Origin of the sequence: Kushneria pakistanensis (genome assembly GCF_014652795.1) — a bacterium.
Taxonomy (GTDB): domain Bacteria; phylum Pseudomonadota; class Gammaproteobacteria; order Pseudomonadales; family Halomonadaceae; genus Kushneria; species Kushneria pakistanensis.
Genome location: NZ_BMZM01000002.1, coordinates 228,969 through 286,639, shown reverse-complemented (window position 1 = coordinate 286,639; position 57,671 = coordinate 228,969). Strand labels below are relative to the sequence as shown.

Sequence of the window (57,671 nt, the reverse complement as noted above, 5' to 3'; positions counted from 1 at the left end):
AACACTGCGGGTAATCTCGTCGAGAACGACGTTGAGTACCTGACCTGCCTTGTCCTTTGAAAGATCCGCCTGCTCGGCAATGGCCGCGGCGAGTTCTGGTTTGCGCATAACGCCTCCTGGTTGGGCAATAACATGGCGATTTTTGGTGCCGCCCATTGTTATATCGAATTCACACACTGCAAGAGGTGTGCGAAGGGTCGCTCATTGCCCTGCACCAGCGCCATGAGGCCAGCCATGCAGGGCGAACACTGTTCGACGGGCCTAGACTAGCAACGCCGCCCTGCTTCACGCCAGCCAAAACTGCACAAAATGGCACTTTGGAGCGTATATCCTTCCTAATGGATGATATTTTTACCCTTCGGGTACAAAAATATACCTGATGGCCCTCTTTGCGGATGTCTCATACATGCCCGAATGCTCCCAATCTTCCTCTTTGCCGCCGCACTGGCAACCGGCTGCGCTTGCCGGGCTATGGCTCGATGGCCCATTCAGAACCCTGATCTGCTCACGCGATTCGCTCACGATGCGTCTGGCGCACCTGGCAGGTGCCCCCATTACGGTAAGTCTTCATGCCCAGGGGCCGGGGCGCGCTCGCTTTGATGAGCTAAAAAGGCTGGGGTTGCCGGCCGGGCAGCGGATCTGGCGACGTGAAGTTACCCTTGAAGCCGGCGGTGACGTGCTGGTGGCGGCACGCTCGGTCATGGCGCTCAGGGGTTGTCCCCCATGGGTGGCCGGGCTCGGCACCCGGGCCCTCGGCCATCAGCTCTTTGCCAGAGGTGCTCGCGCACCACAGAAATCCATCGTGCAGCGTTCACCTATCGAGATGGCCTGGTCAGCGCCCGGTTTTCTGGCACTGCCCACAAGCTGGGGTCGGCGATCGCTTTTCACCCTGGGACCCGATCGCGCTCCACTGCTGGTGCAGGAGTATTTCGTACACGAACGTTTTTCCCGCTACCAGCCAGCATCACGGATGGATGGCTCGACGCAGTGCCATTTCGGGTAGACTCGTGGTTTTACGCTGACTGGAGCCCCGACGATGCCGTCGCCCCTCGCTCGCCTCCCCGACTTTTTGCGCCTGATGCGCCTTGATCGTCCCATCGGCACCTGGCTTTTAATGTGGCCGACGCTGGCCGCACTGTGGCTGGCCGGCGACGGCCTTCCCACACGACACAACCTGATCATCTTCATCGCCGGGGTCTATGTCATGCGCGCGGCCGGGTGCGTGATCAACGACTACGCCGACCGCCACTTCGATGCCCACGTCAAGCGTACCCATGACCGGCCGCTGGCCACCGGGCGCATCAGCGCACGTGAGGCGCTGATCCTGTTTGGTGCGCTGCTGGTGATCGCCTTCGTGCTGGTCTGCTTTACCAATCCCTTTACCATTGCCCTGTCCCTGGGCGGCGCGGTGCTGGCCGCCAGCTACCCGTTCATGAAGCGCTACACCCATTTTCCGCAGGTGGTGCTGGGGGCGGCCTTTGGCTGGAGCATTCCGATGGCCTTCGGCGCCGAGCAGGGCCACGTGCCGGCCGTGGCCTGGTGGCTCTTTTTTGCCAATATCGGCTGGACGCTGGTCTATGACACCTGGTATGCGATGGTCGATCGTGACGATGACCTGAAAATCGGCATCAAGTCGACCGCCGTCCTGTTCGGCCGTTTTGATCTGGTCATCCAGGGCGCGCTGCAGGTGCTGGTGGTACTGCTGCTGGCGGTGGTGGGCAAGCTTGCCGGGCTGGATGGCTTCTACTGGGCCGCGCTTGCCGCCATCGCCATCATTTTTGGCTATCAGCAGTCGCTGTGCCGTACCCGTACGCGCGAGGGCTGCTTTCAGGCCTTTTTGAACAATCACTGGGTAGGCGTGCTGCTCTTTGCCGGTATCGCGCTGGCCACCTGGCAGGCCTAATACTCGACATCGGGGAGTGTCATACCCGGGGCGCCTGTCATAAAGTTGTCATATGAAGACGTTTGAATGACGATCATGTGACGGGGACGACCAACGGCGCAAGATAGCGCCCATCGTCCCGGCCCGTTATCCGGCAGGGGAAGCCATTCATGTCCAGAACTGTTCTGATCGTCGATGATGAAGCGCCGATTCGTGAAATGATTGCCATGGCACTCGAGATGGCGGATTTTCGCATTCTCGAGGCGGAAGATGCCAAAACCGCTCATGAACTGGTCGTCGATGAGCGTCCCGATCTGATTTTACTGGACTGGATGCTGCCGGGGATCAGCGGCATTGATCTCGCCCGCCGCCTCAAGCGTGAATCCACCACCCGTGATATTCCCATCGTGCTGTTGACGGCGCGCAGCGAGGAAGACAACAAGGTGCAGGGGCTGGAAAGCGGCGCCGATGATTACATTACCAAGCCCTTTTCACCGCGCGAGCTGATCGCCCGGCTCAAGGCGGTACTGCGACGTACCACACCGGCAGGCGTGGAAGAGACGGTCGAGGTCGGCGGTCTGCTGCTGGACCCGGTCAGTCACCGGGTCAGCGTGGATGGCCGGGCACTGGAGATCGGGCCGACCGAATATCGCCTCCTGCAGTTTTTCATGACCCATCAGGAGCGGGCCTACACCCGCACCCAGCTGCTCGATCAGGTCTGGGGCGGCAACGTCTATGTCGAGGAGCGTACGGTGGATGTGCATATCCGCCGGCTGCGCAAGGTGCTGGGCGACGCCCATCAACACCTGGTGCAGACCGTCCGGGGTACCGGCTATCGTTTCTCGTCGCGGTAAAACGCATGCATTACTGGCTCAATGAACTCTGGCGCCTGGCCTATCTGGTCGTCTGCTTCGGTATTCTGGGTACGCTGCTGGGCTATCCGGGGTGGGGGATTGCCCTGGGGCTGGGGATTCATCTGGCCTTTACCCTGCGCCATCTCAAAAGGCTCTACCGCTGGCTGGAAGCCCCGGTGGACCAGCGACCGCCCGATGGCGAGGGCGTCTGGGGCGATCTCTTTGACCGGCTCTATCGCTATCAAAAGGGTCAGCAGCAGCTGCAAAACCGCCTGCGCTCGGTATTAAAGCGTGTTCAGGAATCGGCCGAGTCGATGAGCGAAGGGGTGGTGATGCTCGATTCACGCGGCTGTCTGGACTGGTGGAACAGCGCTGCCGAGCGCCTGATCGGGCTGGACAATCGTCATGATCGCGGCCATCACCTGACCAACTACCTGCGTGACCCTGCCTTTATCCGCTATTTTCGCCGCATGGATTACAGCGAACCGATCACGATCGGTGCGCCCACCAACGAGGCGCGCACCCTGTCGTGTCAGATCACCCGCTTTGGCGATGACGAACGTCTCTTGATCATCCGTGACGTGACGCGTCTGCAGCGTCTGGAACAGACCCGGCGCGATTTCGTTGCCAATGTCTCCCACGAACTGCGCACGCCGCTCACGGTACTGACCGGCTATGTCGAGACCTGGCAGGACAACGATGAGGCACTCCCCGGCTCGTTCAAGCGTGGTCTCAATCGCATGCAGGAACAGACCGTGCGCATGCAGCATCTGGTCGAGGACCTTCTGACCCTGTCGCGGCTGGAAACCAGCGAGCGCCAGCATACCGAGCGCTCGATCGACATGGCAGCGCTGTGCGAACAGATTGCCGAGGATGGGCAGGAACTCTCCGCCGGCAGTCACGAGATCACCTGCCGGCTCGAGGAGACACGCCGCCTGTTTGGCGATATCGAAGAGCTCAGGAGTGCGCTGTCCAACCTGATCTACAACGCCGTGCGCTATACCCCGCCGGGCTGTCATATCACCATCCGCTATCGCGGCTGGGGCAAGGAAGGGGCGGCCGTTGAAGTCATCGATAACGGTGAGGGGATTTCACCCGAACACCTGCCTCGGCTGACCGAGCGCTTTTACCGGGTCGACAAGAGTCGCTCGGTGGCCAGCGGTGGCACCGGGCTGGGACTGGCCATCGTCAAGCATGTGCTGCTGCGCCATGACGCCCATCTCGACATCGTCAGCCGACCCGGCGAGGGCGCCTGCTTTCGCTGTATCTTTCCGGCCACCCGTCTGGAAACGACGCCTGCCTGATTCGCAGGCGCTGTCCGTGTCCTTACAACCCTACTGCCGAACGGCACGCACATCCGTCAGACCGTGATAGCGCTCGAGCAGCGCCAGCAGGATGGCCTGACTTTCCACATCAACGTTGCCTCGCGTATCCGCCGGTCGAAAGTGCATCTGGAAGGCGCCCAGCGCCTTGCGGGTCGGCTCGTCATAGGTGCCGGTCACGGCCACCGAATAGCCCCAGAGCCCGAGCGCGCGTTGCAACTGCGTCATGGACAGCGGCGAAGCGCTCAGCTCGCGTTGATAGCGCGTAACGACATGCCGCTCGGGCCATGCCCCCACGCCGGCCTCATGAAGTCGCTGCCAGGGAAAGAACGGGCCCGGATCCACCTTGCGACCCGGGGCAATATCACTGTGACCCAGCACATTTTCCGGCGCAATGTTGTAGCGATCAACGATGTCGCGGGTCAGCGCGGTGACCAGCTCGATCTGGGCACGGGAGTAGGGATCCCAGACCAGCCCGTCAGGCGAGTTGTAGTGGCCGCGATTGACGATCTCGATACCGATGGAGGTATCGTTGAGATTGACGCGGTCCCCCCAGCTGCTCACGCCGGCATGCCAGGCGCGGCGATCCTCGTCCACCAGCTGCATGACGACCGGCTGGTTCTGATACTCACCGGGCGTGGCCGTGACAAGGTAATGGGCGCTCACGCTGGCACCGGTCAGCGCCCTGAAGGCTGCGGTATCGTCACCGCCGGTGTAGTGCAGCACCAGAAAACGAATGCGCTGATTCTGGCCGCGTGATGACACCGAGCGGTCCACCCGATAGCCGCTGCGACGCTCGAGCGCCGCACCCTGCGCCGGACTGTAGCGCCGGGGCGGGGTCGTATCGTCAATGACCGGCACGTTGCTGAAGATGCGATCGATGGCATCGGTATCGACCATGGGCGCCGGTGCCGGCGAAGGCTTTGAGGCACAGCCTGCCAGCAGCAGGGCCAGGGCCGCTGCGGTGAGGAGAAGTTTTGACATGCGGGGTTCCATCACGACGGTGATCAGGGTCCATGAGACGCCATACGACACGGGTCACCGTACGGGCGCGCAGACACGCTTCGTATCACGAGTTACGCAAGGTTACAAGCCCGCGCGGTGCCGGCGCGCTGCCCGTCCGGTCACCGTGTCGAGGCCACGACATCTATCGCGTCGCCTCTCCGGACGATGGCAATGCCATGTAATGACGGCGCCACATCATGACGCCGGCCGCAACGGCCGCCGGCATGATCAAAAGGTTAACAATCGGAATCCAGATCAACGCCGAGACCACGCCGCCAAAGGTCAATGTGGGCCACCAGCGCGCGCTCAGGCGTTTTTTCATGTCGCCAAAGCTGACCCCGTTGTTGTCCATCGGGTAGTCCAGATACTGGATCGCCATGCTCCAGATGGAAAACAGTGCCCAGCACAGCGGCGCGGCGATATGGAGCACGGGCACAAACCCGATCAGTACCAGCAGCAGTACCCGGGGGGCCATCCAGCCGAGCTTTTGCAGCTCGCGCTTCAGGCTGTCAATTCCCTGACGCCAGAGGGAGCGGTTGTCGATGCTCTCCTGTTGTCCGGAAAGGCGCCGTTCCACGTTGTCCGCCAGAAAGCCGTAGAAGGGTGAAGCGACCAGGTTGGCCACTACGGTAAAGCTGAAGGCCAGCACGATTAACAGACACAGCACCACGAGTGGCCAGATCAACCATTCAAGCCAGGCAAGCCACCCCGGGATGCTGGCCATCCAGTAGTTGACCCAGCCCGAAAAGCGCTGGATGACCAGGGTAAAAAGCGTGGCATAAATGGCCAGATTGGCCAGCAGCGGGATCACGACATAACGTCGAAGCCCGGGCGAGAGCACCATGGAGAGACCGCGCCCCAGCGCGGAGACGGCATACACCATTAAGGGATTATCCAGTCATCAGGAAGGTTTGGACAGGCAGACTAACATACCCGTTTGCCAGCGCGATGGTGGCAAACGGGCAGCAAAAAGGAGCGGCTTGTACCCCGGTGTCGATCTTATGTCTTCGGAGCGCTGTTGCGCGATGGCTGGATGTTGTTGGCATGACGGATATCGTCGCCCTCGACCAGATACACCACGGACTCGGCCAGATTGTCGGCGTGATCACCGATACGCTCCAGCGAGCGCAGAATCCACATGACGTTGAGCACCGAGCCAATCGAGCGGGGATCTTCCATCATGAAGGTCACCAGCGAGCGCATGGCGGTCTGATAGTCCTGATCGACGATCTCGTCCTCGCCCAGCACCTCGCGGGCCATGGGCACATCCATGCGGGCAAAGGCGGTCAGGGCGTGACGCACCATGTCACGCACGCGGGTGCTGATATGGCGAATCTCGGTAAAGCCGCGGCTGGTCAGTCCTTCCTCGATCAGACTCAGGGCATGACGGGCGATCTTGTTGGCCTCATCACCCATGCGTTCCAGATCGGAAGTGGCCCGCGTGACGGCCAGCACCAGCCGCAGATCGGAGGCCGTGGGCTGTCGACGGGCGAGAATGTGGGTACATTCATCATCGATTTCGAGCTGGAAGGTGTTGACCTCCCGGTCGTTGTCACGCACGCGCTCGGCGCTTTCGAAATCGCCTTCCAGCAGGGCCATGATGACATCGTTGATCTGTTGCTCTACCAGTCCCCCCATGGCCAGCAGCTGAGTCTTCAAGGACTCCAGCTCCTGGTTGAACTGACGTGAAATATGCTGACTGTGAGGGTCGTTGGTAATGTCCATGCTGACTCCGTTCACCGATCAAGGGCGTTGCCTGGCACCGCCATGTTGGCACAAGCATCGCCCACGGTAATGACACTTTGATGACACATGCTCTTGCGTATAAACCGCCATGCGGCGTCTCTCGAGACAGTCAGCCCAGCGGTACCAGTTTGGCAAAGCCCAGTACCAGCCACTTGTCACCATCTTCCTCAAAGCTGACATGCACCCGCGCCCGCTGGCCCTGGCCTTCGGCATTGATCACCACACCCTCACCAAAGACCGGATGGCTGACCCGCTGGCCCAGCGACAGGGTGGGCAGCTCGTCGCCACCGTCCACCTGCTCCTGACGCATGCTGGTATTGCGCGTGGTCACCGGACGTGAAATCTGTCCGCGCAGGCGCACCTCTTCCACCAGGTTTTCCGGCAGCTCGCGCAGAAAGCGTGACGGCCGCTGGAAGGTCTCCTTGCCATGCAGGCGACGCGATTCGGCATGGGTCAGATAAAGCTTCTCCATCGCACGCGTAATGCCGACGTAGCAGAGCCTGCGCTCCTCCTCGAGACGACCGGGTTCTTCCAGCGACATCTTGTGCGGAAAGAGGCCCTCTTCCATGCCGGCGACAAACACGACCGGGAACTCCAGCCCCTTCGCCGAGTGCAGGGTCATCATCTGTACCGCATCCTCGAACTCATCGGCCTCGTGCTCGCCGGAGTTGAGCGCCGCTTCGGCCAGAAAGGTACCAAGCGTATCGCCCTCACGATCACTCATCGGATCAAAGGGATTGCCCTGAGTATAGGCCTTCGCCGCGCTGACCAGCTCCTCCAGGTTTTCGACCCGCGCCTGGCCCTTTTCGCCCTTCTCGGCGCGGTGATGCTCGATCAGCCCGGTCTGGATGATCACATGATCGATCATCTCGTGAAGGGCCAGACCCGCGGTGTCGTTGTCGAGCTGCTCGATCAGATTGCTGAAGGTGGTCACGCTCGAGGCGGCCTTGCCCTTCAAAAGCCCTTTCGTGGGGGCATCGTTCAACGCCTGCCACAGCGACACACCTTCATCGCGGGCGTAGGCACGCAGCAGCTCGACGCTGCGGGTGCCGATACCGCGCGCGGGCACGTTGATCACGCGCTCCAGCGAGGCATCGTCATCGCGCGAGACCAGCAGCCTCAGATAGGCCAGCGCGTTCTTGATCTCGAGGCGTTCATAAAAGCGCTGACCGCCGTAGATGCGATAGGGCACGCCCTGGCGAATCAGTGACTCCTCCAGCACCCGCGACTGGGCGTTGGAGCGATAGAGAATGGCAATGTCGCGCCGGGCGCGATCCTTCTCGCGCACCTGGGCGGCGATGGTATCGACAATGAAGCGCGCCTCATCCAGATCGTTGAAACCACCATAAAGGGAGATGCGCTCGCCCTCGGCGACGTCGGTCCAGAGCTCCTTGCCCATGCGCCCGGCGTTATGACGAATCAGGGCGTTGGCGGCTTCCAGAATGGCACTGGTCGAGCGGTAGTTGCGCTCAAGGCGCACCAGGCGCGTGTCATGAAATTCATCACGAAAACGGGCCAGATTCTCGACCTTCGCGCCACGCCAGCCGTAGATCGACTGGTCATCATCCCCCACCGCGGTCAGGCAGGCGCGATCACCGGCCAGCAGCTTGAGCCAGGCATACTGCAGCGTGTTGGTGTCCTGAAACTCATCGACCAGCAGGTGCTGAAAGCGCTCGCGGTAGTGCTGCAAAAGCCGCGGCGTATCGCGTAAAAGCTCCAGCGAACGCAGCAAAAGCTCGCCGAAATCGACCAGCCCGCCGCGCTCGCAGGCCAGATGATAGAGCTCATAGAGATCCACCATCTGCTGCATGTAGGCATCGCCGTAGGCGTCGATGTCGCCCGGGCGCATGCCTTCTTCCTTGCAGCCGCCGATGAAGTACTGCACCTGCTTGGCCGGGTAGCGCTCATCATCGATGTTGTGATCGCGCAGCAGCCGCTTGACCAGACGCAGCTGATCATCGCTGTCGATGATCTGGAAATGCTCGGGCAGCCCGGCATCCTGCCAGTGGGTGCGCAGCAGCCGATGAGCGATGGAGTGGAAGGTGCCGACCCACATGCCGCGCGGCGAGACCTTTAACAGCGTCTCCAGCCGCGAACGCATCTCGCGGGCGGCCTTGTTGGTGAAGGTCACGGCCAGAATCGACCAGGGCGACAGGCCGTCGACCTCCATCAGCCAGGCAATGCGATGGACCAGTACACGGGTCTTGCCGGAACCGGCACCGGCCAGCACCAGCATGTTGCCCTGCGGTGCACCGACCGCATCGCGCTGATCGGAGTTGAGCGAATCGAGTAGCGCCGAGGCGTCCATGAAATCAGATACCCTGGAAGTGGGCCGGCAAGGGCCTGAGAGAAGAGATCAAAAAGGAGCCTCTACCCTAGCATATCCGGCGCCGCCGGTCCCTCTTGCAAGGCCGCCCAGCGTCTATTTGTCGTCGGATCTGCCGCGCGTGCGGGCGCTTTCCTGACGGGCCCGATCAAAGGGGTCGGGCAGGGCAGTACGCAGCGGGTCCAGGCTGCGCTTGACCGCCACCAGATGCTCGGCCAGCAGCGGGCCGCGCGTCTTGGCCACGCCCACGGCCAGAATGTCGATCACCACCAGATGCGCGATGCGCGAACTCATGGGTCGATAGACTTCGCTGTCCTCGAACACGTCGATATAAAGCCCGATGGTGCACTTCTCCGCCAGCGGCGAATCCGCCGGACACAGTCCGATCACCGTGGCGCCATGAGACAGGGCGATATCGACGCTGGAGAGCAGCGAACTCGAGCGCCCGGTCTGGGAGATGGCCACCACCACGTCGTGCTCGCCCAGCGTCACCGCCGACATGTGCTGCATGTGCGGGTCGGAATAGGCCGCGGTTGAAATACGCAGACGAAAGAACTTGTGCTGGGCATCGATGGCCACCGCCCCCGAGGCCCCATAACCATAGAACTCGACCCGGCTGGCATCCGAGAGGGCGTTGATGGCGCGCGTCATGCTGGCGGCATCGATGCGATCACGCACGCCCAGAAGCGTGCCCACGGTGGAATCAAAGATCCCGCGGGAAAACTCCGCCACGCTGTCGGTTTCATTCATCGAAAATTCGGAGAACTGCTCACCGGTGGCCAGCGTCTGGGCCAGCTTGAGCTTGAAATCCTGATAGCCGGTGCAGTCGATGGCACGACAAAAGCGGATGACCGTGGGCTCGCTGACCCCGACCCGCGCCGCCACGGCCGCCAGCGGCAAATGAATGACTTCATCGGCGTTGCGCAGCACGAAACGGGCCACCTTCTGTTCGGAGCGGCGAAAGGCCGGCAATCGGGCGCGAAGGTCATCGAAAAGCGTAACGCTCAAGGTGCATCCTCTGTCCTGGGAGACGCCCGCATGATGCTGCGTTGCGTCATTAAATTGTCAACGCCACCATCATACGCTGAGTGCGAGCACTGATCGACGCTGACTATCACGTTCATGGTCACGTCGACACAGTGCCATGTCCCTGATCCATCTCAATGTCGAAGGGTGCATCGTTCATGCAAAAACACACTGCTGACAAATCCCGGTTTCATGACGTTCGCAATGAAATTCTCGATATCGCCATGCATTTGAACGCCCAGGAAAGCGAGAAGCGCCGCCAGCGCGCCGCCGAGCGTGCCCTGCAGGCCAGACGCGGCATCGAGGACCATTTCGAGTCCCGCAGGCTTGCCAGGCAATGCCATGAGGAAGATGAACGCCTGCGCCACTTCGGCTAGCAGCGGCAATCCAGCAGTAACAATGGATAAAGGCCAAAAACGACAGCGGCCGGCAATGCCGGCCGCTGGTGCGCGCTTCGGTAGCCTCAGGGGGTTCGCGCGCCCCCCGGGCTCAACACCAGCTCGACACGACGGTTCTGGGCACGGCCCGTTTCACTGTTGTTACCGGCCAGCGGCCGGGTGGCTCCATAGCCGATCGCCCGCAGCTGTCCGCTTGAGACGCCACCGCGGCTTAAATAGCGCAGCACCGCCGTGGCCCGTCCGGCAGAAAGCTCCCAGTTCGAGGGGAACTGCGCCGTCGAGATGGTGCGACTGTCCGTGTGGCCCTCCACCGAAATCTCGCCCTCGAAATCCCTGAGTGCCGGCAGCAGGCGATCGAGCAGCACGCTGCCCTGTGCGCCGATATCGACATCGGCACTGGGGAAGAGCAGGCGATCCTCGATACGCAGGATGGTGCGCTCGCGCTCACGGGTCACCTGAACCCCCTCGATGCCGGCCAGGCGATGATCCATGGCCATGACCTCCTCTTCAGGCGCCGCCGCCATCTCCTGCACTGTCGGCGTCATCACGGCCAGCGCCGCCTGAACATCCACCACGGGCACGGGCTTGGCTGCTGTGGGCAGCATCTGCCAGGGCGTTTGAGGCGCGGGGGAGGCCGCAAGCCACGGCAATACGCCGACGGTGCTGACCGGGATGGCCTGTACCGGTGATACCCGGGTGACGGCCGCCAGCGTCAGCGGCGAGACCATGACCACCGGCGTTGCGGCCGGGGCGGGTGTCGAATCAGGTGTGTCCGGCACCACACCGCGCATGGCCAGCAGCAGCACGAACAGCACCAGCAGCAGAGTCAAAAGATCCAGATAGCTGAGCATCCAGCCATCACTTTCCTCACTGCGATCTGCAGTCAGCACCAGCTCGCGGGCTGCCTGACGAGCCTGACCGGAGGAGCCTGACGATCGGTGCTCCATCACGGCGCACTGCTCCCGGAGCCTTCCGGCTCACGCGGCAGCGGCCGCTCGCCCAGCTCGTCATGAGCCTCGCTGATAAAGGAATTGAGCGTGGCCTCGATAAAGGAGGGCAGACGACGACGCGAGATCATGGACACGCCTTCCAGCACCATGTTCATGGCGATCAGACGTTCCTCGGTGCGCCGCTCCAGCTTGACCGCAATCGGCCTGAACAGCAGGTTGGCCAGCAGGATGCCGTAGAAGGTCGACAGCAGTGCCACCCCCATGCGCGGGCCGATGACGGCCAGATCACCGTTCTGGATCACCTCCAGCATGTTGATCAGCCCGACCAGCGTGCCCAGCATGCCAAAGGCCGGTGCGTAGGTGGCCATGGTGCGAAAGATCTGGGCCTCGGCCAGCTCCCGGGCGCGCAGGCGCGTGATGCGCCAGCGCAGCAGATCGAGAATTTCCTCTTCGCGGACGTTGTCGATCACCAGGCTGATGCCGGTGCGCAGAAACGGGTTGCGCGTGTTCTCCAGCGCCCGCTCCACGGCGCGGGCATCGCCGTGCATCCATTCCCGCGCCAGCGCCACCAGCTCGTCGATGTCCTCACGGATGAAGTTGGGCTCACGACGAAAGACGCTGCCCACCAGCGCCACCACGCGGCGTATTTCCCGCATGGGATAGCTGATCATGGTGGCAGCGAGCGTGCCGGTCAGCACGATCAGGAGCCCGGGAAAATTGAAAAAGCTCAAGGGGGACTGCGCGGTGAACAGCACCACGACGATCAGCAACAGCATGCTGACCACGATGCCGATCAGCGTCGAGGGATTGCCGGGCACACCTGCCGAGCGGCCGGTGGCAAGCGTATCGGTGGCACTGTCAGTACTGCCGGGTTTACTGCCGATCATGAGAAAACATCCATGTGCATGCAGCTACCGTGACGTCTGCGGCCGACAGATCATCCTTCAGCCCGCGCCACTGCTGCCGATATTGATCGGCCAATTCTGACAGAGCATTTGAGCCTCAAACGTCATGAATAGCGCCACTTTTGACGCGCATTCATTCGCTTGAGCAAGAGTTGTGCACCTTTCCCACAGAGTTATCCACATTTTCCATTGACAGTGGATGTTCAGTTGATCTTAAGCGTCGCATTTGAGCGACAAAAAAAGGCGGGCATCCGAAGATGCCCGACCATGACAGCTGCTGGTATATGACCGCACTAGAGCGCGTTATTGCACCAGACCGTAGACAAACACGATGGCCACGCCGATCGGTGCCAAAAAACGCGCCGAGAAACGCCACCAGGCAAAGGCCACACCGCTCATGTTGAGCTGGGCGCGCACTTCATCACGTCCCATGATCCAGCCCACGAAGATAATGGTGGCCAGACCGGTCAGCGGCAGCATGAACTTGCTGGTGACATAGTCGAGCAGATCGAACACCGTCATGCCAAAGGGCGTGAACGCCGACCAGTCATTGAACGACAGCACCGTGGCAATACCCAAAAGCCAGGTTGCGGCCCCGGCGACCAGCGCCGACTGCAGCCGGCTCAGCGGGGTTTTCTCCTCGAGCCATTCAACGATCGGCTCCAGCAGCGAGATGGCCGACGTCCAGGCGGCAAACACCAGCAGCACGAAAAACAGCGTCCCGAACACGACACCGCCGGACATGTTGCCAAAGGCCAGCGGCAGGGTCTGGAAGATCAGGCCCGGACCCGAAGCCGGATCCATCCCGTTGGCAAAGACGATCGGAAAGATCGCCATGCCGGCGGCCAGCGCAATCACCGTATCGAGAATGACCACTGTCAGGGCGGTACGGCCGATGTTGACGTCATCGCTGAGATAGGAGCCGTAGGCCATCATGATGCCCATCCCCAGACTCAGGGTAAAAAAGGCATGTCCCATGGCGGCCAGAATCACATCACCGGTCAGGCGCGAGAAATCAGGCCGGAAGAGGTAATCAAACCCTTCGCCAAAGCTGCCGGTGGTGGCGGCATAACCCACCAGCAACGCCAGCAGCACGACAAGCGCCGGCATAAGAATCTTGGAAGCCCGCTCAAGCCCGCCGGCTACCCCGCCGGCCACGATGGCAATGGTCAACACCATGAACAGACTGTGCCAGGCCAGCAGCGTGCCCGGGCTTCCCAGAAGCGAGGTAAACAGCGCGCCAACGCTTGCGCCATCGAGTTCGGTAAAGGTGGATGTGGCGCCATAGCGAATATAGGCCAGCGCCCAGCCGCCGATGACGCTGTAAAACGACAGGATCAGCCAGGCGGCCAGAATGCCGCCTACGCCGATCAGTACCCAGGCTTTCGAGCGCTTGAGACGTCCGGAGATACGGCTCATGGTCGAGATGGGGTTTTTCTGTCCCAGCCGGCCCAGCAGCCATTCGCTCATCAAAATGGGCAGGCCGATCAGCAGGATACAGACCAGATAGACCAGAACGAAGGCGCCGCCGCCGCTCTCACCGGTCATGTAGGGGAATTTCCAGATATTGCCCAGCCCGACGGAAGAGCCGACCGCGGCGAGCATGAATGCAATGCGCGAGGACCACTGCGCATGTGTATGGGGCTTGTTGGTCATGAGGCTACCCTGTGTATCCCTTTAAGTCGGCAGGCACGACCGGTTCGAGAACTTCAAACCGCTCGTCGCCGACGCCCGTGTTTCGTTGTTGGTATCTTCCCGGGCATTGTTACTCAATGACCCGTGTCGGAAACGCTTGATGACATGCATTGTACAGACGCATTCTCGAACATCACCCTGCAGACACTAAAACAGTGACTCCTGACGCTCGCCGGCAAAGGCTGTCAGGGGTGGCAGGTCGATGCGCTCGGCCAGCCGGGTATGAAAGGCGCGCGCCAGCAGGGGGGCTGCCCGGTTGTCCGGGGTATGCACAAACAGTACCGGACTTTTCCCCTGTTCCATCCACAGGGCCAGCTGCTCGATCCAGGGCGTAAAGCGGGCGTGATTGATCTCGTCATCGAAATGACCGATGAAGCGGACCACCGGCTGTGCCGCGGTACTCAGGACGTGCAGCGGTCGGCGCGGCTTTTCGCGCTGCGCCTGTGCCAGTCGTGCATCGTCGCCTGCCGGGGTGGCAAAGAGCGCGCGGGTATCCAGCATCACCCGGTTGACATGGTGAGTTATCAACAGCCGGTTGAGCGACTGCTCGGCCAGCCCCTTGTGGAAAAATTCACTATGACGCACTTCCACGGCACACGGCAGCGTTTTTGGCCATCGCTTGAGCACGGCCTCGAGCATGGGCAGTTCATCACCGCCAAAATCGCGCGGTAGCTGGATCATGGTCGGCCCCAGGCGATCATGCAGCGGCGCCAGACGCTCAAGAAAATGATCCATTTCCGCCTCGATACCGACCAGGCGCTTTTCATGCGTCAGCATCGAGGGCAGCTTGAAGCAGAAGCGAAAGTGCCCGGGCGCCTGACGTGCCCAGGTGGCCACCACGTCCTCACGCGGCGCGCCGCTATAGAAGGTGGTATTGCCCTCCACACAGGAAAAGACGCTGGCATACTCCGGCAGCGAGTCACTTGTCTGGGCATAGTTGCCATACAGCGTGCCGCGCCAGTCGGCGTTGGCCCACATGGCAAGGCCCAGATGCAGGGTGCCACCCGTCATCAGCGTACTCGTTCGGCTTCAAAGCGCTGTCGGGGCGCCACGATCTCATTCTGCGCCTGAATCATGGCCAGCTCCCGCGTACCGGCCTGCCAGGTATGGGTAAAGAGCGCATGGACGGCCTCGGCGGTGCTTTCCAGCGCCCGCGCCGGCCCCTCACAGGTGACGCCGTCCTGATCACGCAGGCAGCAGGCCAGAAAGACGGCGGCCGTAAAATCACCGGCGCCGTTGGGCGCGACCGGGAAATCAAAGCGTGGCGTGGCGATCCGCCAGCTGCCCGCCTCGGTATCCACCAGCATTTCGATGGTGTCTGATGCGCTGTCCTCGATATCCAGCGAGGTGACCAGCACCACGCTGGGCCCGCGTGCGCGCAGCCGGGCCGTGGCGGTCAGCACATCATCCAGGGAATGGATGGGCTGATCACTCAAAAAGGCCAGCTCGAACTGGTTGGGCGTGACGATATCGGCCGCCGGGACGGCCTGGTCGCGCATCCAGGCAGGAATCCCCTCGCGGACAAAAAAGCCGCGGCCGACATCCCCCATCACCGGGTCACAGCAGTACAGCGCCCCCGGGTTGGCCGAGCGCACACGGGTCACGCTTTCCAGCACTGCCCGGCCGATACCTTCATCGCCCATGTAGCCCGACAACACAGCCTGAACATCCGACAGACCGGTCAGCGCTTCAACGCCATCCAGCACATCCTTCAGATGGGCCGGCGTGAAGACCTCGCCGGTAAAGGCGCCGTATCCCGTATGGTTGGAAAACTGCACCGTATTGATGGCCGTGACCTCGCAGCCCAGACGCTGCAGGGGAAATACGGCTGCACGGTTGCCAACATAGCCATAGGCCACGTGGCTCTGAATGGAAATGATATGGGTCATTGAAGGGTACTCGATATACGCATGGGCTACCCACGAACGTGCGGGGCTGTCTATGCTTTAAAAGATAACATTCTGTTGAGGTAGACCGCTCATGTCGCGTGCAATGCGCATCGTCAGCTGGACGCTGGGGGGCCTTGTGGCCCTGCTGGTACTGCTGGGTCTGGTAATGACCCTGATGAACTGGAACTGGCTCAGACCCACGATCAATGAACGTGTCTCCGAGTCGCTGGGCCGCCCCTTTGCCATCCAGGGCGACCTGGGACTTTCCTGGCAGTGGGACAGCTGGCGCCTGATGCCGCGCGTCAGCGCCGAGGATATCGTGCTGGGCGATCCACCCGAACTGAATCAAGCACGCGAGGTGCAGGCCGGCGATGACGATTCACACACGGCCCGTATTGGCTACGTGGCGGTCAGCCTGCACCCGGGTGCCCTGCTGCACAAGCGCATCTCACTGCATGATCTGGTGCTGCGCGACGCCAGCGCCACCCTGCGCCGTCTCGATGAGACCCTCAACAACTGGCAGCTCAAGAGTGATGACAGCGCCCAGGACGACAGTGAGACCGATCAGGACAGCGGCTGGCAGTTTGCCATCGACCAGCTCGATATTGACCGGGTACAGGTCGCGCTCAATGACCAGGTGCTGGACGTTGACGCCACCGCCACGCTGGAAACCCTGGGCGAACCCGTACGCTGGGAGGAAGTGGCCGGTAGCGACAGTGCCAGTGATACGGACCGCGCCGCCGCCGATGGCGACAAGCAAACCACGCCGGCAAGCGATGCGTCCGTTGGGGAGCGCGACTTTCGTTTTGCCTGGCAGGTCGAAGGTAGCTATCGCGGCAGTGCTCTGGAAGGCAATGGCCGACTGGGCGGGCCTGCCGCCCTGCGCGATGGTGGGCGTTTCCCGCTGGAAGTTCACCTGACGTCAGGCAACTCCCGCCTGGATGTGATCGGCACGCTCAACGACCCAATGGCACTGGCCGGCATGGAACTTGATGTAGGCATCGCCGGTGACAACCTGAGCGATCTCTATGCGCTGACCGGTGTGGTACTGCCCGAAACGCCGCCCTATGCCACGCGTGGCCATCTTTCGGCCGATCTGGATAATCCCGAGGGTGGCACCTATGAATATCGCGACTTTGACGGCACGGTTGGCGACAGCGATCTTCATGGCACGCTGCGCTACGTCAATGCCGAACCACGGCCCAGACTGACCGGCGAGCTGGTCTCGAAACAGCTTCGCTTTGTCGATCTCGCACCGCTGGTCGGTGCCGACAATGAAGATACCGGCGACTCGGTCAATCCCGACCAGCCCGAGGACAAGGTGCTGCCGGTGTCCGAATTCAGGACCGATCGCTGGAATACCATGGACGCCGACGTACGCTTTAGTGCCCAGAGCATTCAGCACGGCGAGTCGCTGCCCATCAGCAACCTTTCCACGCATCTGGTCATGGATAATGGCGAGATTCTGATGGACCCGCTGCGCTTCGGGGTGGCCGGGGGCAATCTCAATACCACACTTCGCCTGAGCGGACAGGAATCTCCTCTGCGAGCGCGCATCGACATGCATGCGCGCGGGCTTCACCTGAGCGAGATCCTGCCCAACGACAGCGATCTGACCGAAGGCCTGGGCGAGATCAATGGTGATGCCACCCTGACAGGCCGGGGTAACTCGGTCGCAGCACTTTTGGGATCGAGCGACGGCGAGCTGCAGCTTCTGATCGAACAGGGACGCATCAGCCGCAACCTGATGGAGCTGGCCGGGCTCAACGTGGGCAACTACCTGGTCGGTGAGCTGTTCGGCGACGAAGAGGTGGCCATCCACTGTGCTGCTACCGATCTGCAGTTCAATGACGGGATGGTCCAGCCACGCATTTTCACCATCGATACCGATAACGCCATCATCAACGTGGAAGGCGCGGTGAATCTCGCCAGTGAGCAGATGGATCTGACCATCAAACCGGAGAGCAAGGGCTTTCGCATCTTCACCCTGCGCACACCGCTCTCTGTCAGCGGTACCTTCAAGGACCCGGCACCCGGCGTGGAGGCCGCGCCCCTGATCGCCCGCGGGGCGGCCGCCGTGGCCCTGGGCACGCTGGCGGCACCGGCCGCGGCACTCGGTGCGTTGATCTCCACAAGCGCCGGTGAAGAAAGCCAGTGCGGGGCACTGATCGAACGCATGAAAAGCAACTGACAGGCCGCGGCATTGATAGCCATGACAACGCCGGCCTTCGTGCCGGCGTTTTTGTGTGCTCAGCGGACGGGCTTCGGCCATGACATGTCATAAAAAACGGGGCACCCCTGAAGGGGTGCCCCGTGATCAATGGCATCAATGCCGGTATCTACGCCTTGCGCAGAGTCTTACTTCTCCGGCAGGGCATAGACGGCAATCTGATCGCCGACCTGATCCTTGAGGATGGTATTGCCCCCGGCGACAAAGGCCACATACTGCCGGCCGTCATACTCATAGACCGACGGGTTGGCCACCACCGGTGCCTGGGTCTGGTCTTCCCAGAGCTTTTCACCGGTCTCGAGCGAGTAGGCGCGTACCTTGGCATCCATCGAGGCACCGATAAAGATCACGCCACCGGCCGTGACTGCCGGGCCACCAATGGTGGGCGATCCCCAGCGTTCGGGCATGAAGAAACCGAACTGCTGCGAGGCGCCGACCGGCCTGCGCCACTTGATGTCACCGGTATGCATGTCGATGGCCACGATTTCGCCAAACGGTGGCTCCCAGCAGGGCATGCCCAGCCAGTTGCTCGCCACGTTCAGACGCATGCCGTAAGGCGCCCCTTCCTGCGGCGAGAAGCCACTTTCGTTGCCGGAACCGGTATTAGCCTTGTCATAGTCTTCGCGATTGTAGAGCTTGATGGTCTGCACGATATGCGAGGTGTTAACGATCGCGGTCTGACTCTCGGGATCAAAGGCGACACCGCCCCACTGCACGCCACCGGCGCTGTCGGGATAGGCCAGCGCCCCTTCACCACGGGTGGTGGGCGGTGTGTACATGCCCTCGTAGGTCAGCTCATCCCACAGACGCGTGCATTGACCAAAGCCAACGGCATCCGCCAGTGCCCAGACTTTCGGCTTTTTCGACTGATCCAGCAGCGGGACCGGTTTGGTCGGGAAGGGCTGAGTGGGTGAATAGACTTCCCCCTCGACCGAGCCATCCCCCTGGGGGACCGGGCGTTCCTCGATCGGCCAGACGTCTTCACCGGTTTCGCGGTTGACGACAAACAAAAAGCCCATCTTGGTGGCCTGCACCAGCGCCGGAATCTCTTCACCGTCAACGGTGATATCCATCAGCGTGGGCGCTGCGTTGATGTCGTAATCCCACAGATCGTGGTGAACCCACTGGCGCGACCAGACCACTTCACCGGTCTCGACATCGAGTGCGGTGGTGGAAGTGCCCAGCGGAATGGCCTCCTTGCGATTGCCGCCCCAGTAGTTGGGTGACGGGGAGGAGACCGGCAGATAGATCAGACCCCGCGCTTCATCAGCGGACATATGGGTCCAGACGTTGGCAGTACCGGTTTTTTCACGGATATCTTCCGGCAGCGCCTCGAAGGTCCATTCGCGCTCGCCGGTACGGGCATTGACCGAGAACACGGTGCCGGCAGGGGCTTCCTGATAGGCCCAGTCCTTGCCGGCCCAGCCGAAGATGACGTGATCACCCACGATGGTCGGCGGCTGCAACAGTGACAGCGGGAATTTGGGATTGATGATGTTCCACTGATCGGCATTGAGCACGCCATTGTCGGCAAAGTCCTGACACGGCTTGCCGGTGTCGGCATCGATGGCGAAAAGCTGCGCATCCATGGTGCCCATGTAGACGATTTTCTGACACGACTCGCCCTCAACGGGGTCGTCGGCCTCCCAGTAGGCCACGCCGCGGTTTTTCAGCACCGGCTGGGTAAGAGCTTCCCTGGAAGACTGCGTATCAAAGCGCCACTTTTCCTCGCCGGTCGCCGGGTTATAGGCGATCAGCTTGTAAAAGGGTGTGCCGATGTAGAGCGTGTCGTTGGCAACGACCGGGGTGGCCGACCAGACCGTGGCCGGCGTGTCACCGGTGCCGTCGGAGATGTCGCCGGTATGGACTTCCCAGACCTTTTCAAGCTGGTCGACGTTGTCGACGTTGATCTGATCCAGCGGACTGTATTTCTGGGCATTGAGCTGCCCGTGAAAGCTGTCCCAGGTCGGCGTTGCGGGTACCAGCGGCACATTGGCACGGTCGTTTTGCCCCTGTGCGGGTTGTGCTGTTGATGCCGCGGGCTGTTCAGCGGGAGCGGGCTGCTGCTGTTGCGCCAGCACCAGCGTGGGAAAGGCTGCCAGAGACAACGCGGTCAGCGTGCTCAGGCGTCTGAATCCTGTTCGAAGACTCGCCATGGCTGGACTCCTCATGAGTGCTTGCGATGAGTGGGGGCGGGGCGAAAGATGTCGATCATCAATCCCACCAGCGCGACGGCCATGGCAAGTGCCAGCCACCACAGATGAAGCAACAGCGCTGCGAAGGCGGTACCGATAATGACAGCGACAATCACGACGCGAAGGAGATTGTGCAGCCCACGCGTCTGACACAGGGAAAGCGCGCCGGCCAGAATGGCAAGGATGGCACAGGTCGCAATGACGATCTTTGCCCCAAGCGTGCCGTTGACGCCGGTGAGTGGCGTGAGAAAAGCATACAGTGCAATGGCAATGCCCACCGCTGAAGCGACGAGTATGACCATGGCGCCTGGACTTGAGGATCGCATGGAAGACATGACGGGTTCCCTTTCCTTGGGCGGATTTATTGTGTGCCAACCCTCTACATGAAGGATCCGGCTACCGCCGCGGCAGTAACGGCAGGCATGCGCGAGGATGACAGAGGCCGAGCGATGGTTTTTTAAAAAGACGCATCAGTCAGCAGGAAGGATAGCTCGGGCGTCGAAAAATAATATGAGACTTGATCAAACAGGGGGCATGAAATCGGTCAGCTCCTGTCATGCCGCCTGCAGCAGCTGAAAAAAACCGGGCATCGATGACCACATCGATGCCCGGCTGATCAGGCCCTGTCAGGGCCAGTCGGCGTGATGAGTGACAGGTTTATTCTACCGTCACGCTCTTGGCCAGGTTACGCGGCTGATCCACGTCGGTGCCCTTGAGTACCGCCACGTGATAGGAGAGCAGCTGCAGCGGCAGGGTGTAGAGGATCGGTGCGATCACATCATCCACTGCCGGCATGCGCAGTACGTGCACGCCCTCGCTTTCATTGATGGCCACATGCTCATCGGCGAAGACGAACAGCTCACCCCCGCGGGCGCGGACTTCCTGCAGGTTGGACTTGAGCTTTTCCAGCAGTTCATCGTTGGGCGCCACGGCAATGACCGGCATGTCACTGTCGACCAGCGCCAGCGGGCCATGCTTGAGTTCACCGGCCGGATAGGCCTCGGCGTGAATGTAGGAAATTTCCTTGAGCTTGAGCGCGCCTTCCAGCGCGATCGGGAACATGGTGCCGCGACCCAGGAAAAGCGCATGATGCTTTTCGGCAAAGGCCGAGGACATCGTCTCGATCGCGCTGTCCAGCGCCAGACCACGGGTGATCAGACGCGGCAGTTCACGCAGGGCATTGACCAGACGGGCCTGAACCTCATCATCCCCCTGGCGAACCTGGCGCAGGGCCAGGGTCAGCAGCAGCAGGGCCACGAGCTGGGTCGTGAAGGCCTTGGTCGAGGCCACACCGATCTCGGGGCCGGCCTGGGTCATCAGCGTCAGGTCGGATTCACGCACCAGCGAGCTGCCCGGCACGTTGCAGATCGCAAGGCTTGCCAGATAGCCACCCTTTTGCGAGGCGTGGCGCAGCGCTGCCAGCGTATCGGCCGTTTCACCGGACTGGGACAGCGTCACGAACAGCGTGCCGTCCGGTACGACCACCTCGCGATAGCGATATTCCGAGGCCACTTCTACCTGAGTGGGGATACCTGCCAGCTTCTCCAGCCAATAGCGCGCGACCATACCGGCGTGATAGCTGGTGCCACAGGCGATGATCTGGATGTTCTTGACATGGGTCAGCAAATCGTTGGCTTCGGCGCCCAGAATGCGGGTAAACACATGTCGATCACCCAGGCGACCTTCCAGGGTATTGGCGATGACCTGGGACTGCTCGTGGATTTCCTTGAGCATGAAGTGACGATATTCACCGCGCGAGATGGCACCGTCGCCGTGTTCAAAGATCGCGCTGGGGCGCTCGACGCTCTGACCGGCGTTGAAGATTTCGATATTACCCCCCACTGTCAGACGCGCCACGTCACCTTCCTGCAGATAGATGAAGCGGTCGGTGACCTGCAGCAGTGCCAGCGGGTCCGACGCCAGGAAGGCCTCATCGATCCCTACGCCCACGACCAGCGGGCTGCCCTTGCGTGCGCCCACGATCTGATCGGGATAGTCGGCATGGGTCACGGCCAGCGCGTAGGCGCCGTCGAGCATTCCAACCACATGCTGAAAGGCAGACAGCAGATCGTCATGACGCGAGACTTCTCGCGACATCAGATGCGCGATGACCTCGGTGTCAGTCTCGGAGAGGAAGACATACCCCTGGCCTTCAAGTTCGGCCTTGAGCGTTTCGTAGTTTTCGATGATGCCGTTGTGTACCACCGCCAGGCTATCACCGGACTGGTGCGGGTGCGCATTGTTTTCAGTGGGGCGGCCATGCGTGGCCCAGCGGGTATGGGCAATGCCGACATGCCCGCGCAGGTTTGAGGCCTGCAGCTTTTCTTCAAGGGCCGCCACCTTGCCGACCGCACGCTGTCGTGACAGGCGCGCATCGGCCGACAGGACTGCCATGCCGGCGCTGTCATAACCGCGATACTCAAGGCGCTTGAGTCCTTCAAGCAGAATGTTCTGCACCTGACGGTCAGCGACCGCACCTACAATGCCACACATGGACGTCTCTCCTGAAATACCAAAAAATTGCGAAATCACCCCAGTGCCTCGGACAACACCCGATGCCTGAAAGTGTCATGGCGCCTGTGTGCTGACACAGATCAACACAACGCCCTGGTCACGGATCTGTTGACGGCTGATGGCATCAAGGCCGTCATCGGTAATCAATACATCAATCTGCGCCCAACCCAGTTCGAGATTGGGAATGCGCCGGCCAATCTTGTCGGACTCCGCCATCACCACGACTTCACGCGCCACCTCGGCCATGACCTGTGACAGCCCCGTCAGTTCGTTGAAAGTGGTCGTGCCCCTTGCGAGGTCAATGCCATCGGCACCAATGAAAAGGTGATCGAAGTCGTAGGCGCGCAGCACGGTCTCGGCCACCCGACCCTGAAACGAGGCCGAGTGCGGATCCCAGGTACCGCCGGTCATCAGCAGGGCAGGGGGGGTGTCGAGGGCCTGAAGCGCCCCGGCCACGCCCAGCGAATTGGTCATGACCACCAGCCCGGTTCGGTGTGCCAGGGTCGGTATCAATGCGCTGGTAGTGCTGCCGCTGTCGATGATCAAGCGCGCATGATCGGCAATGCGCTCGCTGGCTGCCTGCGCCAGTGCCTGCTTGACAGGCGAGACACGATGGCGTCCCTGATCCCCTTCGCGCGGCACCAGCGTGGCGCCACCGTGACGGCGGATCAGATGCCCGGCGCCTTCAAGCGTTGCCAGATCCTTGCGGATGGTCACACTTGAGGTTTCAAAATGCTGAGCCAGCGTTTCGACGGCAACCTCGCCGCGCGCTGCCAGCAGATCAAGAATGGCCTCCCGGCGTTGAGGTGTCTGGCGTCGGCTCATGAGAGGGGCAGCTATCCGAACATTTGAAAATGATATCTTTCGATTCGAAAGAATTTATGTTTCGGATGAAAACTCACAGCCACGATAAGGTCAAGCGTCGATGGCGCTTTTGGCACAAAAACATTCGCCTAAAGTCGAAGACGCCCACAGAGGCACAAAACGGCATAAAAAAGGGCGTCACACGACAATGTGACGCCCGGCAGGGGCCTTGACCTAGCTGGAGAGCCGTTATTTACGGTGCGGCGGCGTCCAACCCTGCTTGTTGATCTGACGGGCACGGGCAATGGCCAGCTCACGGTCATCGACCGTCTCGGTGACCGTAGAACCGGCCGCCACTGTGGCACCATCGCCGATGGTCACCGGGGCGACCAGCGCCGAATTGGAGCCGATGAAGACATCATGGCCAATCTCGGTGCGGTGCTTGTTGACGCCATCATAGTTGCAGGTGATGGTGCCGGCACCGATGTTGACGCCCTGGCCCAGAGTCGCATCCCCGATATAGCTCAGATGGTTGATCTTGCTGCCTTCACCCACGTGCGTCTTTTTGGTTTCCACAAAGTTGCCAATGCGTGCCTTTCTTTCAAGGCGCGTCCCCGGACGCAGGCGCGCGAAGGGGCCAATGGCATTGTCGCCAGCCGTTTCGCTGCCCTCAATCATGCTGTGCGCCTCGATGCGGGTGGCATCACCGATGCTGGCGTCACGAATGATGCTGTAGGGGCCCACGTGCACGCCATCACCCAGATGCACACGGCCTTCAAAGATGCAGCCGACATCAATGAAGACGTCCTGTCCTACGCTCAGCTCACCGCGCACGTCCAGCCGCTTCGGATCAGCCAGGCTTGCGCCTTCGCGCATGAGCCGCTCCGCTTCACGTGACTGATGAATGCGTTCCAGCGCCGACAGCTGTACACGATCATTGACGCCCTGGACTTCGCTGACAAAAGCCGGCTCGGCCGTGGCTACTTCAATCCCTTCATCCGCCGCCATGGCGATAATGTCGGTCAGATAGTACTCGCCCTGGGCGTTATCGCTGGACAGCGCCGGCAGCCAGCGCCGCAGCTGGTCACCGGTAGCGGCCAGAATGCCGGTATTGCACTCGCCGATCTCGAGCTGCTCGGGGGTGGCGTCCTTTTGCTCCACGATGGCCACGGCCTGGCCCTGATCGTTGCGCACGATACGCCCATACCCGTGCGGGTGCGCCATGGTGACAGTCAAAAGGGCCATGCGCTGCTCGTCGACCTTTTCCACCAGTGCACTCAGGGTCTGGGCCTGAATCATCGGCACATCACCATAAAGCACGACCACCGGGCCATCGCCGAGTGATTCAAGGGTCTGCGCCACGGCGTGACCGGTGCCACGCTGCTCTGCCTGGTGGGCAAAGCTGATGGGCAGATCGGACAACGCTGCCTGCACCTGATCGGCGCCGTGGCCCACGACAACATGCAGCCGCGGTGACGAGAAAGCCTGCATGGCCGACTCGATGACATGACGCACCATGGGTTTGCCGGCCAGTTCGTGCAGTACCTTGGGCTTTTGCGAACGCATGCGACTGCCCTGACCGGCAGCCAGAATCACGACATCAATGGACATGAAAGAGGGCTCTCCCTTGCGCTGAATGAAAAACGATAACCGATCATGCACCCAACAGATGACATGCTCTGTCATGCCTGATCATTCCTGTGGCTGACAGTGTATCAGGGCATGGACTGATCGCATTGCTCCAAACGCGCATGACAGTTACAAAAAAAGCGGCCCGAAGGCCGCCAGCAAAACGCATCCATGGCTTGTGGCCATGATGCGCAAACCTGCTTGATACTGTTTCTTTCGAAGCTACTTGTTGCCGCGCCGATGGCGCAGCTGGGACAGGGTACGCAGTCGGGCGGTCGCCGCTTCGATCTCGGCCAGCGCCTGCTGGTAATCCATCTCGCCAGTCTTGCCCTGCAGGGCACGGCGCGCTTCATCGCGCGCCTTTTCGGCCTGCGCAGCATCCAGATCACGGGCACGATCGGCGCTGTCGGCCAGCACGATGATCATGTTGGGCTGCACTTCCAGAAAACCACCAGAGACGAAGAAGATCTCTTCTTCGCCACCTTCGCGGATTACCCGGACAGGCCCCGGCTTCAGCTCCGTGAGCATCGGCTCATGCCCGCGCAGAATACCCAGCTCGCCCAGCACACTAATCGCTACAACGCGTTCCACTTCGCCGGCGAAGATATTGCGCTCCGCACTGACGATACTGCATTGCATGGTCGCCATGAGCGCCCCTCCTTACATGCTTTCGGCTTTCTCGATCGCTTCGTCGATCGTACCGACCATGTAAAATGCCTGTTCGGGCATATGGTCGTAGTCGCCGTTGAGGATGCCCTGGAAGGCGCGGATGGTTTCCTTGAGCGACACGTACTTGCCGGGCGCGCCGGTGAAGATTTCCGCCACGAAGAAAGGCTGTGACAAAAAGCGCTGAATTTTACGCGCACGTGCCACGGTCTGCTTGTCTTCGTCGGACAGCTCATCCATGCCCAGAATGGCAATGATGTCCTTGAGTTCCTTGTAGCGCTGCAGCACGTTCTGAACACCGCGAGCCACGTTGTAATGCTCTTCACCCACGACCAGCGGATCAAGCTGACGCGACGTGGAGTCCAGCGGGTCGATGGCCGGATAGATCCCCAGCTCGGCGATCGAACGAGCCAGTACCACGGTGGCATCCAGGTGAGCAAAGGTAGTGGCCGGCGACGGATCGGTCAGGTCATCCGCGGGCACGTAAACGGCCTGTACGGAGGTGATCGATCCGGTTCTGGTCGAGGTGATGCGCTCCTGCAGCATGCCCATCTCTTCGGCCAGTGTCGGCTGGTAGCCCACGGCTGACGGCATACGACCCAGCAGTGCCGATACTTCGGTCCCGGCCAGCGTATAGCGGTAGATGTTGTCGACAAACAGCAGAACGTCACGGCCTTCGTCACGGAACTGCTCGGCAATCGTCAGACCAGTCAGTGCTACGCGCAGACGGTTGCCCGGCGGCTCGTTCATCTGACCGTAGACCAGCGATACCTTGTCGAGAACGTTTGACTCCTTCATTTCATAGTAGAAGTCGTTACCTTCACGCGTACGCTCACCGACACCGGTAAAGACCGAGTAACCGGAGTGTTCGGTGGCGATGTTACGGATCAGCTCCATCATGTTGACGGTCTTGCCGACACCGGCGCCGCCGAACAGACCGACCTTGCCGCCCTTGGCAAACGGGCAGATCAGGTCGATGACCTTGATGCCGGTTTCCAGCAGTTCGCTGGAGGCTGCCTGGTCGGCAAAGCTGGGCGCGGCACGGTGGATCGGGCTGCGCTTTTCTTCACCGATGGGACCGGCTTCATCGATCGGCTCACCCAGTACGTTCATGATACGGCCCAGGGTCTTTTCACCCACCGGGACCGAAATGGGGGCGCCGGTGCTGGCAACCTTCATGCCACGCTTGAGCCCTTCGGTAGAACCCATGGCGATGGCACGCACGATGCCATCACCCAACTGCTGCTGTACTTCGAGTACGGTGCCGGTCTCTTCCACGTTAATGGCTTCATAAACGTGGGGGACCTCGCTGCGGTCAAACTCGACGTCAATCACCGCACCGATGATTTGTACGATACGTCCGCTCATCCTGATTCCTCTTGAACCTGTAAATAACTGTCCGACGGGCCGACCTAGACCGCAGCGGCACCACCCACAATCTCGGAAATTTCCTGGGTGATGGCTGCCTGACGCGCCTTGTTGTACTGAAGCTGCAGGTCATCAATGATGTTACCGGCGTTATCAGTGGCGTTTTTCATCGCGATCATGCGAGCAGCCTGCTCACTGGCAATGTTTTCCACCACCGCCTGGTAGACCTGCGACTCGACATAGCGCACCAGCAGCTTGTCGAGCAGGCTTTGAGCGTCCGGCTCGTATACGTAACCCCAGCCGCCCTTCGAAGCACTCACTGCCTCCTGTGAAGAGGCCGTATCCTGCTCGGCGTGTTCTTCAGGCAGCGGCAACAGCTGACGTACGGTCGGCTTCTGACTCATGGTGTTGACGAATTCGTTGTACACCAGATCCAGCCGATCGATCTCGCCGTTATCGAAGGCTTCCAGCATGACATTGACACTGCCGATCAGCTCGCCCGCTTCGGGCGCATCGCCCAGGTTGCGAGTAGCGGCCAGCAGGTCACCACCATACCTGCGAAAGAAGACACTGCCCTTGGTCCCCAATGCACAGAAGGCCACGCTGACGCCCTTGTCTCGCCATGCTCGTACGTCCTGCAGCACTCGCCGAAACAGGTTGCTGTTGAGACCACCACAAAGGCCGCGATCCGAGGTCACCACGATATAACCGATACGCTTGACCTCACGCTCGATCTGATAATCGTGACGATACTCCGGGTTGGCCTGACTGATGTGACTGACCACCCGGCGGATCTGGCTGGCATAGGGCTGACTGGCCGCCATGCGCTCCTGAGCGCGGCGCATCTTGGATGCGGCCACCATCTCCATGGCGCTGGTGATCTTCTGGGTATTCTTGATGCTCCCGATCTGGGACTTGATCTCTTTTCCGGCTGCCATAGCGATATTCTCCTAAGCAATCAGCGCAGGGCGCCCGGGCCCCGAAGGGCCCCGGGTCATCAATAGCTCTGCGTTGACTTGAACGATTCGACGCCGTCTTTCAGACCCTGCTGAATGTCTTTGTCGTAGCCGCCGGTGCTGTTGATCTTTTCCATCAGCTCACCATGTTCGGTGCGCATGTAGTCGAGCAGATCACGTTCGAAATCCAGCACCTTGTCGACCGGTACGTCGGAGAGATATCCCTCATTGGCAGCGTAAAGCGATACGGCCATGTCAGCGATCGACATCGGCGAATACTGCTTTTGCTTCATCAGTTCGGTGACACGCTGACCGTGCTCGAGCTGCTTGCGCGTGGCTTCGTCAAGATCGGAGGCAAACTGTGAGAAGGCTGCCAGCTCGCGATACTGCGCCAGCGCCAGACGCACACCGCCACCCAGTTTCTTGATGATCTTGGTCTGCGCCGCACCACCGACACGCGAGACTGACAGGCCCGCGTTGATGGCCGGACGAACACCGGAGTTGAACAGACCGGTTTCCAGAAAGATCTGACCGTCGGTGATCGAGATCACGTTGGTCGGAACGAAGGCCGAGACGTCGCCGCCCTGGGTTTCGATGATCGGCAGGGCTGTCAGCGAACCGGTCTTGCCGGTCACTTCACCGTTGGTGAACTTTTCCACGTACTCGGCGTTGACACGCGAGGCGCGCTCCAGCAGACGGGAGTGGAGATAGAACACGTCACCGGGATAGGCTTCACGACCCGGCGGACGACGCAGCAGCAGGGAAATCTGGCGATAGGCCACGGCCTGCTTGGACAGATCGTCATACACGATCAGGGCGTCTTCACCGCGGTCACGGAAATATTCACCCATGGTGCAGCCGGAGTAGGGCGCCAGAAACTGCATGGCAGCAGGATCGGCAGCACCGGCGGCCACGATGATGGTGTGTTCCATCGCGCCATGATCTTCGAGCTTTCTCACCACGTTGGCGATGGTCGACTGCTTCTGACCTACCGCGACATAGACGCAGGTGATGCCCTTGCCCTTCTGGTTGATGATCGCATCGATGGCAATGGCCGACTTGCCGATCTGACGGTCACCGATGATCAGCTCACGCTGGCCGCGGCCGATGGGCACCATGGCATCGATGGACTTGAGACCGGTCTGTACCGGCTGATCAACGCCCTGGCGAGAAATAACGCCCGGTGCCACCTTTTCAACGGCGTCCGTCTCGGTGGTAGCGATATCGCCCTTGCCATCAATGGGATTGCCAATGGCATCAACGACACGACCGACCAGTTCACGACCGACCGGTACTTCCAGGATACGGCCGGTGCACTTGCCCGTCATGCCTTCCTGAAGCTGTTGGTAGTCGCCCAGTACTACGACGCCGACGCTATCGCGCTCCAGGTTGAGTACCATGCCGAAAATGTCGTTGGGAAATTCAATCATTTCCCCGAACATTGCATCGGCCAGCCCGTGGATGCGCACGATACCGTCAGCGACGCCGACGATGGTGCCTTCATTGCGCGACTGGGCATCAAGGTCAAGATTCTCGATCCGGCCCTTGATGATGTCGCTGATTTCGGAAGGATTCAGTTGCTGCATGCCATGTCCCTCGACTTCAATGGTTCAAGACGCTGGAAAGCCGTGCCAGTCGTCCACGCGCCGATCCATCGATAACAGTATCGCCGGCACGAATGACAACGCCGCCCAGCAGCGTCTCATCCACAGAAGTGGTGATCGTGATTTCGCGATCCAGACGCCGCTTGAGCGCCTGTGCGAGCTTGTCTTTTTGTGCCTCGTCCAGCGGATAGGCCGAGATGATCTCGACGCTGACGCGTTTTTCAAACTCGGCGCGTTCAGCCTCGAACAGATCACTCAACGATGCCAGAGCCGGCAAACGCTGCTGTCGAGCCAGCACCATCAGAAAATTGGCGCCACGTTCAGGGAGCAGTTCGCCAAGCAGATCGACGAACACCTTCCCCTTGTCACTCGATGTACGCTGAGGATCAACGAGCAGCCGTTCGATGCGCTCGTCATCGGTCAGGCGCGCGGCTTCGGCCAGCATCGCTGACCAGGCATCCAGCGCGCCATCTTCTCTGGCCAGCTCAAAGGCAGCCCTTGCATAGGGACGTGCCTGCGTGATGTGGTCTGACATGGGGCGTTTCCTCAGAGCTCTTCAGCGAGTCGATCCACCATCTCGCGATGCTTTTTCTCGTCGATGGAGGACTCGAGAATGCGTTCAGCGCCCTGAATGGCCAGTGCTGCTACCTGAGCGCGCAGTTCACCCTTGGCCTGCTGAATCTCGCTGTCGATCTCGCTGCGGGCATTGGCAATCATGCGCTCGCCTTCAGCGCGAGCATCATTGCGTGCTTCCTCGATCATCTGATTGGCACGAGCACGTGTCTTGTCGAGAATGCGAGCAGCTTCCTCGCGGCTTTCACGCAGCGTTTCCTCGGCCTGTTCATTGGCCTTGTGCAGCTCGGCGCGAGCCCGGTCGGCTTCTTCAAGACCGTCCTGAATGCGCTGCTGACGCTCGTTGAGTGCCTGCGTGATCGGAGGCCACACATATTTCATGCAGAACCAGACGAAGATCGCAAAGGCGATCATCTGTCCGATAAGCGTCATGTTGATATTCACGCGGATCTACCTCCTGCGGGTTCGTGATGGCCGGAAACGGCGACACCGAGCACAAGGGGCCCGGCGTACAGCGTTTACTTAACCGGCAACAACGAAGATCAGGTACATCGCGATACCCACACCGATCATGGGAACGGCGTCGAGCAGACCGGCCATGATGAAGGTTTTGGTCTGCAGCTGGTCGCCCAGTTCAGGCTGACGAGCAGTAGCGTCGAGCAGCTTGCCACCAAGCAGACCAAAGCCGATACCGGTAGCGATGGCAGCGCAGCTCAGGATAAGGGCAGCAGAGATGTAGACGAGTTCCATGGAATGGCTCCTGTTTCAGTTTTTTCAGACAAGGGGTAAAAGGGTTTTAAGGCTAGTGTTGTTGTTGGATTCAGTGCTCTTCGAAAGCAGCGCTCATGTACACCACACTCAGCACGGCAAAGATGAAGGCCTGCAGTGCGATGACGAGAATGTGAAAGATCGCCCACGGAACATCAAGTACCCAGATGGCCCAGAAGGGCAGCAGGGAAATCATGATGAAGATGACCTCACCGGCAAACATGTTGCCGAAAAGACGCAGTCCCAGACTGATGGGCTTGACGATCAGAACGATCAGTTCAAGTACCAGATTGAAGGGCACCAGCGACCAGTGGTTGAAAGGGTTGAACGCCAGCTCCTTCGAGAAGCCACCAAAACCCTTGTTGCGAATGCTGTAGAAAACGATCAGCAGGAAGACGCCAAAGCCCATGCCCAGCGTCGCATTGGGATCGCTGGTCGGTACGATACGCATGTATTCGATGCCCAGCTTGTGGGCAATCTGCGGGAACAGATCAATGGGCAGCCACTTGAGGCTGTTCATGAAAAAGATCCAGCAGAAAAGCGTCAGTGCCAGCGGCCCGATGAGTTTGCTCTTGCCGTTGAAGCTGGTGCGAATGATGTCGTTGGAAAATTCGAACACCATTTCAAGGGCATTCTGCAGGCCTGTCGGCACGCCGCTGGTGACTGTTTTTGCAAGGTAGCGAAACAGCCACAGAAACAGCAGCCCGGTCGCTATCGACCATCCCATGGTATCCACATTGATGGCCCAGAATCCCATTTCACGGGCTTCATTCGCGCCGTGGGCAAAGGACCAGCCATTATCAGGATGCAGACCAAAGGTCAGGTTCTGAAGATGGTGAGTGATATACTCGGTTGAGCTCGGTGCGTCGCCTGCCATAACGTTGCCTTGAATCGTTTTTTAAAGGGAACCGGATCTGCTGATCAGCCAGGGGCTTAACCAGTAAACGCTCTGGACCAGCGCAAACGTGCCAAAAAACCATTCGGGCGCTTGCGGTGGCGACGTTATAAAAATGCCAGTAAACAGCAGGATTGTCAGAAAATGCTTGCCTGCCTGGGCTCGATATAGACTGCTTATCATCTGACGCCTGAAACGTGCTCCTCGAAACAGGAAGGCGCGCCAGGCAAAGTACGCGTTGGGCAGCACACCTGTCATGCCGCCCATCAGCGCCGATAACGCCACAGCGTTATCCGTTTCAAAAGCCAGCACTGTGGTCACTGCGACGACAATACCAAGCTGCACAAGCAATAATCGATGTATGCCGGGACGTCTCGGGGCTGTCGGCATCGCCGGAGCCGCTGGCTCGTGTCGTTGCATGGTTTTATGCATTCCCGAGATATTTGGCTCATCGCGCCAGGCAGGCGGATTATAAGGAACCCCCCCGATGGCTTCAACGCCACAGGCATCGAAAATCGCAGGCTTTAAGCTGATCTGCACCAAAAGCGGCTCGATCCTGTGTCAAAGCGTCGCAGTTTACAACTTCAAATTAAGTCGTGTTTAAGCAGCATTCCTGACATCAGCGAATATGCGAAAGAATACCATCAAGCTCATCAAGGCTGGTGTAACGAATCGTCAGGCTACCCTTGCCGGTCTTGCCATGACTGATCTGTACGCGCGCGCCCAGCAGTTCCGCCAGCTGGTTTTCCAGACTGCCTACATCACCTGATGGTTTGGCCGCCGGTGTTTTTTTATCTGACGCCGCTTGCGCGTATTTCCTGACCAGCGCTTCGGTCTGACGTACGGTCAAACCGCGCTCGACCACCTCACGTGCTGCCTGACGCTGCTTGTTGCCCTTCAGCGCCAACAGGGTGCGGGCATGCCCGACATCCATGTCGCCGCGCTCCAGCAGTGTCTGCACATCCTCTTCCAGCGCCAGCAGGCGCAGCATATTGGCGATCTGGGCACGCGAGCGGCCCACGGCATCGGCCGTCTGCTGCTGGGTGAGCGAAAATTCATCCATCAAACGCTTGAGCGCGATGGTCTCCTCGATGGGATTGAGATCCTCGCGCTGAATGTTCTCGATCAGTGCCAGTGCCAGCGCCGTTTCGTCGTCAAGCTCGCGCACGACCGCCGGGATGACATCCAGCTCGGCCATCTGTGCGGCGCGCCAGCGGCGTTCTCCGGCAATGATCTCATAGCGTGCGTCACTGCCCTCGGGCAGGGGACGCACCACAATGGGCTGCATGACACCACGGGTTCTGATCGAGGCAGCCAGCTCTTCAAGACGTTCAGGCTGCATTTCGCGGCGCGGCTGATAACGCCCGCGCGTCAGCTGTGCCAGCGGCAGACGCTCCAGGCGTTCGCGGCTATCGATCAGGGGAGATGCGGTCACTGCCGCCTCGGCAGAACCACCGTTGGGGTCCTGGGTCTGTGAACGCTGCCGGGCGCCGGCGCCAATCAGTGCGTCCAGTCCTCTTCCGAGTGCGCGTTTACGCGTCATGAACAGTTCCTCGTTCAGGCCATGCAGTAGTAACAACACACGCTGATATCCGGGATATCAGCGCTCACGAGTCGACGCATCGACGGTGCCATCCGGATAAACCGGGTTACAGCGACAGCTTGCGAATCAGTTCCTTGGCCAGCACCCGATAGGCATGCGCCCCACGCGACATGCGGGCATAGCGATTGACCGGCAGGCCGTGGCTGGGCGCTTCCGCCAGACGAATATTGCGGGGTATGGCCGTTTTCAGCAGGTCATCACCGAAATAGTCTGAAAGCTGCTTGCTGACATCGCGCGTCAGGCTGTTGCGATTATCAAACATGGTTCTGACGATACCATCGAGTGCCAGCGCCGGATTGACGCTGTCGCGAATCTGCTCAACGGTATCCAGCAGCGCCGAAAGCCCCTCGAGTGCATAAAACTCGCACTGCAGCGGTATCAGCACGCCATGTGCCGCGGTCAGGGCATTGACCGTGAGCATGTTCAATGAGGGCGGGCAGTCGATCAGAACGACATCAAAGCGGTCGGCCACACTGGCAATGGCACGGTCCAGACAGCGCTCACGTCCTTCACGGTCAAGCAGATCCACTTCGGCAGCGGTCAGATCACCGTTGGCCGGCAACAGCTGGTAGCCGGCATTGGGGCAGTCCACCAGCGCCTCGGACGCCGACAGTTCTCCCAGCAGCACATCCAGCGAGCCGCCGTTGTTCAACGCATGCTTGTCGATACCGCTGCCCATGGTGGCGTGGCCCTGCGGATCCATGTCTATCAGCAGTACCCGCTTTTTCAGCGATGCCAGCGCCGCGGCCAGATTGACAGCCGTCGTGGTCTTGCCGACACCACCCTTCTGGTTGGTCAGCGCAATGATCCGGGTCAAGAGAGAGTTCCTTGTAGATTGATCGCTGGGCCCTGTCAGGCAATGTCCATTTTCAATAAATGCCGCTGGGCCTGCTCACCGGGAATATCCAACGGCCATGTCTGCACCAGCCTGACGTCCTGTGGCAGGGTAATGTCATCCACCCGGCCGGCCATCGCCAGCCAGTGACCGTTTTCAGCCAGCAGCGAACGCGTCAGCGTGACAAACGCCTCCGGTGCGGCAAAGGCGCGGCTGGTGATCTGCTCGAACGCGACCCCGGACAGCGCCTCGACCCGATCATGCACGGGCGTGACATTATCGAGGCCGAGCTCAAAGGCCACCTGACGCTGAAAGCGGATCTTCTTGCCGTTGCTGTCAATCGACGTCAGGGCAATATCGGGTCGCACGATGGCGATCACGATACCCGGCAGACCGGCGCCGCTGCCGACATCCAGCAGCCCCGGGCCTTCGATCCAGGGCAAAATGGCCAGACTATCAAGCAGATGGCGTGTCACCATCGTCTCGATATCGCGTACGGCGGTGAGGTTATAGGCCCGATTCCACTTGTGCAACAGCGTCACAAAGGCCAGCAGTCGCTCACGCACCTCTTCGGATACGTCTGTTTGCAGGGCCGCCATACCGTCATCAAGACGGCGCTCGATCCCCTCACTCATGACGTACTGGCCCCGACCTTGTGCGCATTGCTGCGCTTTTTGAGATGAATCAGCAGCATCGAGATGGCCGCCGGCGTTACGCCCGGAATGCGTCCGGCCTCGGCCAGCGTTTCAGGCCGTGCCGCCTGGAGCTTCTGGCGAATCTCGCTGGAAAGTCCATCAATGCGGTCATATTCGATTGCTTCCGGTAACCGGGTGGCCTCGTGACGCTTGAGCTTGTCGATCTCCTCACTCTGGCGATCAATGTAGCCCTGGTACTTGGCCTGAATCTGGACCTGCTCGCGCACCAGCGGATCCTCCGCCGCGCCGTCGGCCAGCGGTGCAATGTCGTCGTAGGTCAGCTCGGGGCGACGCAGCAGATCGCTCAGGCGATGTTCACGCGACAGTGTTCCAACCCGGTCGGCCAGCCCCCTTGCCGCATCGCTGCCGGGCTGAATCCAGACACGATCCAGACGCTCGCGCTCGGCCTCGATGGCCGCACGCTTTTGCTGGAAGGCGCTATAGCGGTCGTCGTCCACCAGTCCCAGATGACGCCCGGTCTCGGTCAGACGCAGATCGGCGTTATCCTCACGCAACAGGAGACGATACTCCGCACGCGAGGTAAACATTCGATAGGGCTCCTGGGTGCCCATGCGAATCAGATCGTCCACCATCACGCCAATGTAGGCTTCATCACGCCGTGGCCACCAGGCCTCCAGTCCCTTCACCCGTCGGGCAGCATTGAGACCTGCCAGCAGCCCCTGGGCGGCCGCTTCCTCATAGCCGGTAGTGCCGTTGATCTGCCCGGCAAACCAGAGATTGTGGATGACCTTCGTTTCCAGCGAGTGCTTCAGATCGCGTGGATCGAAAAAGTCATATTCGATGGCATAGCCCGGACGCACGATATGGGCGCGCTCCAGTCCCTCCATCGAGCGTACCAGTGACAGCTGTACGTCAAACGGCAGAGAGGTGGAGATACCGTTGGGATAGAGCTCATGCGTATCCAGCCCTTCCGGTTCGATGAAGACCTGGTGGCTCTGCTTGTCGGCAAAGCGATGGATCTTGTCTTCGATCGACGGACAGTAGCGCGGACCGATGCCTTCGATGACACCCGAATACATCGGTGAACGGTCCAGGTTGGCGCGAATGATGTCGTGGGTACGCTCGTTGGTGTGCGCGATGAAGCAGCTCACCTGCTCGGGATGCATCCCGCGTCGGCCCATGTAGGACATCACCGGGCGCGGCGTGTCACCGGGCTGCTCGGCCAGTTTCGAGAAGTCGATCGTTCTGGCATCCAGTCGCGGCGGGGTGCCGGTCTTGAGACGTGCCACACGCAGGGGCTGCTCCCGCAGTCGCGCGGCCAGCGCATTGGAAGCCGGATCGCCCGAACGTCCGCCGCTGTGATGTTCCATGCCGATATGAATCACACCGCCCAGGAAGGTACCGGTACACAGCACCACCGTTTCGGCCATGAACCGCACGCCGCCCTGGGTCAGCACGCCGCGCACCGTGTCGCCTTCAACGATCAGATCGTCAGCAGCCTGAGCGAAGATGGACAGGTTGGGCTGGTTTTCAAGGATATGGCGAATGGCCGCCTTGTAGCGTACCCGATCGGCCTGGACGCGGGTGGCACGAACGGCCGGCCCCTTGCGGGAATTGAGCGTTCGAAACTGGATACCCCCCTGGTCGGTTGCCAGCGCCATGGCACCACCGAGTGCGTCAATTTCCTTGACCAGATGACTTTTGCCGATCCCGCCAATGGCAGGATTACAGGACATCTGGCCCAGCGTTTCGATGTTGTGACTGAGCAGCAGGGTATTGCAGCCCATGCGGGCGGCAGCCAGTGCGGCTTCGGTACCCGCATGACCACCACCAATGACAATGACGTCAAAGCGGTCCGGATAATCCACGTGATGAACCTCGAAGGGTTTGAAGATGAACGTGACACCCGACTGATCAGCGCGTGTCGATACCCACATGCCCGGAAAGGGGCTGGGGATAAGCCGTATTGAATGGCGCGCATTATAACGCCCCTGTGAGTAAGCGTCAGGGTTTTCCACACATGGATTTCCCGGGTCAAAAAAGTCTTTAATTAATAAAATATTCTTTTAAATAAGAAGTTCTGTTGTGGTTGTGATTAATGAGGGCGCCACTTTCTGTGGAAAAGCGGTTTTTTGGTTTATAAAACAGCTTCCTGGGGTGTGATTGAAGACCCAGGCAAGCTGCGTGCTTCCCAGGGGCAGGCTCTGTACGGGATGTGCATAACCTGATGACTTACCCACAGATCGATTTATCCCCTTCTCGTCAACCGGGCTCAGGCGGGGTTCTCCCCATACTCATCAAGAAAAGCGTCAGCGTGGAAAAAAGAAGCATGATGCCCGCATGTGGCGGGCTGCAGCGCAAGGCAGGGAGAGACGCGTAATTTTTTATCCACAGGGGATGGGCACAAAAAAAGCGCCAGAGGATGCTTATAGGCATAAAAAAAGCGTCTGTCAGAGGCTGACAGACGCCGGAACATCACCAAGGGGCATCAGACCGTAAAGGATGCACCGCAGCCACAGGTCGTAGTGGCATTGGGGTTTTTGATCAAAAAGCGGGCACCTGCCAGACCTGCCTCAAAATCGACCGTGGAGCCGACCAGATATTGATAGCTCAGCGGGTCGATCACCATGGCAACATCGCCGTTTTCAATCACGGTATCGTCTTCACTCACGGTTTCTGCAAAGTCGAAACCATATTGAAAGCCCGAACAACCGCCTCCTGTTACGTAGACGCGCAGTTTCAAAGCCGGGTTGCTTTCTTCCTCTATCAGCGCCCTGACTCTGCCTGCAGCGGCATCGGTAAAGACAAGCGGTGTCGGAACAAAGGATTCTGCTCCGCTCATCGCGGCCTCCTTTAGAGATGACACGTATGATACGCGCCAGGAATGGATCAGCACGGGGGCTGTCATGAACACCATTATCGACACCCCTCCAGCTGGCGGTCAACCGCCATGCAGGGGCTGCGATCATGACGGGCGCCATGTGTAAACAGTGATAGGCTGACCCCCTGTCGTGTCATGAGCTTCGTTACCCTGTCGCTGGAGAGAAAAAGCTTGCTGCGTCGTCTTCTGGATCCATCCCGCCTGAGCCTTGAAAATTTTCGACGCGAACTGGCAAGCGTCGATGCCCTGCCGCAACTGTGTCTGCTGGCGGTCATCTCGGGGGCGTTGACCGGGCTTATCATGATTGTCTTTCGAGAGCTGATCGGGCTGGGTGCACTGGTGCTGATGCCAAAAGGGCATGCCGAGGCGTTTGAAGCCCTGCCCATGGCGGTGCGCATGAGCATGCCGGTGATCGCTGTCGTGCTGATCGGGCTGGGGCTTGGCTGGCAGAAAAAAAGCGCGCGCCGACTCGGCATTACCCATGTCATTGAGCGCTTTTCCTTTCATCAGGGGGTCATGGCGCGCGATAACTGGCTTAATCAATGGTGGGTCGGCGCCGTGTCACTGCTGGGCGGGCTTTCCGCCGGCCGCGAGGGACCGGCCGTGCATCTGGGGGCCGGCGCCTCGGGCTGGATCGGCCAGTGGCTCAAGCTGCCGCACAACAGTCTGCGCGTGCTGGTCGGCTGCGGTGTGGCCGCCGGTATCTCGGCCTCGTTCAACACGCCCATCGCCGGGGTCATCTTCGCCATGGAAGTGGTGATGATGGAGTACACCCTGACCGGCTTCATGCCCGTGATGCTGGCTTCCGCTACCGGCGCCGTGGTCACGCAGCTGCATTTCGGCTCGGCACCGGCCTTCATGATGCCCGGCGTCATTGAACCGGGTCTGCTTGATATCCCGTGGCTTTTGCTCATGGCGCTGGCCATCGGTGTCATGGCCGGTGGCTTTATTCGCCTGGCGCGTCTGGGCGAACGCTTTACCCATGTGCCCTGGTGGATTCGCCTTCTGATCGCCGGCGTACTGACCGGGGCGGTAGCCTGTTTTTATCCGCAGGTGCAGGGCATTGGCTATGACAGTGTCGAAACGATTCTGGCCGGCCAGGCGAGCCTTGATGTGCTGTTGGCACTGGCGCTGGGCAAGCTGATATTGACTGCCGTGACCGTGGCCTGTGGCATTCCGGTGGGCATCGTGGGGCCAACACTGGTCATCGGTGCTGCCGCAGGTGCGCTTTTCGGGCTGGGCGCCTCGGCGCTTTTGCCCTCATTGGCAGGCGAACCCAATCTTTATGTGATGATGGGCATGGCCGCCATGATGGGGGCCGTGCTGCAGGCGCCGCTGGCCGCCATCATGGCGCTGCTGGAGCTGACGCACAGCCCTGATATCATTTTATACGGCATGCTGAGTGTGTTGAGTGCCGCGCTGACGGCGCGTGTTGCCTGGCGCACCCAGGGATTTTTTGTCATGACCCGTCAGGGCAGCACCCAGCATCCCCTGCAACAGCCGTTGATGCAGGCGCTTTCAAGGGTTGGCGTCGGTGCGGTCATGGATCGCAGCGTGAGCGTCACGCCCGCCGTGATCACCTGGGAGCGGGCACGTGTCATCCTTGATGCCCGGCCGACATGGCTCTTGATCCACCGCCAGAATGATCAGCGCAAGGCCGACAGTGAGCCCGGCAAGTCACCCATGGCATTGCTGGCGGCAGACATGGCGCGGGCGCTTGAGGAACACGATCAGACCGGTGTGGAACACGATGGCAGCATCAATCTGCTGGAGATTCCGGGCAAGCGACTGGAACTGGCTCCCATCGATCTTCAGGCTACGCTTTCCGAAGCCTTTGCACGCCTTGACGATCAGCGTGTGGATGCCCTTTACGTCAGACATATTACCGCGCCGATGATGCATCGGGTTTCAGGTATCATCACGCGTGAAGCCATTGAAAACTATTATCGCTGATGGGCACTGCCATCATCAGCCACGACCTGACCATCGTTATCGAGGACAAGCATATGTACCCGTGGGTTCTGGCCTTTCACATCATTTCGTTCACGTGCTGGTTTGCCGCACTCTTTTACCTGCCGCGTCTTTTCATTTATCACTCCCATGCCCTGCGCCAGAGTGACGGGCAGGGTTCGACCCGCTTTCAGGTAATGGAGCGAAAGCTTTATCGCGGCATCATGACGCCGGGCATGATCCTGACGCTGGTGTTCGGCGTGTGGCTCGTGGCGCTCGATTTTCAGTACTATCTCACCGCCGGCTGGTTTTACGTCAAGGCAGTGCTGGTGGTGGCCCTGATCGGTTTCCACCATATCTGCATGGCGCACATGAAGCGTTTTGCCGCCGGCACCAACCGACGCGGGGGTACCTACTACCGCATCTTTGGTATTGTCCCGGCGCTGTTGCTGGTGGCCATCGTCATTCTTTCCGTGGTCAAGCCGTTCTGATGTCGCTGCCCTGCGTACTGGTGCTGGCCGGTCACGACCCGACCGGCGGTGCCGGGCTGGTGGCCGATGCCGAAGCCATTCGCGCCATGGGTGGCTGGGCGCTGACGGTGCCCACGGCGCTGACGCGCCAGACCACGGTGGATGTCCAGAGCGTCATGCCGCGCCCGGGTGAGGAGATACTGGCCTCGGCCCGGACATTGCTCGATGACTGCAGGATCAGTGCCATCAAGGTAGGGCTGATTGCAGATCTGTCCGCGCTGGAGGCGGTGATCACGTTGTGTGTGGAAAATGCGCATCTGCCCATCATCATTGATCCAGTGCTCAGGGCCGGCGGTGGGCGCGAGCTTTCCAGCCAGACCCTGATGGCGGCCTTTGTTGAGCGGCTGTTGCCGCTGGCGACCCTGGTGACGCCCAACCTTCAGGAGCTTGCCCGACTGGCCTTCGCCCTGCCAAAACAGACAGGGGGCGATGATCAGGATATCGCCGGTCAGGCCGAAAGACTTCTGGCAGCAGGGGCGAGCGCCATTCTGGCCACGGGCACCGATACGGCCAGCGAACGCCAGCAGCCCAGCGTGATCCATCGGCTCTATACGCCCAGTGGCGTGCAAGCGTGGTCATGGCCGCGCCTGGCCGGCAGCTATCACGGCTCGGGATGTACGCTGGCCAGTGCCACGGCAGCCCTGCTGGCCCGGGGCGAGCGGCTTGAAAGCGCCTGTCAGCAGGCGCAGCAGTTTACCTGGCAAAGTCTGGAAAGGCCGCTGGCCCCCGGGCGCGGCCAGCAGATTCCCGACCGTCTGACCGGGCGATTTCCTTTACCCATTCAGGGGAGCGCGACATGACCCAGTGGAAGCAGGGGCTTTATGCCCTGACCGATGCACAGCTGATGCCGGATGACGCCACGCTCATCGATCGATGCGAGGCCGCGCTAAGTGCCGGTATCGCGCTATTGCAGTACCGCGACAAGTCCGGCGATGAAGGGCGTCGCGAGCGTCAGGCCCGCGCGCTCAAGGCATTGTGTGATCACTATGAGACGCCGCTGATCATCAATGATGACGCGGCACTGGCCTGGCGGCTGGGCGTCGGGGTACATCTGGGCCGCAGCGACGGCTCGATTGCCCGGGCACGCAAGGCGCTGGGCCCTGATGCCATCATCGGGGCCACCTGTCAGGACAGCCTCGAGTTCGCCGAACAGGCCGCGCGTGAAGGCGCCAGCTATCTGGCCTTTGGCCGTTTTTATCCGTCACTTACCAAACCCGATGCACCGCCGGCGGAGCTGTCGATTCTGGCCCGGGCCGCGCGCTTCGACCTGCCACGGGTGGCCATCGGCGGTATCGATGCCGACAATATCGAGGCCACGGTCGGTGCCGGTGCCGATCTGATTGCGCTGGTACACGGCATTTTCAGTCATGAGGATCCGGGGGCTGTCGTGCGCCGGCTTAACCGGGCCTTTGATCGATAGTTGTCCTTCTTTATCCACAGCCGGTGGCGCGCGCTGCCGCCTGCCGGGTGTGGATAACCCATAATGGACAGGTGTTCCGGTTCGGGATCGACCTGTGCCTTTTCTCTCTACAGGAGCGCGAAGATGAATCTCATCACCTCCGAGACGCTTTTTACCCGCGCCGGGCACCGTATTCCCGGTGGCGTCAACTCTCCGGTCCGTGCCTTCAAGGGCATGGGGCGTGCGCCCATGTTTGTCTCCCGCGCCCGCGGGCCCTATCTCTTTGATGTCGAGGGCAAGCGCTATATCGACTATGTCGGCTCCTGGGGCCCGATGATCACCGGCCATGCCGACCCGGATGTGCTCGGCGCCGTACGTGATCGGCTGGAAGACGGGCTTTCCTTTGGCACGCCTACCGCAGTCGAGACCGACATGGCAGAGCTGATCTGCGAGATCATGCCGTCGATCGACATGGTACGCATGGTCAACTCGGGCACCGAGGCCACCATGTCGGCCGTAAGACTGGCGCGCGGTTACACCGGGCGTGACAAGGTGGTCAAGTTCGAGGGCAACTACCACGGCCATGTGGATTCGCTGCTGGTCAAGGCAGGCTCGGGGGCGCTGACCCACGGTGAGCCCAGCTCGCCCGGCGTGCCGGCCTCGCTGGCCGAACATACCATTACGCTTTCCTACAACGATATCGACGGTGTTCGCGAGTGCTTTCGCGAGATGGGCGATCAGATCGCCTGCGTGATCGTGGAGCCGGTAGCCGGCAACATGAACTGCATTCCGCCGGTCCCGGGGTTTCTGCAGTGCCTGCGCGAGGTCTGTGATGATGCCGGTGCTGTCCTGATCTTTGATGAGGTCATGACCGGCTTTCGCGTGGCACTCGGCGGGGCCCAGGCGTTTTACAGGATTACGCCGGATCTGACCTGCCTGGGCAAGATCGTCGGTGGCGGCATGCCGGTCGGTGCTTTCGGTGGCAAGCGCCATATCATGGAGTACCTCTCGCCGCTGGGGCCGGTCTATCAGGCCGGCACGCTCTCGGGTAATCCGCTGGCCATGGCAGCAGGCATTGCGCTGCTGAAAAAAATCCGTCAGCCCGATTTCCACGAGCGTCTGAGTGCGCGCGTCAACACCCTGTGCGACGGTCTTGAGCAGCGCGCCGCTGCCGCCGGTGTACCGCTGCTGACCCATCGTGTCGGTGGCATGTTCGGCATCTTCTTTACCGAGCAGAGCGCGGTCAACGACTTCGCGGCCGCCACCGGCTGTGATATCGAACGTTTCAGGGCCTTTTTCACGGCCATGCTGGATCGCGGGGTTTACATGGCGCCCTCGCCCTTTGAGGCCGGTTTCATGTCCAGTGCCCATGAAGAAGAGGACATCAACGCAACGCTTGAGGCCGCCGAAGCCGTCTTTGCCACCATGACCTGATGCCCGGCGCCCACTGGGCGCCATATTACGCCCACCGGTCGTTTCGGCGGGCGACTTCCCCTTACTGATCCGGAGTGAGCACCTTGAGTCAGTCACTGATCAGCGCGCTGAGAAGCGGCCGGTTTTTCAATCATGATGTGTCGAATCTGCAGGTTCATGAGACCCACATCTCCTGGGTCATTCTGACCGGCGATTACGCCTACAAGATCAAGAAACCGCTGGATTTCGGGTTTCTTGATTTTTCAACGCTGGAACGGCGCAAGCGTTTCTGTGAAGACGAGATACGTCTCAATCGCCGATTGGCCGGCGATCTCTACGAGCGGGTCGTACCCATCAGCGGCACGTTTGAGGCGCCCGTACTCGACGGTGAGGGTGAACCGTTTGAATACGCCGTGTGCATGCGCCAGTTCGACAATGCCGGGCTTTTCTCGACACTGCAGGCCAGCAATGAGCTGACCCGCACGATGATGGATGACATGGTGGACCAGCTGGTCGACTTTCATCAGCGCGCCGAACGGGTTTCGCCGGACAGTGCCTTCGGGACACCGGAGGCCGCCTATGCACCGGTGGTGCAGAATTTCGATCAGATCCGGCCGCTGCTGGACGATGAGCAGGACATTCGTCGCCTTGATGAGCTGGCTCAGCGTGCCGAAGAGCTTTATACCCGTCTGGCACCGGTGCTGGCCCAGCGTCAGCGCGACGGTTTCGTGCGTGAAACCCATGGTGACGTTCATCTGGCCAATGTGGTGCAGCACGAAGGCCGGGCGCTGATCTTTGACTGCATCGAGTTCAACGATGACCTGCGCTATAACGATGTCTGCTGCGAGCTGGCCTTTTTGCTGATGGACCTTGAGGCGCGCGGTGAGCAGGCCTTGTCCAGTCATGTGCTCAACCGCTATCTCGAAGGCAGCGGGGATCATGAGCTGGTCCGCCTGCTGCCCTGGTACAAGGCCTATCGCGCCATGGTGCGGGCCAAGGTGGCGCTCTTTCGACTGCAGCAGCCGGATCTGCATCCGGCAGACCGGGACGCAGCGCTGTCGGACTATCGCAGCTACATCGCGCTGGCCGAGCGCTACAGCGAGATCGACATTCCCTGGCTTTTGATCAGCGTGGGTGTCTCGGGCAGCGGCAAGAGCCGGTTTACCGAGCAGGTCGTGCGTTCACTGGGGGCCATACGTCTTCGCTCCGATGTCGAGCGCAAGCGCCTTTGTGAGCTGGCCTTCGATGCCGACTCGGCTTCCAGCGTGGCGGGCGGCATCTACAGCGACGACATGACCCGCCAGACCTATGAGCGGCTGGCGAGCTTGAGCGGCACGCTGATGGAGGCCGGTTATCCGGTCTGTATCGATGCCACGTCGCTCAAGCGCGCGCAGCGTGACCGGTTGCGACATGAAGCAGAAAAGCGGGGGCTGGCGGCGCTGTTGATCAGCTTTGAGGCTGATGATGCCACACTGCGTGATCGTCTCAGGCGACGTCGGGACAAGCGTGGTGAGGTATCAGAGGCAGGTATTGAGGTGCTGGATCACCAGCTCTCCTCGCGTGACGCCTTTGGCGAGGATGAGCTGGCGTATCTGATTCATCTGGATACCACGGCCGAGGATGCCAATCTGACGCTGGTATCGCTGATCAAGGAGCGATTGCGTCTGAACTGACCTGCCCGCGGATCAGGCCGTGTCCCGGCGCGTCCGGGGCGCGGCCACAACGGCCGTGGGCTGCTGGCGCAGCAGGTTCAGTGCCTGTGCCCGGTTTCTCACCTTGAGCTTTCGAAACACATGGTACAGGTGCGACTTGACCGTGTGCTCGCTGATGGAAAGGCGATCGGCGATATCCAGGTTGCTGGCCCCGCTGTCCAGCAGCCCCAGAATTTCCTGTTCACGCGGTGTCAGGCTTGCCAGTGGCAGCTGCTCGTCATGCTGGCGATGCCAGTAAGCGCACAGCAGACGCTCCATCAGCGGGCGTGACAGCCACATCTCGCCTTCAAACAGTCTGCGAATGCCCTTGCTGATCAGCTCAAGGGAATCCCCTCGATAAAAGATACCGTGCAGCGGCATGCGCATCATCAATGCGACCGCGCGGTCTTCGTCGCTCATGTTGAAGGCCGTGAAGATGGCATCGTCGTACTGACCCAGCTGCTGGGTCCATTCACGCAGTACGGATTCTTCCAGATGATCATCATCAAGCAGCGCCACGACCCGGCACTGTCTCAGGTGCTCGGGCAGTTCAGGTGGTTCATCGGTTGGCAGCTGCTGCACATGGCATCCCAGTTGTTTGCGGAGATAGTCCAGAAACAGCTCATTCTGGGGGCTGCTTTTGGTCACCATGATCAGTGCTGTATTCGTCACATCCATGAAAGTGGCCCTGGTAAAGAGTATGAAGGCCTTCAGCTACCCGAGCGCGATCAGAATAGGGGGAGGTACCGCCATCCGGCGCATCGGACGGGTACCCTTCACGCCAAGTAAGGTTAAGTAAAAAAATATACAAAACAACTACTTAAAAGCACTTAAGGTTCAGAGCTGATTAAGCTCTTACGACTAACGTACTAAGTCGATCTACAAGAACGCGATATCGGTTCGGGTGATCGTACCGATAGTCGTACGCGACCGGGGTACTGAAGATGACCCCGATTATAAGTCGATCGATTTTTGAATGAGAGCAGTCAAAACGTGCATCTACATCAAATGGCGCATTGTGCACAGGAAATTGCGTTAGAGGATGTATTTGAAACGTATTGATCACAGCGCCGTAACAAAATAAAGGAGCGCTTGATGCGTTTTGTCGAGAGATTGTTGCTGGAAAATCAGGCCTGGTCCGATGAAATCAAAAACCGCGATCCGAGCATGTTCGATCGCTTGAGAACCGGACAATCCCCCGAAGTACTCTGGATCGGCTGCTCGGATAGCCGTGTGCCCGCGGAACAGCTCTGTAATACATCACCGGGGGAAATGTTTATTCATCGTAACGTTGCCAATCGGGTCTGTATTCATGAAACAGGGTTCATGAGCGTACTTGAATATGCCGTGGCTGTATTAAAGGTCAATCATATTGTGGTCTGTGGGCATCATTGTTGCGGTGGTGTCAGAGCGGCAATGACAGATGAAAATACCGGGCTTTCTCATCTTGATGAGCATCTGGAGGCCATCCGAAACGTCAGAAGAATGAATACTGATGAACTGGAGAGAATTGCGGATGATGCCGAGCGCCTTGATCGACTGGTGGAACTCAATGTGGCCGATCAAATTGAAACACTCAGCAATCTGCCCCTGATTCAGGAGCACTGGTCACGTCATCAGCGTCCCACGATTCACGGCATGGTCTATGCCCTGGAAACAGGCAGGCTGCGTGAAATTCAGCGCTGGGAAGGGAATCGTCATGCCCCGGCACTGGCGGCCGCCGTATAGGCATTCGGTGATGTCATCATTCATATCGAGAGACAGATAACATGACCAGAGCGCTTTCATTGAAGACGTTGCCCCAGGACCTGCCTGCCGGCGTCGTGGTCTTTCTGGTAGCCATTCCCCTGTGTCTGGGGATTTCACTGGCCTCCGGTGCGCCGCCCCTTTCCGGTCTGATTGCCGGTATCGTCGGCGGTATTGTCGTGTCGCTTTTCAGTGGCTCCTCCCTGAGTGTTTCCGGCCCTGCTGCCGGCCTGACCGTGATCGTGCTGGGCGCTGTCGAACAGATCGGACTGAGCGGACTTTTCATGGCCACGGTGCTGGCCGGTGCAATGCAGCTGGTGTTCGGCTTTTTGAGGCTGGGCAAGATCGGCGCCTTCGTACCTTCGGCCGTCATCAAGGGCATGCTGGCTGCCATCGGGCTGATTCTGATCCTTAACCAGATTCCGCTGGCGCTGGGGCTTTCGCAGGACAGCGACGCCTCTTTGCTGGATATCGAGGCATTGATGAAAGGCCTGTCACCGGTCGCCCTGGTGATCGCCGCGGTGACGCTGGCCATCCTGATCAGCTGGGAGCAGCCTTTCATGCCGGCGGCGATCAAGCGCTTCCCGGGGCCGCTGATGGCGGTTCTGGTCGCCATCGCGATGGATCGGCTGGCGCTGTCGGCAGGCTGGCCCGGCGCCCTGGATGCCGGACAGCGCATTTCCCTGCCCGGGCTGGGCGGACCGGGTGATTTCATCGGCCAGCTGCAGCTGCCGGTATTGAATGCGTTGCTGGAACCGCAGGTCTACATGACAGCCGTGACGCTGGCACTGGTGGCAAGTCTTGAAACCCTGTTGAGTCTTGAGGCCGTGGACAAGATCGATCCGCTCAAGCGGCACTCACCGCCGCATCGCGAGCTCAAGGCGCAGGGCATCGGGAACATGGTCAGTGGACTGGTCGGGGGGCTGCCGATTACGGCCGTCATCGTGCGCAGTTCGGCCAACGTGCAGGCCGGCGGCCGCACGCGGCTGGCCAGTTTTGTACACGGCATACTCCTTTTGTGCAGCGTGGCGTTTGTTGCCAGCGCGCTGGAGTTCATACCGCTGGCGTGTCTGGCGGCCGTACTGATCCATACCGGTTACAAGCTTGCGCGGCCGGCCACGATCCTTGCGCACTATCATCAGGGCTGGCAGCGCTTTGTGCCCTTTGCCGTGACGGTCATTGCGATCATGGTCACCAATCTGCTGCAGGGCGTCATTATCGGCTTTCTGTGTGGGCTCTATTTTCTGGTGCGTGCCAACTATCACTCGTCGGTGTCATTTACGCGCCACGACCGGTATGCCCTGCTGCGCTTTCACACCGATGTCTCCTTTCTCAACCGGGACAAGGTGCGTTACTACCTGGATGAGATAGCCGACGGGAGCCATCTGATCATTGATGCCCGCGAGGCAGGATTCATCGATCCCGATATTCAGGAAGATATCGATAATTTTGTCTACTCGTCACACGAGCGCGATATCGTGGTCGAACTCAAGCAGGTCAACGGCATGACGGCCAGCTATCCCGCCCTGCGGAACTCATCGTCAGACAGGGACAGGGAGGCGATACCCATCGCCGAACCGGGCCGGGCATAGCGTCTGATCGGGCATTGATGGACCAACATGAAAAGGGCGCCTGTGGGACTCATGTCCGCAGGCGCCCTTTCATGTGTCATGACATGGTGCTGGCACCATGATCGTTGTCAGGCGTTCGACGAGGTATTGCGGGATGCCGGTGGCAGGGGCGCACCGCCCAGATTCTGGCGCACCCAGTTCATGGCCTGAATGCGATTGCGCACCTTGAGCTTGCGAAAGATGTTGTAAAGATGCGACTTGACCGTATGTTCGCTGACAAAAAGCTGCCCTGCGATTTCGGTATTGGACGCCCCGGTGCCCAGCAGTCGCAGGATCTCGAGTTCGCGATGCGTCAGGCCATTGGCCGGACGGAAGGCGTTGATCTGCTGGCGACGATAAAAACGGATCAGACGCGTCATCAGGTTGCGTGACATCCACAGTTCCTGATTGATCAGCTTGGCAATACCCTTGCAGATCAGGGCCAGCGAGTCGCGCCGGTAAAAAACACCCTGAAGGCGAAAGGTGGTGGCCAGATTGACGGCCTGATTTTCATCAGCAAGGTTAAAGGCCGCCAGCGTCAGACTGGCACTGTCACTGGCAGCACTTTCTTCCCAGTGATACATGTCCTTTTCATCGACATGATCGGCATCAAGCAGTACAACACGCTGTATATCATCTTCTGCCGGTACGGCATCACGCGGCGCAAGCGTTGCCACGTCACAGCCAATCCTGTCCCGCACGTACTGCATGAACAGCTCGCTTTGCGGGTTGATTTCGGTAACCAGCAGTACGATTACCTTCTTTTCACTATCCACGTCATTATCCACGGTGCCCCCTTGATGCCCGTTCATCAGCTCATGTTGTGACAGCCAACGACGAGGCTTTGCTCAAGCTTACTCTGAAACGGCGTCTGGAGCATCGCTCGGGCAGGCGTTGTTTTGACAGTCAATTCGTTAATTCAAATTACGCTATTTGTAACACGTCAGGCATGCCTGGGTCGGCAGATCCACAACAATATGTTCCAGTGCGATGATGTGGCGCTTTAAAATGGGGTCATCAATTACACTATGGGATCATGCCTTATGTCTGCTACACGCTCTCTCGTTGTCGCCAGCAACAATGCCGGCAAGCTGCGGGAGTTCCGCGAGCTGCTGGAGCCATTGGCGTGGCAGGTCTCTGCGCAGGCCGATCATGGTATATCGGCCGCAGAAGAGACCGGCTTGACCTTTGTCGAAAATGCGTTGCTCAAGGCCCGTGCTGCCTGTCAGGGCAGCGGCCTGCCGGCACTGGCCGATGACTCGGGTCTTGCCGTGACGGCACTGGGCGGTGCGCCGGGTATTTATTCCGCGCGCTACAGCGGCGCCCATGGCAATGATCGTGCCAACAATGCCGCGCTGCTCGAGGCACTTGCCGATGTGCCCGAGGGCCAGCGTGGCGCGCAATACCACTGCGTGCTTGTCTATATGCGCCATCCCGAGGATCCGGTGCCCATTATCGTGCAGGGCAGCTGGCCGGGAGAAATCCTTTCCCTGCCACGCGGCGAAAGCGGTTTTGGCTATGATCCGCTGTTCTGGGTGCCGGAGCAGGGCATGAGCGTGGCCGAACTCTCCCCCGAGCTTAAAAACCGGATCAGCCATCGCGGTCGTGCGCTGACGGCCCTGCTTGAGCAGCTGGGGCGCTGATGCTGTCACTGCCGCCGCTGGCGCTATATATCCATGTCCCATGGTGCGTGCGCAAGTGCCCCTACTGCGACTTCAATTCCCATACGCTGTTGGGCGCCCTGCCTGAAGCGGCCTATATCGATGCGTTGCTGGCCGATCTCGACGCCGAGCTGATCGATGTTCAGGGGCGGACACTGACGTCGATTTTCATTGGCGGCGGCACGCCGAGTCTGGTCAGTGGCGCCGGCTATCAAAGGCTGCTTACCGGTATTGGCTCACGCATGACGCTGGCAGCGGATATCGAGATTACCCTGGAAGCCAACCCGGGTACCTTCGAGCGCGAGCGCTTTGCCGACTTTCGCCGCGCCGGCATCAACCGGCTCTCGGTGGGCGTGCAGAGCTTTGATAACGACGCACTGGCCCGACTGGGGCGCATCCATGATGGCGACGAGGCTGTGCGGGCCATTGCTACCGCACGCGAGGTCGGGTTTGACGAGATCAATATCGATCTGATGCATGGTCTGCCCGGTCAGACCATGGCCACGGCGCTGGCAGATATCGACCAGGCGCTGGCGCTGGCGCCCACACATCTGTCCTGGTATCAGCTCACGCTTGAGCCCAATACGGCCTTCTATTCGCGCCCGCCCGAGCTGCCCGAAGAGGATGTGCTGGCCGATATCCAGGACGCCGGTCAGGCACGTCTGGAGGCGGCGGGCTTTCAGCGTTACGAGATTTCGGCGTGGTCGCGTCCGGGCCATGAGGCGCGACACAACCTGAACTACTGGCGCTTTGGCGATTATCTGGGGATCGGAGCCGGTGCGCATGGCAAGATATCCCGACCGGGTACGCAGGGGCTGGAGATCGAGCGGCGCTGGAAGACACGCCAGCCCGAGACCTATCTTGCCCGCCATCACGACCCTCGCGGCTTTGTAGCCGGCAGCCGTGTATTATCGCGCGATGAAAGGGGCCTTGAATTTCTGATGAACGCCCTGCGGCTCAGTGACGGCGTACCCCGGCAGCTCTGGCAGCAGCATACCGGGCTCGACGAGTCGCGTCTGGACGCTCACACTAGAGCGGCCATCGCACGCGAGCTGCTGTATGAGACGCACGCACGGATTCAGGCAACCCCGCTGGGACTGCGGTTTCTCAACGATTTGCTGGCGTTGTGTGATGATTCGGTTCTGGCCCGCTCATGACGGGTCGCATGGCAGGGCAGCGACGGCCCTGCAGGTTCAGAAAGGTCGGGGAGAGCCCCGAACGGTATTCACAGGAGAGCAGGACGTGAAGAAAAGCATCTGGCTGGCGGCGCCGCTGGCAGTAGTCATGGCCGCCACGGGCTGTACCACTACCAATCCCTATACCAATGAGCAGCAGACCTCGAGTCTGGCCAAGGGCGCCGGCATCGGCGCGCTGGTCGGCGGCGTGGCCGGTGCGACCAAAAGTGGCAATCATCGCCTCGACAAGACCCTGATCGGGGCTGCCGTGGGCGCGGCTGCCGGTGGCGGTGTCGGCTACTACATGGACGCTCAGGAAGCCAAGCTGCGTCAGGAAATGCAGGGTACGGGCGTGAGCGTCAATCGCGTCGGCGATCAGATTCAGCTCAACATGCCCAGTGCCATCACCTTCGGCAGTGATTCCAGCGAGCTTTCCTCGCAGATCCATGGGCCGCTGGATGGTGTGATCAAGGTACTCGGCGAATACCCCGACACGCTGGTCAACATTGCCGGCTACACCGATTCCACCGGTGCGGCGGCCTACAATCAGCGTCTGTCCGAGCTGCGCGCCCAGGCGGTGGGCAACTATCTTGCCCGCGGCGGGGTCAACTTCAACCGCCTGATCATGCAGGGCTACGGGGCCAGCAACTACGTGGCCAGCAACGACACGCCCGAAGGTCGCGCGCAGAACCGTCGCGTCACGGTCACGCTGGTGCCCAACGGCAACCGCTGAGCCCGGCGCTCCGGCAGATCTCTGGCCGGTGTGATATCGCCGCAGTCTTGTGACTGCGGCGATTTTCTTTCAAGGAGGGAGCGTGCTTTCCTATCAACATGCGTGGCATGCCGGCAACTTTGCTGACGTGCACAAGCATCTGGCCCAGTTTGCGCTGATCGAGCGGCTCATGCAGAAGGGCTCGGCCCTGAGTCTGGTCGATACCCACGCCGGACGGGGCCACTACCCGCTGTCGGCCCCCGAGACGGCAAAACTTGGCGAGTACCGTGACGGTGTTCTGCCGCTGTGGCAGGCGAGGGCGCAGCAGGCGGGCCTGCTTGGGCGCTGGTGTGACGCGCTGGCCACACTTCAGGATGACCCTGATACGCTGTCGCGCTATCCGGGGTCGCCCTGGTGGTTTGCCCGCGCCATGCGTGCCAACGATCGCCTGACCCTTTATGAACTGCATCCCGGTGAGCATCGTCATCTTGAAGACGCCACGCTTGAGACTCCCCATATCCGGCGGCTCAAGCGTGACGGCCTCAGCGGGCTGGTGCATCAGCTGCCGGTGCGTACCCCCCGGCTGTGCGTGCTGATTGATCCGTCCTATGAGGTAAAGGACGAATACGGGATGGTCGCCTCGACGCTGTCACAGGTCGTGCGTCAGATGCGCCACGCCATCGTGCTGATCTGGTATCCGCTGCTGGGTGATGCCCGTCACCAGCGCCTGCTGGACGGTATCAGAGAGCATGGGGTTGCCAAGGTGTGGCGCAGTGAACTGACCCACCACGACCCTGCCGGCGAACGCGGCCTTTACGGCTCGGGGCTTTTGCTGCTCAATCCGCCCTGGCAGCTGGACACGCAGCTGGATGAGGCGTTCAGTGCGCTGGCGGCACTGTATGGTGACCAGGCCTCCCACACCAGTGACTGGTGGATGTCCGAGCAGCCCTGATCAGGTTGTGAATACAGCCATCAGGTCCTGACAATCGGATGCTGATGATAAAAAAGGCCCGCCATCATGGCGGGCCTTTCGTGCTGCAGACAGATCAGCGTCTCAGGGCGACCCGGTCGGCGTTGCGCGTGCCTGCGAGCGGTGAGAGGTGGCATCGGCAGTCATGGCCAGCTGCTCCTGGCGTGCAATCTCGGCGGCAATCTGCTCGCCCACGCTCTCCCAGCCCTGCGACAGGGTGCGCACCAGCGCCGGGTAGCCATCGTCTTCCAGCGCGCGCTCGATATCAAAGTGCTGCTGAGCCAGCAGGTTGCCACCGGCATCGCGCAGCTGATACTGCCCGGCCAGCACCGCCATGCCGTCGTAGCGACCCTGAAACTGTGACAGCGTGACCCGCACACCGGTATCGGCGCGATCACCGGCCAGGGTTTCGCCCAGCACGCGATGATCATTGAGTTGATCCCGCAGCGTGCGCTGCAGGCTGCGGGTGAGCTGGGCACTCAGGCTGTCGGCCCACAGATTGGCCTGTGCCTCGTTTACTTCGATATCGCTGGTCTGATAGACCACGCCCTGGCCGTCGAGATAGTCCGCCAGCCGCACCGACGAGACCGCCACCGTCGGCGCGCTCTCCGGCAGGGACACCCCTGGCTCGGCAGGCTTTTGATCGGCCACTGGCAGGGTGTAGCGGTGAAACTCGGTAGCCTGACCGGCACAGCCGGCCAGTGCTGCCACCGCGACCAGTGCAGCGCTTCGAAGTGAGGCGTTGAGAAATGGCATCATCATGGACGGGCCCTCGGTTGCGGATCCTGAATCTCGCCGCGATTGAATATCAGCGAATTGGGTTTCTCGCTGATGGTGCGCGCCGCCGGCTGCAGCGAGCGCATCAGCTGCTCGAGACTTTTCAGTGTCGAGGTCAGCTCGCCGTAGGCCGGAGCCTCGCTCGAGTAGCTCGACAGGGTCTGCTCGATGCTGCGAAGCGTGCGCTGTACATCGCTGGGCAGGCCACGGGTGCTCTCATCGTTGAGCACTTCATTGATGCTGCTGGCGGTTTCGTTGAGTTCGTTGATCAACGACTCGGAGCTGGCCAGCGTGGCATCCAGACGATCCAGCGACGACTCCACCGGCAGGTTGTTGAGCTTGTCGAGCAGCCCGGTCACCTTCTGTTCGATCTGGGCGAAGCTGCCCGGCTCGCTAGGGAACACGACCACGCCGTTGTATTCCTTGATGGTTCGCTCGGGCGGCTCGTCAACAAAGTTGGTATCCACAAAGAGCGCGCCGGTAAAGAGGTTGCCGGTCTTGAGCGAAGCGCGCAGGCCGTTGTCGAACATGGTATTGATGCGCGCCCGCCAGTCCTTGAGCGACTCCTCGTCCACCCTTGCCTGCATCCGCTGCGGCTCGATGCGAATCAGTACCGGGATACGGAAACCCTCGACCTGGTTTTCCTGCAGCAGATCGATGCGGTAGGGCACGGTATCCACGGTGCCGATGCGTACACCGCGATACTCGACCGGAGCGCCGCGGTAGAGCCCGCGCACGGTGTCATCGATCATCACCACATAGCGCAGGTAGTGGCTGAAGCTGCCCTGCAGGGCGTTTTCCTCATCGCTGTAGAGCGAGAAGACCAGATCGCTGTTGTTGCCGATCGGCTCGCCCGGTGGGATGTCCTCCGGCACACCAAAGGTGACGCCACCGCTGACCAGTGACTCCAGCGAGCCCAGCCCCAGCGAGAAGCCCTCGGACGTCAGATCGAAATTGATCCCCGAGGCCAGCCAGAAGCGGGTGTTGCTGGTCACCAGATCTTCATAGGGCGCCTGAATGAAGAGCTGGTAGTGCACCACCCGGTCTTCGGTATCGAACTCGAGATTTTCGACCCGGCCGACGGTGAAGCCCTGGAACAGCACCGGGTCGCCGACGTTGAGCGAGCCGGCGGCAGCGCTGGTCAGATGCAACCGCAGTCCCTTGGCATCCGGCGGGGCCACCGGCGGCTGCTCGAGCATTTCGAAGCTGTCCTGTGCGTTGTCCGAACTGCCCGGCTGCAGCTGGATATAGGCGCCTGACAGCACGGTATTGAGACCGCTGATGCCCTCGCGTCCGATGCGCGGCTTGACCACCCAGAAGCGGGTGTCCTCGTTGAGCAGCCGGTCGGTGCCCGGGTTCATGCGCGCCTTGATCACGGCATGCGAGGTGTCTTCCGACAGCGATACCGAAGTAACCTCACCCACATCCACGTTGCGCGCCTTGATCATGGTATTGCCGGCATCGATGCCTTCGGCATTGTTCATGATCAGCGTGATCTCCGGCCCGCGCGAGGCAAGCGTGTGATAGAGCATCCAGCCACCGATCAGCAGCGCGATCAGCGGGATCAGCCAGACCGGGGAGATATGTCGATGCTTCTTTCGTTGCGCGGTGGTCTCGGTCTCGCTCATTGACCCGTTTCCTGTGCTTTCCCTGCAACCACCGGCTGAGGGGATGGTATGGAGGTGTAGTTGTTATCGAGATCGGCATGATCAGCAGCGTCCCAGATCAGACGGGGATCAAAGCTCATCGCGGCGACCATGGTCAGTATCACGACACCGCCGAAGGCGATGATGCCGGGCTCGGCGGAGACGTGCATCAACACGCCCAGCTGCACCAGTGCCGCCAGCAGGGCGACCACGAAGACATCGATCATCGACCAGCGGCCAATGAACTCGGTCACCCGGTACAGGGTCATGCGCACTTCGGGACGCCAGGGCTGCGGCCGGCCGACCTTGAGACACAGCCAGAAAAGCGCCATCAGCTTGGCCACCGGAATCACGACACTGGCCAGAAAGATGATGGCGGCAATGGGATAGTCACCATGATCGAGCAGCAGCAGTACGCCACCGATAACCGTCTGGGTGGTCGTATCGTTGAGACTCGAGACGGTCATGATCGGCAGCACCATGGCCGGAATGTAGAGCAATGCGGAGACCAGCAGCAACGCCAGCGTCTTTTGCACGCTGTGGCGGCGACGCATGTGCAGTTTCTCTCCGCAGCGGCGGCAGTAACACGGCTGATGATGCAGATAGTCATTGACCGTGCCGCAGACCGTACATCCCACAATCTTCTGGCTCTGCGCGGTGCGGCCTGCCCGTGTGTGGGCCGGCGGCGTGGGCTCCGGTGCCATGAGATTCCAGAGCCAGTCGCGATCCACGCTGCGCGAAATCAAAAGCATCAGCACCACAAAAAGGCAAAAGGCCCAGAAGGAGACGCCAAACCCAATGCTGGCCAGCGACAGGATCTTGACCAGGCTGACCAGCACGCCGATCAAAAACACATCGGCCATCATCCAGTGCTCGATATGGCGCAGGGTACGCAGCATCAGCATGCCGCGGGGTGGCCGATGACCCAGCAAAAACGCGGCATGGATCACGATCACCATGCCCAGATAGAGCATCGGCAACAGCAGCAGCACCATCCACAGCACGATGGCCAGCACGGTGTAATTGCCGGTCGAGAGGATGGCCATGGCATCGGTCAGGCTGATGGCGCGCTCGATGCCGCGGGCGGAAAAGGAGATAAACGGAAAGGCAAGCGAAGTAATCAGCGCCACTACCGCCGCGATGGCCAGCGCCAGCGCCTGCTGGGCAGGCGCGCGCTTTCGTACCATCAGCTCATGCTGACAGCGCGGGCAGCGCGCACTTTCCGAGCACGCCAGCGGCGGCACGGTACTGACCAGATCGCATTCATGACAGACCCGAAGCAGCGGTGAAGGCACAGATGGCGTGGTGATGGTTCTCTCCGAATTCTATCCGGGGCATGCTGCCCGAAACGATAGTGTGGCAAATATCGGCCATGACAGGAGGGTCATGAAGTATTAATACCCGGAAAATGTCGTCTGTCATGGCCCGCAGGCATGATCACGGCGCCCTTGGCCTGTCAGGCATCGGGTCTGTCGAGCGCTATAAACATTCAGCAGGGTATGTAAATAGCATCGACGGCCAGTCACGGCAAGCCGTCATGGGCGGTGAACCTCATGGTCTGGGATTGTCCGTGGCCGCCGGCTGATGCCAGAGCCGGTAATACGCCCCGTCCGGGTTTTCAAGCAGCCTCTGCGGCGCGCCGCGCTCAACGAGATGCCCGGCCTGCATCACCACGACCTCATCGGCGCCGGCAATGGTGGAGAGCCGATGGGCAACCACGATCATCGTCACCCGCCCCTTGAGCGAAGCCAGCGCCCGATTGAGACGCGATTCGGTCAGGCTATCCACGCTGGCGGTGGCTTCATCAAGCAGCAGAATGCGCGGCTGGCGCAGCAGGGCCCGGGCCAGTGCCAGCAGTTGACGCTCGCCGGTAGACAGCGTCAGCCCCCGCTCGCCCAGCGGCGTCTCGAGTCCGTCGGGCAGACGATCGATCAGCTCACGCAGCTGGGCTTCATCAATGGCGCGGGCGATGGCGGCGTCATCGGCCTCGATGCCCATCAACAGATTGTCCCGCAGCGTGGTCGAGCGAATGAAGGGCTCCTGCGGCACGCTGGCCATCACTGCATTGATGACTGACGGGGCCAGGGTCTCGATGCGCCGGCCATCGAGCAGCAGGCTGCCCCTGGTGATCGGCTGCAGACCGCCGAGCAGGTCCAGCAGCGTGGACTTGCCGCTGCCCGTGGGGCCAACCAGACCAATGAATTGGCCTTCCCTGA

The 57,671-nt window shown here is 60.5% G+C and carries 54 protein-coding genes (2 of these 54 cut by a window edge); 18 read left to right on the top strand and 36 right to left on the bottom strand.

All coding sequences use genetic code 11. The features are described from left to right. Positions 1-156: the start of an HU family DNA-binding protein gene (locus IE123_RS06765; protein ID WP_189516418.1), read on the bottom strand. It extends 168 nt beyond the left edge of the window; only the first 156 of its 324 coding nucleotides appear in the window; it begins with the start codon at positions 154-156; its stop codon lies beyond the left edge, outside the window. 250 nt (positions 157-406) lie between these two features. Here IE123_RS06765 and IE123_RS06760 point away from each other — a divergent pair, with 250 nt between their 5' ends. The 4 genes from IE123_RS06760 to phoR all read left to right on the top strand — a co-directional run bounded on the left by IE123_RS06760 (position 407) and on the right by phoR (position 4,040). Further along, positions 407-1,003 (top strand): chorismate--pyruvate lyase family protein, encoded by a 597-nt coding sequence (locus IE123_RS06760; protein WP_189516416.1) that lies wholly within the window; start codon positions 407-409, stop codon positions 1,001-1,003. A 33-nt stretch (positions 1,004-1,036) separates the two neighbouring features. Further along, a complete protein-coding gene (ubiA, locus tag IE123_RS06755) occupies positions 1,037-1,903 on the top strand; it encodes a 4-hydroxybenzoate octaprenyltransferase (RefSeq protein ID WP_189516414.1) in 867 nt (288 codons plus the stop codon). 149 nt (positions 1,904-2,052) lie between these two features. Continuing rightward, positions 2,053-2,736, top strand: a complete 684-nt coding sequence (gene phoB / locus IE123_RS06750; RefSeq protein ID WP_115854157.1) for a phosphate regulon transcriptional regulator PhoB — start codon at positions 2,053-2,055, stop codon at positions 2,734-2,736. Between the two features lie 5 nt (positions 2,737-2,741). Continuing rightward, complete coding sequence (gene phoR, locus IE123_RS06745; protein WP_189516412.1) at positions 2,742-4,040, top strand: phosphate regulon sensor histidine kinase PhoR; 1,299 nt, start codon at positions 2,742-2,744, stop codon at positions 4,038-4,040. Between the two features lie 30 nt (positions 4,041-4,070). Here the strand turns inward: phoR and IE123_RS06740 are convergent, their stop codons facing one another. The 5 genes from IE123_RS06740 to IE123_RS06720 all read right to left on the bottom strand — a co-directional run bounded on the left by IE123_RS06740 (position 4,071) and on the right by IE123_RS06720 (position 10,143). Beyond that, the gene (locus tag IE123_RS06740) at positions 4,071-5,042 is read right to left on the bottom strand and encodes an N-acetylmuramoyl-L-alanine amidase (RefSeq protein ID WP_189516410.1); all 972 of its coding nucleotides are present in this window, start codon (positions 5,040-5,042) and stop codon (positions 4,071-4,073) included. 163 nt (positions 5,043-5,205) lie between these two features. Continuing rightward, the gene (gene cysZ, locus IE123_RS06735) at positions 5,206-5,946 is read right to left on the bottom strand and encodes a sulfate transporter CysZ (protein ID WP_189516408.1); all 741 of its coding nucleotides are present in this window, start codon (positions 5,944-5,946) and stop codon (positions 5,206-5,208) included. A gap of 116 nt (positions 5,947-6,062) precedes the next feature. Next, positions 6,063-6,788: a phosphate signaling complex protein PhoU gene (gene phoU, locus IE123_RS06730; RefSeq protein ID WP_189516406.1), complete on the bottom strand. Its 726-nt coding sequence runs from the start codon at positions 6,786-6,788 to the stop codon at positions 6,063-6,065. A 130-nt stretch (positions 6,789-6,918) separates the two neighbouring features. Next, positions 6,919-9,117 carry a DNA helicase II gene (gene uvrD, locus IE123_RS06725; protein ID WP_189516404.1) on the bottom strand — a complete coding sequence of 733 codons (2,199 nt, stop codon included), beginning with the start codon at positions 9,115-9,117 and terminating at the stop codon, positions 6,919-6,921. A 114-nt stretch (positions 9,118-9,231) separates the two neighbouring features. Continuing rightward, positions 9,232-10,143 (bottom strand): SIS domain-containing protein, encoded by a 912-nt coding sequence (locus IE123_RS06720; RefSeq protein ID WP_189516402.1) that lies wholly within the window; start codon positions 10,141-10,143, stop codon positions 9,232-9,234. A 176-nt stretch (positions 10,144-10,319) separates the two neighbouring features. Between IE123_RS06720 and IE123_RS06715 the strand changes: the two genes are divergently transcribed. Then, entirely contained in the window at positions 10,320-10,538 is a 219-nt protein-coding gene (locus IE123_RS06715; protein WP_189516400.1) for a PA3496 family putative envelope integrity protein, read from the top strand. An 86-nt stretch (positions 10,539-10,624) separates the two neighbouring features. On the opposite strand, the gene IE123_RS06710 is transcribed toward IE123_RS06715, so the two are convergent. From IE123_RS06710 to pdxY, 5 genes are all read right to left on the bottom strand, one after another. After that, positions 10,625-11,506, bottom strand: coding sequence for an OmpA family protein (locus IE123_RS06710; protein ID WP_229819697.1), 882 nt, complete (start codon positions 11,504-11,506; stop codon positions 10,625-10,627). Continuing rightward, positions 11,506-12,285 carry a motility protein A gene (locus IE123_RS06705; protein ID WP_229819696.1) on the bottom strand — a complete coding sequence of 260 codons (780 nt, stop codon included), beginning with the start codon at positions 12,283-12,285 and terminating at the stop codon, positions 11,506-11,508. The genes IE123_RS06710 and IE123_RS06705 overlap by 1 nt, the downstream gene beginning before the upstream one ends. 432 nt (positions 12,286-12,717) lie before the next feature. Continuing rightward, positions 12,718-14,070 carry a sodium-dependent transporter gene (locus IE123_RS06700; RefSeq protein WP_189516394.1) on the bottom strand — a complete coding sequence of 451 codons (1,353 nt, stop codon included), beginning with the start codon at positions 14,068-14,070 and terminating at the stop codon, positions 12,718-12,720. Positions 14,071-14,256: 186 nt separating this feature from the next. After that, positions 14,257-15,120, bottom strand: a complete 864-nt coding sequence (locus tag IE123_RS06695; protein ID WP_189516391.1) for a DUF72 domain-containing protein — start codon at positions 15,118-15,120, stop codon at positions 14,257-14,259. Next, positions 15,120-15,998, bottom strand: a complete 879-nt coding sequence (gene pdxY, locus IE123_RS06690; protein ID WP_189516389.1) for a pyridoxal kinase PdxY — start codon at positions 15,996-15,998, stop codon at positions 15,120-15,122. The genes IE123_RS06695 and pdxY overlap by 1 nt, the downstream gene beginning before the upstream one ends. A 91-nt stretch (positions 15,999-16,089) precedes the next feature. Here pdxY and IE123_RS06685 point away from each other — a divergent pair, with 91 nt between their 5' ends. Further along, on the top strand, positions 16,090-18,189 hold the full coding sequence (locus IE123_RS06685; RefSeq protein WP_189516387.1) for an AsmA family protein: 2,100 nt from the start codon (positions 16,090-16,092) through the stop codon (positions 18,187-18,189). Positions 18,190-18,356: 167 nt separating this feature from the next. On the opposite strand, the gene IE123_RS06680 is transcribed toward IE123_RS06685, so the two are convergent. The 19 genes from IE123_RS06680 to erpA all read right to left on the bottom strand — a co-directional run bounded on the left by IE123_RS06680 (position 18,357) and on the right by erpA (position 38,136). Beyond that, positions 18,357-20,384, bottom strand: a complete 2,028-nt coding sequence (locus tag IE123_RS06680; protein ID WP_189516386.1) for a pyrroloquinoline quinone-dependent dehydrogenase — start codon at positions 20,382-20,384, stop codon at positions 18,357-18,359. Between the two features lie 11 nt (positions 20,385-20,395). Next, complete coding sequence (locus tag IE123_RS06675) at positions 20,396-20,758, bottom strand: hypothetical protein (protein WP_229819645.1); 363 nt, start codon at positions 20,756-20,758, stop codon at positions 20,396-20,398. Positions 20,759-21,080: 322 nt separating this feature from the next. Further along, entirely contained in the window at positions 21,081-22,916 is a 1,836-nt protein-coding gene (glmS, locus tag IE123_RS06670) for a glutamine--fructose-6-phosphate transaminase (isomerizing) (protein ID WP_189516384.1), read from the bottom strand. Between the two features lie 75 nt (positions 22,917-22,991). Beyond that, positions 22,992-23,762 carry a DeoR/GlpR family DNA-binding transcription regulator gene (locus IE123_RS06665; RefSeq protein ID WP_189516382.1) on the bottom strand — a complete coding sequence of 257 codons (771 nt, stop codon included), beginning with the start codon at positions 23,760-23,762 and terminating at the stop codon, positions 22,992-22,994. Between the two features lie 228 nt (positions 23,763-23,990). Then, a complete protein-coding gene (glmU, locus tag IE123_RS06660; protein WP_189516380.1) occupies positions 23,991-25,352 on the bottom strand; it encodes a bifunctional UDP-N-acetylglucosamine diphosphorylase/glucosamine-1-phosphate N-acetyltransferase GlmU in 1,362 nt (453 codons plus the stop codon). 240 nt (positions 25,353-25,592) lie between these two features. Further along, complete coding sequence (locus tag IE123_RS06655) at positions 25,593-26,018, bottom strand: F0F1 ATP synthase subunit epsilon (RefSeq protein WP_189516378.1); 426 nt, start codon at positions 26,016-26,018, stop codon at positions 25,593-25,595. A gap of 12 nt (positions 26,019-26,030) precedes the next feature. Next, entirely contained in the window at positions 26,031-27,404 is a 1,374-nt protein-coding gene (gene atpD, locus IE123_RS06650; protein WP_189516376.1) for a F0F1 ATP synthase subunit beta, read from the bottom strand. A 44-nt stretch (positions 27,405-27,448) separates the two neighbouring features. Continuing rightward, complete coding sequence (gene atpG, locus IE123_RS06645; protein WP_189516374.1) at positions 27,449-28,342, bottom strand: F0F1 ATP synthase subunit gamma; 894 nt, start codon at positions 28,340-28,342, stop codon at positions 27,449-27,451. 59 nt (positions 28,343-28,401) lie between these two features. Further along, positions 28,402-29,946, bottom strand: a complete 1,545-nt coding sequence (gene atpA, locus IE123_RS06640) for a F0F1 ATP synthase subunit alpha (protein ID WP_189516372.1) — start codon at positions 29,944-29,946, stop codon at positions 28,402-28,404. A gap of 16 nt (positions 29,947-29,962) precedes the next feature. Beyond that, positions 29,963-30,499, bottom strand: a complete 537-nt coding sequence (locus tag IE123_RS06635) for a F0F1 ATP synthase subunit delta (RefSeq protein WP_189516370.1) — start codon at positions 30,497-30,499, stop codon at positions 29,963-29,965. A gap of 11 nt (positions 30,500-30,510) precedes the next feature. Beyond that, positions 30,511-30,981 (bottom strand): F0F1 ATP synthase subunit B, encoded by a 471-nt coding sequence (locus IE123_RS06630; protein WP_189516368.1) that lies wholly within the window; start codon positions 30,979-30,981, stop codon positions 30,511-30,513. 78 nt (positions 30,982-31,059) lie between these two features. Then, positions 31,060-31,287 carry a F0F1 ATP synthase subunit C gene (gene atpE / locus IE123_RS06625; protein WP_189516366.1) on the bottom strand — a complete coding sequence of 76 codons (228 nt, stop codon included), beginning with the start codon at positions 31,285-31,287 and terminating at the stop codon, positions 31,060-31,062. Between the two features lie 70 nt (positions 31,288-31,357). Then, on the bottom strand, positions 31,358-32,182 hold the full coding sequence (atpB, locus tag IE123_RS06620; RefSeq protein WP_189516364.1) for a F0F1 ATP synthase subunit A: 825 nt from the start codon (positions 32,180-32,182) through the stop codon (positions 31,358-31,360). A gap of 21 nt (positions 32,183-32,203) precedes the next feature. Beyond that, positions 32,204-32,740 (bottom strand): ATP synthase subunit I, encoded by a 537-nt coding sequence (locus tag IE123_RS06615; RefSeq protein ID WP_229819695.1) that lies wholly within the window; start codon positions 32,738-32,740, stop codon positions 32,204-32,206. A gap of 79 nt (positions 32,741-32,819) precedes the next feature. Then, the gene (locus IE123_RS06610) at positions 32,820-33,743 is read right to left on the bottom strand and encodes a ParB/RepB/Spo0J family partition protein (protein ID WP_189516360.1); all 924 of its coding nucleotides are present in this window, start codon (positions 33,741-33,743) and stop codon (positions 32,820-32,822) included. 106 nt (positions 33,744-33,849) lie between these two features. Then, entirely contained in the window at positions 33,850-34,620 is a 771-nt protein-coding gene (locus tag IE123_RS06605; protein ID WP_189516358.1) for a ParA family protein, read from the bottom strand. A gap of 35 nt (positions 34,621-34,655) precedes the next feature. Continuing rightward, positions 34,656-35,273: a 16S rRNA (guanine(527)-N(7))-methyltransferase RsmG gene (gene rsmG, locus IE123_RS06600; RefSeq protein WP_189516356.1), complete on the bottom strand. Its 618-nt coding sequence runs from the start codon at positions 35,271-35,273 to the stop codon at positions 34,656-34,658. Next, a complete protein-coding gene (gene mnmG, locus IE123_RS06595) occupies positions 35,270-37,162 on the bottom strand; it encodes a tRNA uridine-5-carboxymethylaminomethyl(34) synthesis enzyme MnmG (protein WP_189517847.1) in 1,893 nt (630 codons plus the stop codon). Before mnmG ends, rsmG begins: the two co-directional genes overlap by 4 nt. 620 nt (positions 37,163-37,782) lie before the next feature. Beyond that, positions 37,783-38,136: an iron-sulfur cluster insertion protein ErpA gene (erpA, locus tag IE123_RS06590; RefSeq protein WP_189516354.1), complete on the bottom strand. Its 354-nt coding sequence runs from the start codon at positions 38,134-38,136 to the stop codon at positions 37,783-37,785. 210 nt (positions 38,137-38,346) lie between these two features. On the opposite strand from erpA, the gene IE123_RS06585 reads away from it, so the two are divergent. From IE123_RS06585 to IE123_RS06560, 6 genes are all read left to right on the top strand, one after another. Continuing rightward, positions 38,347-40,128: a chloride channel protein gene (locus IE123_RS06585; RefSeq protein WP_308430199.1), complete on the top strand. Its 1,782-nt coding sequence runs from the start codon at positions 38,347-38,349 to the stop codon at positions 40,126-40,128. After that, on the top strand, positions 40,128-40,616 hold the full coding sequence (gene hemJ, locus IE123_RS06580) for a protoporphyrinogen oxidase HemJ (protein WP_229819644.1): 489 nt from the start codon (positions 40,128-40,130) through the stop codon (positions 40,614-40,616). The genes IE123_RS06585 and hemJ overlap by 1 nt, the downstream gene beginning before the upstream one ends. Further along, a complete protein-coding gene (gene thiD / locus IE123_RS06575; protein WP_189516350.1) occupies positions 40,616-41,455 on the top strand; it encodes a bifunctional hydroxymethylpyrimidine kinase/phosphomethylpyrimidine kinase in 840 nt (279 codons plus the stop codon). The genes hemJ and thiD overlap by 1 nt, the downstream gene beginning before the upstream one ends. After that, positions 41,452-42,075: a thiamine phosphate synthase gene (gene thiE / locus IE123_RS06570; RefSeq protein WP_189516348.1), complete on the top strand. Its 624-nt coding sequence runs from the start codon at positions 41,452-41,454 to the stop codon at positions 42,073-42,075. Before thiD ends, thiE begins: the two co-directional genes overlap by 4 nt. 123 nt (positions 42,076-42,198) lie before the next feature. Continuing rightward, complete coding sequence (gene hemL, locus IE123_RS06565) at positions 42,199-43,488, top strand: glutamate-1-semialdehyde 2,1-aminomutase (protein ID WP_189516346.1); 1,290 nt, start codon at positions 42,199-42,201, stop codon at positions 43,486-43,488. A gap of 74 nt (positions 43,489-43,562) precedes the next feature. Beyond that, positions 43,563-45,140, top strand: coding sequence for a bifunctional aminoglycoside phosphotransferase/ATP-binding protein (locus IE123_RS06560; protein ID WP_229819643.1), 1,578 nt, complete (start codon positions 43,563-43,565; stop codon positions 45,138-45,140). Between the two features lie 12 nt (positions 45,141-45,152). On the opposite strand, the gene IE123_RS06555 is transcribed toward IE123_RS06560, so the two are convergent. Then, complete coding sequence (locus IE123_RS06555; protein WP_189516343.1) at positions 45,153-45,836, bottom strand: response regulator transcription factor; 684 nt, start codon at positions 45,834-45,836, stop codon at positions 45,153-45,155. Between the two features lie 417 nt (positions 45,837-46,253). Here IE123_RS06555 and IE123_RS06550 point away from each other — a divergent pair, with 417 nt between their 5' ends. Continuing rightward, a complete protein-coding gene (locus IE123_RS06550; RefSeq protein ID WP_189516341.1) occupies positions 46,254-46,886 on the top strand; it encodes a carbonic anhydrase in 633 nt (210 codons plus the stop codon). 41 nt (positions 46,887-46,927) lie between these two features. Beyond that, positions 46,928-48,496: a SulP family inorganic anion transporter gene (locus tag IE123_RS06545; protein ID WP_189516339.1), complete on the top strand. Its 1,569-nt coding sequence runs from the start codon at positions 46,928-46,930 to the stop codon at positions 48,494-48,496. A gap of 107 nt (positions 48,497-48,603) precedes the next feature. Here the strand turns inward: IE123_RS06545 and IE123_RS06540 are convergent, their stop codons facing one another. After that, positions 48,604-49,290, bottom strand: a complete 687-nt coding sequence (locus IE123_RS06540) for a LuxR C-terminal-related transcriptional regulator (protein ID WP_229819642.1) — start codon at positions 49,288-49,290, stop codon at positions 48,604-48,606. Between the two features lie 267 nt (positions 49,291-49,557). On the opposite strand from IE123_RS06540, the gene rdgB reads away from it, so the two are divergent. The 4 genes from rdgB to IE123_RS06520 all read left to right on the top strand — a co-directional run bounded on the left by rdgB (position 49,558) and on the right by IE123_RS06520 (position 53,014). Next, positions 49,558-50,157 (top strand): RdgB/HAM1 family non-canonical purine NTP pyrophosphatase, encoded by a 600-nt coding sequence (gene rdgB / locus IE123_RS06535; protein ID WP_189516334.1) that lies wholly within the window; start codon positions 49,558-49,560, stop codon positions 50,155-50,157. Further along, entirely contained in the window at positions 50,157-51,332 is a 1,176-nt protein-coding gene (gene hemW, locus IE123_RS06530) for a radical SAM family heme chaperone HemW (RefSeq protein WP_373295796.1), read from the top strand. The genes rdgB and hemW overlap by 1 nt, the downstream gene beginning before the upstream one ends. Before the next feature lie 85 nt (positions 51,333-51,417). Beyond that, the gene (locus IE123_RS06525) at positions 51,418-52,083 is read left to right on the top strand and encodes a YiaD family glycine zipper/OmpA-like lipoprotein (protein WP_229819641.1); all 666 of its coding nucleotides are present in this window, start codon (positions 51,418-51,420) and stop codon (positions 52,081-52,083) included. 82 nt (positions 52,084-52,165) lie between these two features. Then, positions 52,166-53,014 (top strand): 23S rRNA (adenine(2030)-N(6))-methyltransferase RlmJ, encoded by an 849-nt coding sequence (locus IE123_RS06520; RefSeq protein ID WP_189516332.1) that lies wholly within the window; start codon positions 52,166-52,168, stop codon positions 53,012-53,014. Positions 53,015-53,116: 102 nt separating this feature from the next. On the opposite strand, the gene IE123_RS06515 is transcribed toward IE123_RS06520, so the two are convergent. The 4 genes from IE123_RS06515 to IE123_RS06500 all read right to left on the bottom strand — a co-directional run. Beyond that, positions 53,117-53,794 (bottom strand): PqiC family protein, encoded by a 678-nt coding sequence (locus IE123_RS06515; RefSeq protein ID WP_189516330.1) that lies wholly within the window; start codon positions 53,792-53,794, stop codon positions 53,117-53,119. Further along, the gene (gene pqiB / locus IE123_RS06510; protein ID WP_189516328.1) at positions 53,791-55,437 is read right to left on the bottom strand and encodes an intermembrane transport protein PqiB; all 1,647 of its coding nucleotides are present in this window, start codon (positions 55,435-55,437) and stop codon (positions 53,791-53,793) included. The genes IE123_RS06515 and pqiB overlap by 4 nt, the downstream gene beginning before the upstream one ends. Further along, complete coding sequence (locus IE123_RS06505) at positions 55,434-56,750, bottom strand: paraquat-inducible protein A (RefSeq protein ID WP_229819640.1); 1,317 nt, start codon at positions 56,748-56,750, stop codon at positions 55,434-55,436. Before IE123_RS06505 ends, pqiB begins: the two co-directional genes overlap by 4 nt. 256 nt (positions 56,751-57,006) lie before the next feature. After that, positions 57,007-57,671 carry the final stretch of an ABC transporter transmembrane domain-containing protein gene (locus IE123_RS06500; RefSeq protein ID WP_189516326.1) on the bottom strand. It continues 1,084 nt past the right edge of the window, so only the last 665 of its 1,749 coding nucleotides appear in the window; its start codon lies beyond the right edge, outside the window; its stop codon occupies positions 57,007-57,009.

Excerpts from the sequence above, each read along its gene's own strand:
- IE123_RS06760 (WP_189516416.1), top strand. The coding sequence starts at position 407 with ATGCCCGAATGCTCCCAATCTTCCTCTTTGCCGCCGCACTGGCAACCG.
- ubiA (WP_189516414.1), top strand. The coding sequence starts at position 1,037 with ATGCCGTCGCCCCTCGCTCGCCTCCCCGACTTTTTGCGCCTGATGCGC.
- phoB (WP_115854157.1), top strand. The coding sequence starts at position 2,053 with ATGTCCAGAACTGTTCTGATCGTCGATGATGAAGCGCCGATTCGTGAA.
- phoR (WP_189516412.1), top strand. The coding sequence starts at position 2,742 with ATGCATTACTGGCTCAATGAACTCTGGCGCCTGGCCTATCTGGTCGTC.
- IE123_RS06740 (WP_189516410.1), bottom strand. The coding sequence starts at position 5,042 with ATGTCAAAACTTCTCCTCACCGCAGCGGCCCTGGCCCTGCTGCTGGCA.
- cysZ (WP_189516408.1), bottom strand. The coding sequence starts at position 5,946 with ATGGTGTATGCCGTCTCCGCGCTGGGGCGCGGTCTCTCCATGGTGCTC.
- phoU (WP_189516406.1), bottom strand. The coding sequence starts at position 6,788 with ATGGACATTACCAACGACCCTCACAGTCAGCATATTTCACGTCAGTTC.
- uvrD (WP_189516404.1), bottom strand. The coding sequence starts at position 9,117 with ATGGACGCCTCGGCGCTACTCGATTCGCTCAACTCCGATCAGCGCGAT.
- IE123_RS06715 (WP_189516400.1), top strand. The coding sequence starts at position 10,320 with ATGCAAAAACACACTGCTGACAAATCCCGGTTTCATGACGTTCGCAAT.
- IE123_RS06710 (WP_229819697.1), bottom strand. The coding sequence starts at position 11,506 with ATGGAGCACCGATCGTCAGGCTCCTCCGGTCAGGCTCGTCAGGCAGCC.
- IE123_RS06705 (WP_229819696.1), bottom strand. The coding sequence starts at position 12,285 with ATGCTGTTGCTGATCGTCGTGGTGCTGTTCACCGCGCAGTCCCCCTTG.
- IE123_RS06700 (WP_189516394.1), bottom strand. The coding sequence starts at position 14,070 with ATGACCAACAAGCCCCATACACATGCGCAGTGGTCCTCGCGCATTGCA.
- IE123_RS06695 (WP_189516391.1), bottom strand. The coding sequence starts at position 15,120 with ATGACGGGTGGCACCCTGCATCTGGGCCTTGCCATGTGGGCCAACGCC.
- pdxY (WP_189516389.1), bottom strand. The coding sequence starts at position 15,998 with ATGACCCATATCATTTCCATTCAGAGCCACGTGGCCTATGGCTATGTT.
- IE123_RS06685 (WP_189516387.1), top strand. The coding sequence starts at position 16,090 with ATGTCGCGTGCAATGCGCATCGTCAGCTGGACGCTGGGGGGCCTTGTG.
- IE123_RS06680 (WP_189516386.1), bottom strand. The coding sequence starts at position 20,384 with ATGGCGAGTCTTCGAACAGGATTCAGACGCCTGAGCACGCTGACCGCG.
- IE123_RS06675 (WP_229819645.1), bottom strand. The coding sequence starts at position 20,758 with ATGTCTTCCATGCGATCCTCAAGTCCAGGCGCCATGGTCATACTCGTC.
- glmS (WP_189516384.1), bottom strand. The coding sequence starts at position 22,916 with ATGTGTGGCATTGTAGGTGCGGTCGCTGACCGTCAGGTGCAGAACATT.
- IE123_RS06665 (WP_189516382.1), bottom strand. The coding sequence starts at position 23,762 with ATGAGCCGACGCCAGACACCTCAACGCCGGGAGGCCATTCTTGATCTG.
- glmU (WP_189516380.1), bottom strand. The coding sequence starts at position 25,352 with ATGTCCATTGATGTCGTGATTCTGGCTGCCGGTCAGGGCAGTCGCATG.
- IE123_RS06655 (WP_189516378.1), bottom strand. The coding sequence starts at position 26,018 with ATGGCGACCATGCAATGCAGTATCGTCAGTGCGGAGCGCAATATCTTC.
- atpD (WP_189516376.1), bottom strand. The coding sequence starts at position 27,404 with ATGAGCGGACGTATCGTACAAATCATCGGTGCGGTGATTGACGTCGAG.
- atpG (WP_189516374.1), bottom strand. The coding sequence starts at position 28,342 with ATGGCAGCCGGAAAAGAGATCAAGTCCCAGATCGGGAGCATCAAGAAT.
- atpA (WP_189516372.1), bottom strand. The coding sequence starts at position 29,946 with ATGCAGCAACTGAATCCTTCCGAAATCAGCGACATCATCAAGGGCCGG.
- IE123_RS06635 (WP_189516370.1), bottom strand. The coding sequence starts at position 30,499 with ATGTCAGACCACATCACGCAGGCACGTCCCTATGCAAGGGCTGCCTTT.
- atpE (WP_189516366.1), bottom strand. The coding sequence starts at position 31,287 with ATGGAACTCGTCTACATCTCTGCTGCCCTTATCCTGAGCTGCGCTGCC.
- atpB (WP_189516364.1), bottom strand. The coding sequence starts at position 32,182 with ATGGCAGGCGACGCACCGAGCTCAACCGAGTATATCACTCACCATCTT.
- IE123_RS06610 (WP_189516360.1), bottom strand. The coding sequence starts at position 33,743 with ATGACGCGTAAACGCGCACTCGGAAGAGGACTGGACGCACTGATTGGC.
- rsmG (WP_189516356.1), bottom strand. The coding sequence starts at position 35,273 with ATGAGTGAGGGGATCGAGCGCCGTCTTGATGACGGTATGGCGGCCCTG.
- erpA (WP_189516354.1), bottom strand. The coding sequence starts at position 38,136 with ATGAGCGGAGCAGAATCCTTTGTTCCGACACCGCTTGTCTTTACCGAT.
- hemJ (WP_229819644.1), top strand. The coding sequence starts at position 40,128 with ATGGGCACTGCCATCATCAGCCACGACCTGACCATCGTTATCGAGGAC.
- thiD (WP_189516350.1), top strand. The coding sequence starts at position 40,616 with ATGTCGCTGCCCTGCGTACTGGTGCTGGCCGGTCACGACCCGACCGGC.
- thiE (WP_189516348.1), top strand. The coding sequence starts at position 41,452 with ATGACCCAGTGGAAGCAGGGGCTTTATGCCCTGACCGATGCACAGCTG.
- hemL (WP_189516346.1), top strand. The coding sequence starts at position 42,199 with ATGAATCTCATCACCTCCGAGACGCTTTTTACCCGCGCCGGGCACCGT.
- IE123_RS06555 (WP_189516343.1), bottom strand. The coding sequence starts at position 45,836 with ATGGATGTGACGAATACAGCACTGATCATGGTGACCAAAAGCAGCCCC.
- IE123_RS06550 (WP_189516341.1), top strand. The coding sequence starts at position 46,254 with ATGCGTTTTGTCGAGAGATTGTTGCTGGAAAATCAGGCCTGGTCCGAT.
- IE123_RS06545 (WP_189516339.1), top strand. The coding sequence starts at position 46,928 with ATGACCAGAGCGCTTTCATTGAAGACGTTGCCCCAGGACCTGCCTGCC.
- rdgB (WP_189516334.1), top strand. The coding sequence starts at position 49,558 with ATGTCTGCTACACGCTCTCTCGTTGTCGCCAGCAACAATGCCGGCAAG.
- hemW (WP_373295796.1), top strand. The coding sequence starts at position 50,157 with ATGCTGTCACTGCCGCCGCTGGCGCTATATATCCATGTCCCATGGTGC.
- IE123_RS06515 (WP_189516330.1), bottom strand. The coding sequence starts at position 53,794 with ATGATGATGCCATTTCTCAACGCCTCACTTCGAAGCGCTGCACTGGTC.
- pqiB (WP_189516328.1), bottom strand. The coding sequence starts at position 55,437 with ATGAGCGAGACCGAGACCACCGCGCAACGAAAGAAGCATCGACATATC.